The organism is Clostridium sp. C8-1-8 (assembly GCF_009928445.1).
Lineage (GTDB): Bacteria > Bacillota > Clostridia > Clostridiales > Clostridiaceae > Clostridium_AR.
This window is the reverse complement of sequence record NZ_JAABNO010000004.1, coordinates 173,015-230,685: the sequence shown is the minus strand read 5'-3', so window position 1 is coordinate 230,685 and position 57,671 is coordinate 173,015. Positions and strand designations below refer to the sequence as shown.

The 57,671-nt window shown below is 31.3% G+C and carries 45 protein-coding genes; 10 read left to right on the top strand and 35 right to left on the bottom strand.

What is annotated here, in order from left to right; genetic code table 11:
* Positions 1–6: 6 nt before the first annotated feature.
* Positions 7–1,407: a 6-phospho-beta-galactosidase gene (gene lacG, locus GXK57_RS06530; protein ID WP_160673280.1), complete on the bottom strand. Its 1,401-nt coding sequence runs from the start codon at positions 1,405–1,407 to the stop codon at positions 7–9.
* A gap of 322 nt (positions 1,408–1,729) precedes the next feature.
* On the opposite strand from lacG, the gene GXK57_RS06525 reads away from it, so the two are divergent.
* Entirely contained in the window at positions 1,730–2,578 is an 849-nt protein-coding gene (locus tag GXK57_RS06525; RefSeq protein WP_160673277.1) for an AraC family transcriptional regulator, read from the top strand.
* A 208-nt stretch (positions 2,579–2,786) separates the two neighbouring features.
* On the opposite strand, the gene GXK57_RS06520 is transcribed toward GXK57_RS06525, so the two are convergent.
* The 9 genes from GXK57_RS06520 to GXK57_RS06480 form a co-directional block, all read right to left on the bottom strand.
* Entirely contained in the window at positions 2,787–3,845 is a 1,059-nt protein-coding gene (locus GXK57_RS06520) for an aldose epimerase family protein (RefSeq protein ID WP_160673274.1), read from the bottom strand.
* Positions 3,846–3,987: 142 nt separating this feature from the next.
* Positions 3,988–7,305 (bottom strand): DUF5107 domain-containing protein, encoded by a 3,318-nt coding sequence (locus tag GXK57_RS06515; RefSeq protein WP_160673271.1) that lies wholly within the window; start codon positions 7,303–7,305, stop codon positions 3,988–3,990.
* A gap of 683 nt (positions 7,306–7,988) precedes the next feature.
* Complete coding sequence (locus tag GXK57_RS06510) at positions 7,989–9,374, bottom strand: ATP-binding protein (protein WP_160673268.1); 1,386 nt, start codon at positions 9,372–9,374, stop codon at positions 7,989–7,991.
* 1 nt (position 9,375) lies between these two features.
* Complete coding sequence (locus GXK57_RS06505) at positions 9,376–10,080, bottom strand: response regulator transcription factor (protein ID WP_347709081.1); 705 nt, start codon at positions 10,078–10,080, stop codon at positions 9,376–9,378.
* A gap of 43 nt (positions 10,081–10,123) precedes the next feature.
* Positions 10,124–11,308: a hypothetical protein gene (locus tag GXK57_RS06500; protein WP_160673263.1), complete on the bottom strand. Its 1,185-nt coding sequence runs from the start codon at positions 11,306–11,308 to the stop codon at positions 10,124–10,126.
* A 19-nt stretch (positions 11,309–11,327) separates the two neighbouring features.
* The gene (locus GXK57_RS06495) at positions 11,328–12,455 is read right to left on the bottom strand and encodes a DHHW family protein (protein ID WP_160673261.1); all 1,128 of its coding nucleotides are present in this window, start codon (positions 12,453–12,455) and stop codon (positions 11,328–11,330) included.
* 11 nt (positions 12,456–12,466) lie between these two features.
* Positions 12,467–13,873, bottom strand: a complete 1,407-nt coding sequence (locus tag GXK57_RS06490; protein WP_160673259.1) for an MBOAT family O-acyltransferase — start codon at positions 13,871–13,873, stop codon at positions 12,467–12,469.
* Positions 13,874–13,889: 16 nt separating this feature from the next.
* A complete protein-coding gene (locus GXK57_RS06485) occupies positions 13,890–14,351 on the bottom strand; it encodes a DUF4358 domain-containing protein (RefSeq protein WP_160673256.1) in 462 nt (153 codons plus the stop codon).
* 18 nt (positions 14,352–14,369) lie between these two features.
* Positions 14,370–15,185 (bottom strand): GDSL-type esterase/lipase family protein, encoded by an 816-nt coding sequence (locus GXK57_RS06480; protein WP_160673253.1) that lies wholly within the window; start codon positions 15,183–15,185, stop codon positions 14,370–14,372.
* A 286-nt stretch (positions 15,186–15,471) separates the two neighbouring features.
* Between GXK57_RS06480 and GXK57_RS06475 the strand changes: the two genes are divergently transcribed.
* The 3 genes from GXK57_RS06475 to GXK57_RS06465 all read left to right on the top strand — a co-directional run bounded on the left by GXK57_RS06475 (position 15,472) and on the right by GXK57_RS06465 (position 17,327).
* Positions 15,472–16,083 carry a histidine phosphatase family protein gene (locus GXK57_RS06475; RefSeq protein ID WP_160673250.1) on the top strand — a complete coding sequence of 204 codons (612 nt, stop codon included), beginning with the start codon at positions 15,472–15,474 and terminating at the stop codon, positions 16,081–16,083.
* Positions 16,084–16,335: 252 nt separating this feature from the next.
* Entirely contained in the window at positions 16,336–16,503 is a 168-nt protein-coding gene (locus tag GXK57_RS06470; protein ID WP_160673247.1) for a hypothetical protein, read from the top strand.
* A 62-nt stretch (positions 16,504–16,565) separates the two neighbouring features.
* Positions 16,566–17,327 (top strand): hypothetical protein, encoded by a 762-nt coding sequence (locus tag GXK57_RS06465; protein ID WP_160673244.1) that lies wholly within the window; start codon positions 16,566–16,568, stop codon positions 17,325–17,327.
* Between the two features lie 405 nt (positions 17,328–17,732).
* Here the strand turns inward: GXK57_RS06465 and GXK57_RS06460 are convergent, their stop codons facing one another.
* The 5 genes from GXK57_RS06460 to GXK57_RS06440 all read right to left on the bottom strand — a co-directional run bounded on the left by GXK57_RS06460 (position 17,733) and on the right by GXK57_RS06440 (position 23,287).
* Positions 17,733–18,122 carry a DUF2500 domain-containing protein gene (locus tag GXK57_RS06460; protein WP_160673241.1) on the bottom strand — a complete coding sequence of 130 codons (390 nt, stop codon included), beginning with the start codon at positions 18,120–18,122 and terminating at the stop codon, positions 17,733–17,735.
* Between the two features lie 309 nt (positions 18,123–18,431).
* Positions 18,432–20,171 (bottom strand): ABC transporter ATP-binding protein, encoded by a 1,740-nt coding sequence (locus tag GXK57_RS06455; protein ID WP_160673238.1) that lies wholly within the window; start codon positions 20,169–20,171, stop codon positions 18,432–18,434.
* Between the two features lie 12 nt (positions 20,172–20,183).
* On the bottom strand, positions 20,184–21,917 hold the full coding sequence (locus GXK57_RS06450) for an ABC transporter ATP-binding protein (RefSeq protein ID WP_160673235.1): 1,734 nt from the start codon (positions 21,915–21,917) through the stop codon (positions 20,184–20,186).
* Positions 21,918–22,186: 269 nt separating this feature from the next.
* A complete protein-coding gene (locus GXK57_RS06445; protein WP_160673232.1) occupies positions 22,187–22,552 on the bottom strand; it encodes a zinc ribbon domain-containing protein in 366 nt (121 codons plus the stop codon).
* Between the two features lie 288 nt (positions 22,553–22,840).
* Entirely contained in the window at positions 22,841–23,287 is a 447-nt protein-coding gene (locus GXK57_RS06440) for a flavodoxin family protein (RefSeq protein ID WP_160673229.1), read from the bottom strand.
* Positions 23,288–23,906: 619 nt separating this feature from the next.
* On the opposite strand from GXK57_RS06440, the gene GXK57_RS06435 reads away from it, so the two are divergent.
* A complete protein-coding gene (locus tag GXK57_RS06435) occupies positions 23,907–24,791 on the top strand; it encodes a VIT1/CCC1 transporter family protein (RefSeq protein ID WP_160673226.1) in 885 nt (294 codons plus the stop codon).
* 73 nt (positions 24,792–24,864) lie between these two features.
* Here GXK57_RS06435 and GXK57_RS06430 read toward each other — a convergent pair whose 3' ends face one another.
* Complete coding sequence (locus GXK57_RS06430) at positions 24,865–25,254, bottom strand: hypothetical protein (RefSeq protein WP_160673223.1); 390 nt, start codon at positions 25,252–25,254, stop codon at positions 24,865–24,867.
* A 78-nt stretch (positions 25,255–25,332) separates the two neighbouring features.
* Entirely contained in the window at positions 25,333–26,292 is a 960-nt protein-coding gene (locus GXK57_RS06425) for a MerR family transcriptional regulator (protein WP_160673220.1), read from the bottom strand.
* A 524-nt stretch (positions 26,293–26,816) separates the two neighbouring features.
* On the opposite strand from GXK57_RS06425, the gene GXK57_RS06420 reads away from it, so the two are divergent.
* Positions 26,817–29,972 carry a cadherin-like beta sandwich domain-containing protein gene (locus tag GXK57_RS06420; RefSeq protein ID WP_160673217.1) on the top strand — a complete coding sequence of 1,052 codons (3,156 nt, stop codon included), beginning with the start codon at positions 26,817–26,819 and terminating at the stop codon, positions 29,970–29,972.
* 130 nt (positions 29,973–30,102) lie between these two features.
* Here the strand turns inward: GXK57_RS06420 and GXK57_RS06415 are convergent, their stop codons facing one another.
* The 3 genes from GXK57_RS06415 to GXK57_RS06405 form a co-directional block, all read right to left on the bottom strand.
* Positions 30,103–30,792, bottom strand: coding sequence for an ABC transporter ATP-binding protein (locus GXK57_RS06415; protein WP_160673214.1), 690 nt, complete (start codon positions 30,790–30,792; stop codon positions 30,103–30,105).
* A 19-nt stretch (positions 30,793–30,811) separates the two neighbouring features.
* A complete protein-coding gene (locus GXK57_RS06410; protein ID WP_160673211.1) occupies positions 30,812–33,295 on the bottom strand; it encodes an FtsX-like permease family protein in 2,484 nt (827 codons plus the stop codon).
* A 433-nt stretch (positions 33,296–33,728) separates the two neighbouring features.
* Positions 33,729–34,529 carry a hypothetical protein gene (locus GXK57_RS06405; RefSeq protein ID WP_160673208.1) on the bottom strand — a complete coding sequence of 267 codons (801 nt, stop codon included), beginning with the start codon at positions 34,527–34,529 and terminating at the stop codon, positions 33,729–33,731.
* A gap of 294 nt (positions 34,530–34,823) precedes the next feature.
* Here GXK57_RS06405 and GXK57_RS06400 point away from each other — a divergent pair, with 294 nt between their 5' ends.
* A complete protein-coding gene (locus tag GXK57_RS06400) occupies positions 34,824–35,498 on the top strand; it encodes a DUF3794 domain-containing protein (RefSeq protein WP_160673205.1) in 675 nt (224 codons plus the stop codon).
* A gap of 102 nt (positions 35,499–35,600) precedes the next feature.
* Here GXK57_RS06400 and GXK57_RS06395 read toward each other — a convergent pair whose 3' ends face one another.
* A complete protein-coding gene (locus tag GXK57_RS06395; protein ID WP_160673202.1) occupies positions 35,601–36,200 on the bottom strand; it encodes a hypothetical protein in 600 nt (199 codons plus the stop codon).
* 100 nt (positions 36,201–36,300) lie between these two features.
* Positions 36,301–37,023: a hypothetical protein gene (locus GXK57_RS06390; RefSeq protein ID WP_160673199.1), complete on the bottom strand. Its 723-nt coding sequence runs from the start codon at positions 37,021–37,023 to the stop codon at positions 36,301–36,303.
* A gap of 304 nt (positions 37,024–37,327) precedes the next feature.
* On the opposite strand from GXK57_RS06390, the gene GXK57_RS06385 reads away from it, so the two are divergent.
* Positions 37,328–37,879 carry a GNAT family N-acetyltransferase gene (locus tag GXK57_RS06385; protein ID WP_160673196.1) on the top strand — a complete coding sequence of 184 codons (552 nt, stop codon included), beginning with the start codon at positions 37,328–37,330 and terminating at the stop codon, positions 37,877–37,879.
* A 389-nt stretch (positions 37,880–38,268) separates the two neighbouring features.
* Here the strand turns inward: GXK57_RS06385 and GXK57_RS06380 are convergent, their stop codons facing one another.
* A complete protein-coding gene (locus GXK57_RS06380) occupies positions 38,269–38,805 on the bottom strand; it encodes a PTS glucose transporter subunit IIA (protein WP_160673193.1) in 537 nt (178 codons plus the stop codon).
* Positions 38,806–39,207: 402 nt separating this feature from the next.
* Here GXK57_RS06380 and GXK57_RS06375 point away from each other — a divergent pair, with 402 nt between their 5' ends.
* Complete coding sequence (locus tag GXK57_RS06375; RefSeq protein WP_160673190.1) at positions 39,208–39,834, top strand: flavodoxin family protein; 627 nt, start codon at positions 39,208–39,210, stop codon at positions 39,832–39,834.
* Positions 39,835–40,069: 235 nt separating this feature from the next.
* Here the strand turns inward: GXK57_RS06375 and GXK57_RS06370 are convergent, their stop codons facing one another.
* Together GXK57_RS06370 and GXK57_RS06365 are read right to left on the bottom strand one after the other, a co-directional pair.
* Positions 40,070–40,510, bottom strand: a complete 441-nt coding sequence (locus tag GXK57_RS06370; protein ID WP_160673187.1) for a MarR family winged helix-turn-helix transcriptional regulator — start codon at positions 40,508–40,510, stop codon at positions 40,070–40,072.
* Positions 40,511–40,918: 408 nt separating this feature from the next.
* Positions 40,919–41,545 (bottom strand): class I SAM-dependent methyltransferase, encoded by a 627-nt coding sequence (locus GXK57_RS06365; protein WP_160673184.1) that lies wholly within the window; start codon positions 41,543–41,545, stop codon positions 40,919–40,921.
* A gap of 216 nt (positions 41,546–41,761) precedes the next feature.
* Between GXK57_RS06365 and GXK57_RS06360 the strand changes: the two genes are divergently transcribed.
* The gene (locus tag GXK57_RS06360; protein ID WP_160673181.1) at positions 41,762–43,444 is read left to right on the top strand and encodes a GH3 auxin-responsive promoter family protein; all 1,683 of its coding nucleotides are present in this window, start codon (positions 41,762–41,764) and stop codon (positions 43,442–43,444) included.
* 215 nt (positions 43,445–43,659) lie between these two features.
* Here the strand turns inward: GXK57_RS06360 and GXK57_RS06355 are convergent, their stop codons facing one another.
* From GXK57_RS06355 to GXK57_RS06310, 10 genes are all read right to left on the bottom strand, one after another.
* Positions 43,660–45,129: a leucine-rich repeat domain-containing protein gene (locus tag GXK57_RS06355; RefSeq protein WP_160673178.1), complete on the bottom strand. Its 1,470-nt coding sequence runs from the start codon at positions 45,127–45,129 to the stop codon at positions 43,660–43,662.
* Between the two features lie 440 nt (positions 45,130–45,569).
* Positions 45,570–45,917, bottom strand: coding sequence for a carboxymuconolactone decarboxylase family protein (locus tag GXK57_RS06350; protein ID WP_160673175.1), 348 nt, complete (start codon positions 45,915–45,917; stop codon positions 45,570–45,572).
* A 447-nt stretch (positions 45,918–46,364) separates the two neighbouring features.
* Entirely contained in the window at positions 46,365–47,777 is a 1,413-nt protein-coding gene (locus GXK57_RS06345; RefSeq protein ID WP_160673491.1) for an FAD-linked oxidase C-terminal domain-containing protein, read from the bottom strand.
* A gap of 33 nt (positions 47,778–47,810) precedes the next feature.
* Positions 47,811–48,989 carry an electron transfer flavoprotein subunit alpha gene (locus GXK57_RS06340; RefSeq protein WP_160673172.1) on the bottom strand — a complete coding sequence of 393 codons (1,179 nt, stop codon included), beginning with the start codon at positions 48,987–48,989 and terminating at the stop codon, positions 47,811–47,813.
* A gap of 32 nt (positions 48,990–49,021) precedes the next feature.
* A complete protein-coding gene (locus tag GXK57_RS06335) occupies positions 49,022–49,810 on the bottom strand; it encodes an electron transfer flavoprotein subunit beta/FixA family protein (RefSeq protein WP_160673169.1) in 789 nt (262 codons plus the stop codon).
* Between the two features lie 375 nt (positions 49,811–50,185).
* Positions 50,186–50,878: a FadR/GntR family transcriptional regulator gene (locus tag GXK57_RS06330; protein ID WP_160673166.1), complete on the bottom strand. Its 693-nt coding sequence runs from the start codon at positions 50,876–50,878 to the stop codon at positions 50,186–50,188.
* Between the two features lie 487 nt (positions 50,879–51,365).
* Positions 51,366–51,845, bottom strand: coding sequence for a hypothetical protein (locus tag GXK57_RS06325; RefSeq protein WP_160673163.1), 480 nt, complete (start codon positions 51,843–51,845; stop codon positions 51,366–51,368).
* 277 nt (positions 51,846–52,122) lie between these two features.
* A complete protein-coding gene (gene pgmB / locus GXK57_RS06320) occupies positions 52,123–52,761 on the bottom strand; it encodes a beta-phosphoglucomutase (RefSeq protein WP_160673160.1) in 639 nt (212 codons plus the stop codon).
* Between the two features lie 61 nt (positions 52,762–52,822).
* Positions 52,823–54,511 (bottom strand): glycoside hydrolase family 3 N-terminal domain-containing protein, encoded by a 1,689-nt coding sequence (locus tag GXK57_RS06315; protein ID WP_160673157.1) that lies wholly within the window; start codon positions 54,509–54,511, stop codon positions 52,823–52,825.
* Positions 54,512–54,773: 262 nt separating this feature from the next.
* Complete coding sequence (locus GXK57_RS06310; RefSeq protein WP_160673154.1) at positions 54,774–57,665, bottom strand: alpha-L-rhamnosidase; 2,892 nt, start codon at positions 57,663–57,665, stop codon at positions 54,774–54,776.
* Between the last annotated feature and the right edge of the window lie 6 nt (positions 57,666–57,671).

Below are 57,671 nucleotides of genomic sequence, written 5' to 3'. Positions count from 1 at the left end.
TGATAATTATATAATTGTTTTAGTTTCACTAACCATCTTATACCAATATGCAGATTGTTTTGGGTATCTCTTTTGAGTTTCAAAGTCTACATAGAATAGTCCATATCGTTTATTATATCCATTTGTCCAAGAAAATAAATCCATTAAGGACCACAAGAAATATCCTTTTACATTAACCCCAGCATCAATTGCTTTGCTCAAGGCTTCCAGATATAATCTTAAATAATCGATTCTAGGAGAATCCATTATTATACCATCTTCAAAGTCATCTTTGTATCCCATTCCATTTTCAGTGATGTAGATTTTATTATAAGTCGGATAATCTTCTTGTATTCTTAATAATAAATCATACATTCCTTCAGGATAAATCAACCAATCCCAATCAGTTCTTGGTATACCTTCTTTATATATTCTCTCGCCAATGCCCTTTACTTTATATACAGAAGTTCCTTTATCTCCAGTTCCATTATGATGTATCATGTTCTCACCATTATAGGCCTTAACAAAATGACTGTGATAATGATTGATACCTAAGTAATCATTTCTATTAGAAGCTTTTTTCATTTCTTCAAAGTCTTCCTCTGAGAATTGATAGCTAGCATTATTAGCCTTACAGATCTCATCAAGCGCAGATAAGGTTTCTTTTGAATAATATCCTAAGTAAGTAGCATCTAACAAGAAACGGATTGATAAAGCATCATCAAGAAAAGCCGCATGTCTATCTTCTTCAGAATCTGAAGCTGGATATTTTGTCTCTAATGAATGAACAACACCAATTTCCCCTTTATACTTCTTATCCTTAAATATATTAACTGTTTTTGCATGAGCATACATCATATTGTGTAGGCACTGGATTATCTTTGTAAAATCATATTTTATTCCTGGAGGAAAAACTCCTAGTAAATATTGATTAGTAGCTACTGGGTAAATCTCATTAAAGGTGCTCCAATATTCCACTTCTTTAAATTCTTCAAAACAGAACTCTGCATATTTTACGAAAGCCTCAACATTTTCTCTATTTAAAAAATCACCTTTATCAAAGAGAGCCTTTGGTGTATCAAAATGATGAAGAGTGACAAATACTTTGATATTACGCTCTCTACATTCTTTAAATACATTATGATAATAATCTATACCTTCTTGATTTATGTAGCCAACTCCTTCCGGAAAGATTCTACTCCAGGCAATTGATATCCTTAAACCATTCACTCCAAACTTTTCACAAAGCTCAATATCTTTTGGATATTGATGATAAAAATCACTAGCTGGATCTGGACTAAAGCGGCCTTGATTTTCTAAAAAATCATCCCAGGCCACAGCTCCTTTTCCCCCTTCTTTAGTAGCTCCTTCTACTTGATAAGCAGCGGTTGCTCCTCCAAAAATAAAATCTTCAGGTAACTTTCTCATTTTTATCCCTCTTTCCAAGATAGCTTTTCTATTAAACTTCTATCTATATATTATCATAAAAATATAATTATTTATTATCAATTGAGATGATTTGCTCATACTATACTTGTATTTTATTATGACTTTTAAAGCATAGCATTACCACATATTGCTTATATATTTATAAATCTTGCTATATGTATGTAACATTTTAATCTTAAGTCTATTTTCAAAGCTCATTTGTGTCCTTAGAGTAGCTTGAAAATATAAATTTTACTATGAAGGAATACAACTATAGTATATAATTTATACTAAATATTTTTAAAACTCATAAGGAGGACTCATGTATACAATCGAGCAAGGTGTGCTAGCAAATTCTTATATTCATTTTAATGCTCCAACAAGTACTGCAAAATCACTTTTTTATTACATTGACTCAGTTGGCCACTTTTATTGCGACAACAACTACAAGGTATCCAGAAAAAACTTTGATAGTTTTTTACTTATGTACATAGCTAAAGGAGAAGGCCTTTTAACTATAGAAGATAAGACTAGAACAATAAAAGAAAATGATGTAGCTTTAATTAACTGCTATGAACCTCATAAATACGAGACTAACTCTTATTTAGAAACTTTATGGATTCACTTTGACGGTAATGTCATTAAAGATTACTTTAACTTAATAAAAAAGGATAATGTCCATGCTATTTTTTCTACAGAAGGAACTCTAATCCCTAACTATTTAATATCAATAGTAAATTTATTTAAAGAAGGTCAAAGAATAAATGAGCCTCTAATTTCTTGTGAAATTCAAAGAATTCTTGCTGAGCTATATAATTTATCTACTGGGAATCAAAGCACCACTTTACATAGTTCAAGCTTTATTAATACATCTATTTCTTATATAAACAATAACTTTAAAAATAAGCTTTCATTGCAAGATATTGCCTCAAAAGTATCTATAAGCCCTTTTCATTTCAGTAGATTATTCAAAAAAGAAACCGGCTATTCGCCTTATGAATATATAATAATCACTAGATTAAATCATGCAAAAAAACTCCTTAAGACTACAAATATGCTCATAAAAGAAATTGCCTTTGAGTGCGGTTTTAACAGCGAATCCAATTTTATAATCAATTTTAAAAAACACACCAGTATGAGTCCTAAACAGTTTAGAGAAGTTCCATTTTAATCTCGCTATCATGGAATTGAAACTTCACCTATTAATTTATACAAGGGTATGTATCAAATTTAGGCTAGATTTAATAATATTTTTGAAATTAAGCGTTCATGAAGGAGATGCTATATGAGCGAGTAATTAGTTCAAACTCATTAAAGCATCAGATGACCGGTGTCTTAATTTTAACGAGATACTTTAACAGAGCCTAAATTTAATGTTCTTAAGACGAGCATAAAAATTTATAAATGATAGTATGACTGTATTCTTCATTTTTTCTCAATAATGGAGTTTTTATAGAATTATAATTAATTGAATTCGGTGCATATTGCGCCTCTAAACATATTGAATTATGATACATATATCTTATATCATCTTTTCCAATATCCTTGCCATCAAAGAAATTTGCAGTGTAGACCTGAAGGCAAGGATAGGTAGTGTGCACCTCCATTACTCTTCCACTATGCTCCTCAATCAATACAGCAATTTTTTCAAGCTTATTTTCTTCAGTTTGTAGAATATAATTTTCATTATATCCATGTCCAATTTTCAATTGATCATATTCACATTTTATATTCTTGCCTATAGTTGTAGGTTTTCTGAAATCCAGTGGAGTCCCATCTACAGCTCTAACCTCTCCTTTGCTAATTGATTGTTCATCATTCACAGAAAACATCTCTGCTTTAATCATTAGCTTATGCTCATAGATCTTATTATTGAAATCTCCTGATAAGTTGAAGTAGGAATGATTAGTTAAATTGACAATAGTATCTTTATCACTAGTTGCCTTGTACTCTATTCTTAAAGCATCTTCTTCTGTAAGAGTGTATATAACCCTTACCTTTAAGTTTCCTGGATATCCTTCCTCCATATCTTTACTCATGTAATAAAACTGTATTGTATCATCAAAGTCAGATATGTTTTCGCAAGTCCATAAAACTTTGTCAAAGCCTTTTTCCCCACCATGTAAGTGATTGCTACCTTCATTTTTAGTAACCTTATATTCCTTATTATCTATTATAAAACTGCCATTTTCTATTCGGTTACAGCATCTTCCTATAGTCGCACCTAAGTATTTATCGCCTTTTAGATATCCATCTAAATCCTTGTAGCCTAAAACTACATCTTCAAATTTACCATTTTTATCTGCTACCTTAATACAAACAATAGTTGCTCCATAATTAGTTACTTCAACCTTTGTCCCATTTGAATTTTCAATGGTATACAAATATGCTTTATCCCCATTAAAAGTCTTTCCGAACTCTTTTTTTAATACACTCATATAATTTCCCTTCTACTATAATTATGAACTGCTTCAAAAATAAACCTTATATAGTAACTTTCTACCATACACAATTTCTTATTATATTGTTTCAAGATGAAGCAGCTCATTCTTTATTAAAAACTTTGTATTATTAATCCTCCTATAAGTCTAACTCTCTTAAAAAACTTAAAACGCCTTGATGATTAACATCTAACTGCAATACACGTTCAAAGTTTTCCTTTGCCTTAGCTCTATGGTTAAAGCCCAAACTTCCAAGCCCCATTAAGTAATAACAATGAAGATGATTTTTCTTATCCAGATCTTCATCAAAGATTAGAAAATCTGGTAATGAAACCGCAAAATAATCTAACTTTACATGATCATATAAGTGCTTTTCACCATAGTCTTTAAGCTTATTAAATCTTCCTTTTGCCTCATCTATTTTATTAAGCCTTAGTAAAGCAAGGCCTTGGTAATATATACTCTCAGGCGGTTGATCATTATAAAACATAGCACTTGCTGGTACATCTAAGCCTATAGTAGCTTTTTCATAATGCTCTATAGCTTTCTCTATTTCCCCAATTCCATCATAAGCACATCCTAAATAGTAATTTATATCATTGTCACAAGCTCCTTGCAGCTTACCTTCTCCCAAATTATCCGGATAAAATAATGCCTGTTCTAGGTATCCTATTGCTTGGTTATATCTCTTTTCTTTTATAATAGCTTTTCCAAGCTCCACATTGGCATATATATATTGCTTAGTTACTTTTCCTTCTCCACCTTCCCATGGATGAAATACCCTCTCACTTAACAAACCTAAAACTTTTTTATGCTCCTTTTTTGTATTAAGTAAAGTGATATATTCAATATACAGATCATCTCTGCTTTTTACTGTTTCAAGGTTTTCATGAAGTTTATTAAATCTTTCTTCATAGGAAACATTGATTTTTTTATATAACTGATCTAGCTCCAGCAATACCCTTGCATCAGATTTGTTCAATTCAAAAGCTTTCTCAAGGCACTGTCTAGCCTCTATTGCTTTGTTTTCCTTATTGTAATAAATAAGAGCTAGATTTCTATATACCGTAGGAAAATCATCATCTATTTCAGCAGATCTTTCAAAATAGTCACGGGCATTAGAATACTGCTTTTTGTCAAGAAGAATATTTCCTAGATAATAATAGGCCTTACTGCCTGCATCTTCCCTGTTAGTAGCCTCCTTAAGAACCAATAGATCCTCCAAGGTATTTGGAAAGCAATAATCACTCTTTGCCATATCACCAAGTTCAAACTCTTCTTTTGATAAACTTATTTCTCCAAGCTTAGTTAGATAATATGCCTTATAGTAATGGGCCATTGGATAAGCTTCTTTTGTACTACTGAGGTATCTATCAATTATCTCAATAGCCTCCTCATAGAACCCTGAAAAACCATACTCTATGGAAAGATTAATATAGCTATGAACATCCATTCTCATTACTTTATTCAATTCTTCCAGTATATCTTTTGCCTTTATTTCATTTTTTCTTTCTTTTTCTATTAAATACAATTCATTTCTAGCACCATGATTAAGCTTATCTATTTCTTTAGTTTCTAGTGCAAAGCCTTGGCTTTTCTCAAATCTTCCAAGTTTTCTTAAAATGGCACACTTTAAATTTCTTGCTTTACTGTTATGGTAATTTCTTATTATAGCTAGATTTATATGTTCAAGAGCCAGATCATAATCTCCCCTTATCACATCTATTTTTGACAATGAATAAAATCCACTGTCTTGATAAGCTCCATTCCAGGTAGCTTTAAAAAAGGCATCATAAGCTTCATCTAAAAATCCTTTGTACTGTAATACTAACCCTAAATTATATAAGGGTTCTCCATCGTAAGGATTAGGACTATGTGTTTTTGAGGTTTCAACTGCTTGTCTAAAAAACTTCTCTGCTTTATCAAATTCACCTCTTCTTAATAATAGCGCTCCATATGCATTGTTTATCCTTATGTCCTCCGGATCTCTTATTAAACCTTCTAAATAATATTCATCCGGCTCATAAGTTGCATGTCTGTATTGTTCTAAATGTATACCTGCAAGAAATAAAGCTTCGTTATTTTTAAGCTCTTTTGGAGCTTTAATTGGTTTAGCAGCTTCAGGGGTCTCTTCTATAGTTTTTTCTTTAGGCCTATAGTATATTAAAGTCTCTCCGTTTTCTTTAGATACCAATATTGATAAATCATATTCTTTTTCATCCTTATCAATCTCAATCTCATTATTATAAGTATTCTCAGGTGATAAACTTACCACTTCTGTTAGATAATTATTGTATTTACCAGCTACTTCAATCTTGACATTATTGTATTCAGCAGTTGTATAAATACCAATCTTTAGCTTATTCTCTTCAACAGAAAAGCTTACAGAAGCGTTTATATTTGCATTATGAACCATCCCAATATTTTTATAAGGCATAAAATATTGCTTAAAATTCTTCTCCTCATAAGGCTTTAACCATGTAAAATCCGGCTGATTATCGGTAAACACACCAGTCATCAGTTCTATATACGGGCCATTATTATCTGTTAGATTTCTATCCCAAGCCTTTCCAAACTCTCCGCTCCCCCATGTCCATTGCTTTTTGCCTGGTGAAATATGATGATCTGCTACATGTAATAACCCAGCATTAACGCTATAATCATAGCCTCCAACAAAGTCATAATCTGAATGATATGCCATATAAGACGTAGGAACTGGTATATTCTTATACCTTGATATATCAACACCCTTTGAGTAGTCCATTTTATAGTAAATACCAGTTGCTATAGGAAACTTTGATACATCTCTCTTACCATGGTCAAAAACCGCATGAACATCTGGAGGAAATACAGACTGTGTATAGTCGTTTACTGCCACTGCCGGATTGGCCCACCATAGAAACGTTTGATTTTGTGGTGTTCCGTTATAAAGCTGTCCAGCTATTTCTATATATGCCTTATCAGGATAAAGGGTAAACCCTGCACTGCCCTTAGTTCCATACATTCTGTCAACCTCGCTAACCCACAAGGTGCTACTTCCATCTTCATTCTCTATTAATTTGTAATCAACAGGTCCAAAGGTATTAGGTCTATGATGCTGAGGCCAGTTAAACTCTATACCTCCAGATATCCATGGACCAGCAAGCCCTACTAATGCTGGTTTAATAACCTCATTGTAGTATACAAAATCATAATTGTTTGTCTTATCTAAAGCTCTTTGAATTCTTCCTCCTAGCTCAGGCATTATCATTACCTTTAAATATTTATTTTCTAAAAATACTACCTTATATTCCTTATCTATTTTTTCATCATTTATCTTATCAATTACTGGCAAAGGATATACTTTCCCAGAACTTCCTTGATAAACTCTTTTTTCTAAAAACATCGGATTTTTATCAGGGCTTCCAACAGTATATGTAGGGAGCTTTATTACTTCTTCCCATATCATTGTCTTCATATTTCTTCTCCTCACTTTTTATTTTTTATAGATTTTTAATAGCATTGTTATAATTAAGTGACTATACAATAGTTGCTATAATTATCTAACTTTAACTATTAATTCATGGATGCAAGATAATCTCTAGAGGCTTGTATTGTCAAATATGTCTAAATTAAATTTTCATAAATGTCTATATAAAAAATCTAATTAATGTATCAGATTCTCAGCAGCCTAACATTGATCTAATTCTCTACAGATACTTATTCCTCGAGTTAATTTAAATATATTGCTAAGAATTTATCTATATTCTATTACCATATACCAAAGATTACATTACTATATTTTGCTTATGTATTTATAAATCTTGCTATCAATTAATTATCCTTAATCTTATGAATATGAGAAAAATCTGATAGGGGCATATTTTTTACTATTTGCCCTAAATAGATACTCCAAAGCGTTGATATTGATGGCTTAAGCTAAAAAGATTTACAATCTCCTAAACAGTAAAATAGAAGCCCCTATATCCCTGACCTAGGGATATAGGAGCTTCATAAAAATATTTAATTTTGTCTATGTTTAAGAATATTATTGAAATTAAGTGGTTAAGAAGGAGTTGCTATATGAGCGAGCAATTAGAATTAAAGCATCGGATGACTGACCGCTTAATTTCAACACGGTGCTTTAACAGAGCCTTAATTTTAAGCTGGGAGAAAAATACTTAGTTTTGTGCCTTTTCCTTCCTCACTTTCAATATGTATCTTACCATTGTGAAGCTTTATTATTTCATCACAAACAGCAAGGCCTATGCCACTTCCTGGCTTATTTATATCCACCTTATAAAACTTTTGAAAGATATTTTTCAACTCTTTATTCGGTATACCACAGCCAGAATCTTCAATTGAGATAACAATATAATTGTTATCTTTAAACAATCTAGCATTTATTACTCCACCTTCTTCAGTAAACTTTATTGCATTATCAAAAATATTTATAAATACCTGCTTCAATCTATTTCTATCAATCTTTATAAGTTGATTGTCAGTTATCTCTTTTATAATGGCTATTCTATTTCTCTCAAGTCTAGGTGACAACTCGTTTATAGTTTTGTTTAACAAATCACTTATGTTAGTAATTTCATAATTTAGACTTATCCTTCCAGACTGAAATCTAGAAAAGTCCAGTAGTTCTTCTACCAGCTTTGTAAGTCTTTCGCTCTCATCAACTATTATATCAAGTGCTTCTTCTCTTAGTTTTTCATCCTTAAATTCTTTTCTTTTTAAGGTGAAAGCCCATCCCTTAATAGAGGTTAGCGGTGTCCTAAGCTCATGTGATATTGAAGACATAAAGTCATTTTTTAGTTTATCGCTCTTAAGAATTTCCTCCGCCATATAGTTTAAAGTATCTGAGAGAGTTCCAATTTCATCATCATATTTTTTATAAACTTTTACTTTAAAGTTCCCTTCCGCCATCTGTTTTGCTGTTTCTGTAATTAGATGTATAGGTTTTATTATGTTTTTCGCTATTGTAATACTTACTATTGAAATAAAAGCTATAACTAAAGCTCCTACAACTGTAAAAATGATAAATAGCCTTTCCAAAAAACTATCCGTCTGCTCTAAAGATACCACAACTCTTATTACATTAGGTTTATCCTTTTTATCTCCCCATAATGGATAGGATACAGCCATACACTTTTCTTTCGTATACTTAGGTACCCCTATCCATCTGTAGGGCTTACCATTTTGCAAAACATAGTCAACATCTTCATATTCTATTTTTGTACTCTCTTTAAGCCCTAAAGAATCTCTTAATAAATTTTTATTTTTATCTATTACTTGTACTTCTGAATTTGAATTAGTATTTATATACTCCACCATCTCATCCACATATATAGTTATATCTTCATTATAAAAATACTTGTTATAAAATTTAGCTGAACTTTCAAGCTGCTTAGATAAACTTTCCTCTATATTTCTGTAATAAAAACTTTTGATACTTATAAAACATATTATTTCAATAATTACTACAGATAAGAATATGGCAATAAAATGACTTCCTAATAATCTTGTTTTTATGCTATTCATATTAAATTTCCTGACCCTTTGAAAATCTATATCCATATCCCCAAACAGTTTCAATGTAAACAGGTTTTGAAGGATCATCTTCTAATTTCATTCTTAATTTTCTAACATGGACATCAACAGTTTTATAATCTCCAAAGAAGTACTCTCCCCAAGCACCATCCAAAATATCATCTCTAGTAAAAGCTTTTCCACAGTTCTCCATAAAGAATTTTATAAGGCTAAACTCTTGATTAGATAATGAAACTTTCTTATTATCTTTGTAGAGAATTTGAGCCTTCAAGTCCAACTTAAGCTTATTAATCTCTATTACACTGTTTGCATCAGAATTTATAGCTTGTCTTTTTATTCTCCGTAGAATAGCATTAATTCTTGAAATAAGTTCCATAGGATTAAAAGGCTTAATCATATAATCATCTGCCCCAATATTAAGACCATGTATTTTATCAGAATCCTGGGATTTTGCAGTAAGCATGATTATTGCTATACTAGGAAATCTATTTCTTAATATCTCACAAAGCCTATAGCCATCCATTCCAGGAAGCATCAAGTCTAATACCACCATATCTGGAGTAAATTCATTACATACTTTTAAAGCTTCTTCACTGGATACAGTTTCTCTTACTGAAAAGCCGCTAATTTTAAGATTTGTTACTATAAACTTTCGTATATTCTCTTCATCTTCGACAATAAGAACCTTATCATTCATATTCATTCTCCTTGATAGACTAATCTATAAAAATAAAGCACTTCTATTTTTGCAAATTATTTATTTCATTTTGTACAGTATCCAAATCTATACTTTTATATATTTTTAGTGTTTCCTCAGTATTATAATAATTTACCTTATCAAGTTTTTTGAAAACTTCCTTTGCCTTACTTAAGAGTTCTAGGGCTTCACTCTTTCTGCTTAATTGCGCTTTAATTCGTGCGTCCTCTAAGTAAATATAGCCTAGTTGCCTATAAGCAGCATAACTATTTTCATCAAAAGCATTTTGATTATGTTTTTGCTCTGCTATGGTAATATCTATGATGTGGCTAGCTTCGCTATAATTGCTTTGCTTTTCATACACCTGAGCAGTTAGAAGCTGCACAGCTTCCTTAGTTAAAGGGTAAGCTCCTTCAATCTCCTTTATTGTACTTAACGTTTTTACTGAAGCTTCCACATCTCCACTTTGAAGTTCTGTTCTAAGCATTCCATACCAGGCAAAGTGGCTGGGAGATTTGTATTTTAGCATGTCGCTAAGTATATCATTATAATATTTCATAGTCTTATTTTTATAATCTTTATAAACATCCTTGCTTAGATAAGTTCCATTATCATCAAATTTAATAAAATCCACAAGCATATAATCTTCCCAATCCTTTTTCCAAGCTGCGGCAATTAATGGACCTCCATTATTTTCTGGTGTCTCAATAATATCTAACTTGTTCCATACTCCCATATATCTTTCCTTAATTCCGTCATTATCTGCAGTATAAGCATCGTATTCAACTTCTCCAGCATCATCTACAATAAAGCCAACAATAATACTATTATTTAACTTATTGAACACTTTTAAGAAGTTAAACTTAACTATAGATTTACATTTAAGAATTTTTTGATATTCCTTAACCCATATATTGTCTCTTTTTTTCAGAACCATAAAGCCTTTTTGTTCATCCTTTTTAATAAATACAAGCATTTCATTAATCTTATCATTATCTATATCTATAAATTTTATAGTACTTCCAATAGAAGCATCTTCTTCAGACATCATAGTAAATCCTGAAGGCAAAAATCTTATATATGTTTCATTAAGGTTATCTTCTTTAATTATGTCACTATGATTTAAAATAGGCGGTTTTATCAACGAGTTCGGTTCCTTATATGCAGTACATGCTGTACTAGTAGACATAAAGATAACCAACAAAATAATCTTCGCTAATTTTTTCATATAAACCTCTTCTGCTTTCTCATGATAAGTTAGTTATCGATACATCTTCCGAAAAGCTTATAGCATTGTACAAGAACAGTACATCATTTATTTTATTATTTTCTATAAGTTCCATAACACTACTATCAAAATATCTTGGATCAACCATATATATTTCACTATAGTGCGGTATCAAAAACGGAACGAAACTGTTAGCATAGGAATCTTTTATTATCATTATCTTTCTATTAGTTTTAGCTTCAGTACTTATCTTCACCAAAGGATGATTTCCACCAAAGAATATACTGTATTTATCTTTTTTATTAAGGTTGTCAAACTGATAAAGTGAACTTCTTTTATTTTTAGAGTCCGAATCCTCAACAGTATAATTAGTAACATCTTTAGGAATATAAAGCTTGATGCTATCTGGTAAAACATCTTTATATCCACCTTTAGAATAGGATGTGCCAAAAAAACTATTTGTTACTGTTTTTATATCAAAATCATTTTTATTAAAAACCTTTAATCCTAATGCATTAACAAACTTTTCATAAGCATAATAGGCACCATCTGTTGTCCAGTGATGGTCTGTCTTATAGTAAATATATTCACTTTTCTTTCTCTTCATGGTTTCATTCACATCTATAACTTTTACATCTTTATTTAGCTGCTCTTCAACTTTTCTAATATACTTTTCCTGATCTTCCATAGGTGCTGAAAAAGGTAGCTTATCCTTCAATATCTCTATTGAGTTAGGCACTAGCATAAAATACTTATTTGTATTCTTTGCATTGTTAAAAAGGTTATTTATAGCTAAAAGCTTTTCTTTTGTATCTTCATCGGTGCTACCTTTAAACTTTTGAATAAGATATCCATCTTTCCCTTTATATACACCGTTATTTTCCTTTTTCCCCATAGCTTCTTCCACTTCTGACTTTATTGAAATCCAAAAATCTCTTTTTGGAAATTGATCTGCTATAAAGTTCTCAAAATCTTTTGTATAGCTGCCACTTTTTAGTGTTTCCAAGGAAAAACTAGGCATAACTTGAAGTTCTCTATTTTCCTGATCAGAAAATACTTTCACAGGAGTTATTACTTTGAGCAATATTATTAATACAATATATAAGAAAAATTCAATGATAATAATTTTATTCCAAGCCTTTTTCATGGTTATGCCTCCTAAAACCTAAAATATAAAAATGGATTATAGCTTTGATTTACAAGATATGCTGTACATAAAAATACCATAGTCATATAAATAAAAGAAAAAATAATAATACCACTAGTTCTTAGCTTGTCCTTAATTTTACAGGATATTTTATTACAAATTGGTGTAGAGCAAACAAGTGCAATAATGAACATTAGAATATTAGTATAAGAGTAATAGATAGCAACATTATCTATTAGGCTTTTCGCATTTACTCCAAACATTATGCCCAGAAAATTAAATAACTTGTGCAAATCCTCGAATTCAAATAAGGCCCAGCCAATTATAATCATAACCATACTATATAAATTTCTAATTATTTTAGGCAATCCTTCAAGCCACTTTAGAATAAACAACTTTTCTAAAACCACTAAAGCTCCATAGTACAATCCCCATAGAATGAAGTTCCAATTTGCCCCATGCCATAAGCCTGTAAGCAACCAAACTACAAAGATATTTCTATAACACTTTATTTTACCTTCCCTATTTCCTCCCAGTGGAATATAAACATATTCTCTAAACCATCCACCTAAGGTCATATGCCACCTTCTCCAAAATTCTGTTATACTTTTTGAGGTGTAAGGATAATTAAAGTTTTTAGGCAAATTAAAACCAAACATCTTACCTAACCCTATAGCCATATCCGAATATCCGCTAAAATCAAAATATATTTGAAAGGTAAAAGCAATTATTCCGAGCCAAGCTGATAACACTGCTAGTTGTTCTGTAGGTATAATCTTTATTACACTCCATATTGCACCTATATTATTAGCTATAAACACCTTTTTGAACATACCAATTATAAAAAGTTCTATTCCTTCACCGAATAGTTTTATATTCTCATTTCGCTCAGCTATTTCTCTTTCAACATCTCTATATTTTACTATTGGCCCTGCTAAAAGCTGTGGAAACATTGACACATAAGTGACGAAGTTAACCAAACTTCTTTGAGCTGGAACTAAACCTTTGTAAACATCTATAACATATGACATAGTTTGAAAGGTATAAAAAGATATTCCAAGCGGCAGCGGTAAAGCAGTAAATTTAATAGAAAAACCAAGTACTTGATTTAAATTATTAACTATGAATCCATAATATTTAAAAAAGCATAGTATCCCCAAGTTAACTGTTATAGAAAATATAAGTATCTTTTTTGATATTCGTTTATTATCTTTATATTTATATATAAGTCTTCCATTGGTGTAATCAAAAATTGTAGAAAAAATCATTATTATTATGTATACAGGTTCTCCCCAAGCATAAAATATAAGACTCATTATAGAGATCACAATATTTCTATATCTTTTAGGGGATATATAATATGTTATAAGTACAACTGGCAAAAACACAAAGATGAATAACAGACTGCTGAATACCATGTCTTATCCCCCTAGTCTATTTAACTGCATCGTTAAAAGCTTGTATAATTTTATCCGCATCCTTTGATGCTACAAATATGATAATATTACCTTTAACCTTAACTACGCTATTTTTTAGTAATCCATATTCTTCAGGTAGATAATCTTTAAAATTAACTTCTTGTTTTTCTATCCTTTTATTTATTTTGTCTTGAAAATCCTGTATATCACTTTTTTCTTTAGCCTTTATTATCAGAATTTCATCAGCTTTGACATTTGAATCTGCTCTATAAAATTCAAATCCATCCAATTTATTCTCTTCTATACCATAGGTTTTTTTTAGCTTAGTAGCATCCTCACTTTTCAAAGTAAGTAAATCAACTGCATTTCCTATCTTTTTATTTATATCCTCTACTTTGATTTCTTGCTTATTTGAACAGCTTACCATTACTACAACTAACATTACTAAAATTGCAAATACTCCATATATTCTTTTCATATCTATCTCCTAAACAATCTATTTAACATTTTTTTCAATATAATTTAGCCATAAAGTGTAAAACTTTGATTTAAAATGCTCACCATCTGGTTCATACAAATTCTTGGTATAATCATCTATAAGCGAAGCTATATTTAGATAATTTAAATTCTCCTCTTTTGCTAATGCTGCAATCTCAGCATTAAATTGTCCTATTCTAGTGTTATTAACAAGGCTGTTATTTTTTGATGCCTTTGGCAACACCGGAAGTATTGATTGAACATATATCTTAGCGTTGGGAATTGTTTTCTTAATCTTTTCTAAAACCTTTTGATATCTTTGCTTAAAGATATCAGGAGTTGTCCCACCATACTCTAGGTCATTTGAACCTAATAATAAATATATTCTATTGGGGTTTAATTTTTTTGCTTTCTCTATCTGAGCATCTACTTGGGTTAAATTTATTCCTAACTTTGCACATACATTTTCTTCTGGCAAAAAATCAAACTCAGATATTCCCTGAGTTATGGAATCCCCAATAAAAATATCTCTTTTAAAAAACGAATCATATTTTTCCATGGCCATGCTGTTTTCAGTGGTTTTAGTATTATAATTTTGCTGGTTAATTTGTTGCTCTTTTTTATCTCCCTGCATCTTTGAATTCTCATTATCTTTTTTACCAATATCAGAACTCACTACAACTTCATTCTTCTTAACTGCAGTGTTAACCTCCTTTCCATGATTTTTCCCAACAGCTACATTAGTGGAATACAATGCCGTAATCGCTGTACTTATGGTTAAAATAAATATAACTATTACGTAGGTTTTTTTTAAATTTCTTTTGTTCTTTTTCATTGTGTAAGCCTCAACTTCCATAAGTATTTTTCATAAACCAATTATAGTTCCTCTAAACTTATAAATAGTTATCAAATGATTAACGTATTTTTTTAACTTTGGTAGCTTTCATTTTATATGAATACTAAGAAAGCTATCCGAAATCTATTTACAAAACTCTTCTGTTTCTTCAAAAGCTGCTTTTGAAAATATAATTTTTAATATGAAGTTGTACCTACATATAGATTTTTATGTTATTATTATCTATAACAAATTTAACTAATCACTTAGCTATTGGGGGATTATAATGAAAACAACTTTATATTTAGTAAGACATGGTGAAACAAAATGGAATACCGAAGGAAGATTTCAAGGCTGTATTGATATAGAACTATCAGACAACGGAATAGCTCAAGCCAAAAGGCTAAAGGAAAGGTTAAAAGATACCTTTGACATAGTATATACAAGTCCTCTTATTAGAGCAAAAAAAACAGCAGAAACCATTTGCGAAGATACTTCTATAACTCCTATTGAGGAATTTAATTTAAGAGAAATAAATTTTGGTGATTGGGAAGGACTTACCTTAGCTGAAATAAAGGAAACTTACTCTCAAGAGTTTTTAAAATGGCGTGAAGATGAGCTAGTAGGACCAATTTGTGGTGGTGAGCTTTCTATAAAAGCCGCTTGTGATAGAGCTAAAAAAGCTGTTCTAAAAATTATTGAAGAAAACCAAGGTTCTAGAATAGTCATAGTTGCTCACGGCGGTATAATAAAGGCTGCACTTATAGCCCTTTTTGACTGGAAGATGAATATGTATCATAAGGTACTTTTAGGCAACACTTCAATAAATGAGCTAAGCTTTAATGAAAGCCTTGAACCTAGATTAGTTTCAGTAAATGATTTGAATCATCTTAAGTAACTTGACTTGTTCATTAATTCGATAAATTTTTCTCTGGTTATAAATCAACAAACTACTTTTAAAAATATTTTTTAAAAATAGCATAGATGAACAAATATTTCATGCTATACCTGAAATCTTAAATACATAAAAATATGATGCTATTGGATTTCTAATTATTGATTATACTTTAAGTAAAGGCTATGTTTAATAATATTGTTGAAATTAAGTGGTCATGAAGGAGATGCTATATGAGCGAGCAGTTAGAATTAAATGATTTTTTCAGATGGAATGGCGTTAATAAACTGTATGTTCGAACGTAGTGAGTTTACAGTTTTAGCCATGGAATATGACAAAATCATATTAATTCTTTGCGCAAGCGAATCAAAGCATCGTATGACTGACTACTTAATTTCAACACAGTACTTTAACAGAGCCTAAGTAAAAAGGATATTTCTACAAAAAATATTGAAGGCTTAGATTTTAATTGAGGAGTGATATTTATGCGAAAAAAAAGATCGATTATTTTATCAATTTTAGTATTTTCAATTATCCTTGTTATAGGAACTACTTCCTACTATTTTCACTATAAAAATGAAAAAAAGTATAACCTTTTACTATCTGATGCTCAACACATGGAAAATACAGGTGAACTTGAAAAAGCGAAACAGTTATATAAAGATAGTTTAAAAATGAAAAGTAGTGAGGATGTAATTTCAAAACTAAATAATATAAATACAAGTGAAAAAAATCTTATAGGAATAAAGAATTTAGATTCATTGATTAGCGATAAAAAATATAATGATGCATTAAGCTATTTAGATTCAATAGTTGATAATTCAAAATATGTAATGGACAAGGTTACTATTAAAAAGCAGGAAATTACTAAATTAAAATCAGATTATGAAGAGCAGGTAAAGAAAGAACAAGAAGACCAAAAGAAAACTAACCCTAATACTCAACAATCTAAAGTTACTCAATCCAAACCTATTTTAAACTTAAATATCCCACATCATCCACCTATAAACAAATCTTATATCCCTTGGGAGAAGGCTGTATATATAGCTGTTGAAGATTTCTTAAACAAAAATCCTAATCTTGCTCAAAAGGATATAAGCTTTTCTGATAAATATGGTGGAGATACTACTATTGATGGCAGTTACTATATAGATATTAGAGATGCTTCCACAAAAACAATTCTAGCTGATTATGAAATATCACCTACATTAGGTGGGTATATTGTTAGAATTGATAAATCACATTAGAAATAAGCATGTTAAATCTTATGCTAAAAACATGTTTAATAACTATAAAGATGTAATGTTTAGATCTAATACACATAATCTTTGAATTAACGCTATCAATGCTAAAAATGGCACTGCAAAATAAATGATTACTGGAATAAATAATTAAGTTTGAGTAAATAAAAAATGGCTTACACACGTTAAGGTAAGCCATTTTACATACTTTATTTAAGTTGTTAATTCACAAAAATTTTTACAAAAAAATAGCATAATGGTTCTTTGGCTTCGAGATCATGGCTCATTATATTATATAATATTAAAACTTCATAAACTGATATATTCTTATATTTATAAAATTATATAAATATATAGTTATAATGCGCTTTCAGAGCACTTTTCTAAGTTTTTCTTTAATTTTGACACTTCCTAATGCAGCTCTCTATTAAAATCCTTAAACCAAGTTCCTTGATATGTTAGCTTACCTCTGTCTCCTTCTGCTAGCAGTCCATACACCCTACCACTTAAAGGCAGCTCTAGTCTTTCTCCATGCTCTGTCTCAAAGGTTATGTAGTAAGTTGTACTAGTAGAAGTGGAGGTTGTACTATCAATACCTGAATTACTACTATGATGAGACACATTGGTTCTTTTTCCTATAACCTTTGCCTCTACTGTAATTATAGGAGACTTGGCATTTTTTATACTTTGAGTTACTATTCGTATTAAAGCAAATATAAATACTATAAAAAAAACAACGAAAAACAACTGCATAAAGATAGGTATCCCATTAAAGAAAAATGAATCATTAAACCCTTCCATCTAATTCCTCCTAACTCCAATATTATATTAAATTTTACATTGATTACTTTATAGCTGTTATTATTCTATATATCTATTGCTTTTCCTTTATATTATTCCCATTTTATCAAAATTTGCCATATACATTATAAATACATTCTCCAATACAGTAGAAACATACTGAAACGACCTTACTTAACAAAAAAATAACCATATCAACTTTCTACTTAACAAATTAGCTGATATGATTATTCTAATATTTTATAAATTTATAGGTAATGTTAAACCGTTCTACCTAAGCTATATATTCTAATATTTAAAATACATATACTAATTAGCTATAGCATATTGGCTGTTATATAAATTAGCATAGAAGCCCTTTGCGTCAAGAAGCTGTTCATGATTACCCTGTTCTATAATTTTTCCGTTGTTCATTACAAGTATCAAATCAGCTTCCCTTATAGTTGACAATCTATGTGCTATTACGAAGCTTGTTTTTCCTTTCATTAAAGTTAAGAAAGCCTTTTGTATTCTAACTTCTGTCAAGGTATCTATACTACTAGTAGCTTCATCTAGTATAAGCATAGAAGGATTCATAAGCATAACTCTTGCAATAGTCAGAAGTTGTCTCTGCCCTTGAGACAGATTTCCTCCATCCTCGGTTATCATAGTATCATAACCATTTGGGAGTCTCTTTATAAAACTATGGGCATAAGCAGCTTTTGAGGCCCTTATTATTTCTTCCTCAGTAGCATCTCTCCTACCATAGGCTATGTTATCTCTTATGGTTCCTGCAAAAAGCCAGCTTTCTTGAAGTACCATACCAAAGGAACTTCTTACACTTTCTCTAGTGGAATCTCTAGTATCTTTTTCATCTATGAATATGCGGCCATCACTAATCTCATAAAATCTCATTAAGAGGTTTACTAAAGTGGTCTTACCTGCTCCAGTTGGTCCAACAATAGCCACTGTACTTCCTGGTTTTATATCCATGGTCAAACCTTCTATCAAAGGTTTTTCCTTTTTATATGAAAAGCTAACATTTTCAAACCTTACTGCTCCAGCTCCATCATGTTCTATATTATCTTTTGTTTCTTCTGAAGCTTCACTCTCTTCATCCAAAACTGCAAACACTCTTTCTGCAGAAGCCATAGCTGATTGAAGCTGTGTAGCTATACTTGTTATATCATTTATAGGCTTAGCAAACTGGTTTGAATATATTAAAAAGCTTGAAATCTTGCCTATTGAAAGTCCACCTGCTACTGAAACCAAAGCACCTATTATACCTGATAAAATATAGGTCAAATTGTTGATATATCTAGTTCCAGGATTGGTCAAGGATGAATAAAACTGAGCTTTTTGCCCACATTGATATAATCTCTCATTGATTTCTTTAAAACTTTCTTGAGATCTCTCTTCATAATTAAAAGCCTTAACTATTTTTTGATTTCCTATTATCTCTTCTATATATCCATTGAGCTCTCCTAGAGTTTTTGACTGCTCTCTAAACATCTTCTTTGAGTTCTTAGCTATAAATGAAGATAGTAAAAAACAAAGCGGAGTCATCACCACAACAACTAAGGTAATCACTGGGCTAAGTATAATCATAAAGATCAATGAACCTAAAAAGGTAACCACTCCAGAAAACAGCTGAGTTATCCCTTGTAGTAATCCTTCTGAAATAGCATCTATATCGTTTGTAAATCTACTAATCGTATCTCCATGGGCTTTTCCATCGTAATATTTAAGTGGTAAGGTATTTAACTTTTCAAATAACTCTTCTCTTATATCTCTTACAGTTCTGTTGGATATCACATTAGTAAATATAGATAAAAACCATTGTAATATAGCGCTTAATCCATAGATAACAGCAAGAAATACAACTACCTTAAGTATCTGAGGAAAATTAACCTGACCTTTTTTAACCATAAAGTCTATAGCTTTACCTGTAAAAAAAGGTGCTATTATAGTAAGAATATTGCTAGTTATAGCAAAAATTATAACCAAAACTAACTGAATCCTATACTTTTTTACATACCCTAATAATCTAAATAATGTTTTATTTTTCAATGTACTGACCTCCTATTTCTCCACCTGAGAGAGGCAAATTTCTTTGTAAACTTCACAGTTTTCTAAAAGTTCCTCATGTGTTCCAAGGCCCACTTGATTGCCATCATCTAAAACTAGAATCATATCAGAATCCTTTACTACATTTACTCTTTGAGAAACAATAACTAAGGTCATATCTTCAGTATTATTCTTAAGAGCCTTTCTAAGCGCCGCATCTGTAGCATAATCAAGAGCACTAGAGCTATCATCTAATACAAGTATCTCAGGCTTTTTCACCAAAGCTCTTGCTATGGTTAATCTCTGTTTTTGTCCTCCTGAGATATTAGCACCTCCTTGTGATATCTGTGTATCATAGGAATTAGTTTGTTTTTCAATAAACTCTGAAGCCTGTGCTATCCTTGCCGCTTCTTTGATATCTTCCTCTGAGGCATTTTGTTTTCCCCATTTTAAGTTTTCCCTTATAGTTCCAGTAAATACTACTGCTTTTTGTGGTACAATTCCTATCTTTTCCCTTAACTGAATTTGATTATAATTAACTACATCAATACCATTTACTTTTATATTTCCTTCATTACAATCATAAAATCTTGGCATTAGACTTATAAGAGTGCTTTTACCAGAACCTGTAGCTCCTATTATTCCTAGAGTTCTACCTTTTTTTAGCTTAAATGAAATATCCTTTAAAGCATATTCATTTGACCCTTTATAAGTAAAAGTAACATTCTTAAACTCTATAGCCTCTTCCGAAAAATTGTCAGTACTTGCTTCACCTAAGTTGAAATTATTTCCTTTATCTACTATACTACCTTTTGTATCAAAGATTTCATTAACACGGCTTGCAGATGCAGCTGCTTTAGTAAATGTAACAACTAGGTTAGCAACTACAACTAATGCAGAAAAAATTTGAATAATATAGTTTATATAGGCAATTACTTGTCCCTGTGTCATGCCACCTACATTTACTCTAACACCACCAAACCATATTACTGCAATTATAGCAAAGTTCATTATTATAGATGTAGCGGGATTCATAAGCGCTGCTATGCTTCCTACTCTAACTGCTGTATTTGACAAATCTTGATTAGCTTCATTAAATCTTGATTTTTCGTAATCTACCTTATCAAAGGCTCTAACTACTCTAACTCCAGATAAATTTTCTCTAAGTATTACTGCCAATCTATCAAGCTTTCCTTGAACCTTCTTATATAGTGGTATAGATTTTCTCATAACTAAGAAAAGTACTAGAACAAATACTGGAAATATTATTAGTATTACTATAGACAGTTTTAAATCTAGTAGCATAGCCATAATAATACCACCAATACATAGAAATGGCGCTCTTACCACTAGACGTATCCACATTGCTACTGCCAACTGTAATTGATTCACATCGTTAGTTGTTCTGTTGATCAAAGATGCAGTACCAAAACTATCTATCTCTGCATGAGAAAATGTTCCAATATGCTTAAAAATGGCATTTCTCAAAACAGTTCCAAATCCTTGAGATGCAATAGACGCAAAGTACTGGCAGGTAAAAGCAAAAGTTACTCCTAGAGTGGCAATAACCAGCATCAAAGATCCCATTTTTAGTATATAAGGTACATCTCTGTTCTTAACTCCATTATCAATAACTAGCGCCATTATGGTAGGAATCATAAGCTCAAATATAGCTTCTAAAAGCTTAAAAAACTGACCTAAAAAAACATTCTTTTTATAATTTTTTAAAAAGGGTATTAACTTTATCAAGACTTTTCCTCCTTGAATCATTCTTTCAGCAAATCTTCTTCAAGGTTTACTATGTTTTAATTATAACAAAGGATTTTCTATATTAAAAATATTAATTATGTGCATTATCCATACAAAAAAAGTATAGGTATATATTACCTATACTTCATATTTATCATTCATACTATAACCAAGTTGTACTAAACCCTTGATATTACTAGGTTTAGCTAGCAAAAAAATTTATACGATCTAGAAAGTACAAAAGTTAACTTTATAAAAGCTATTGTAATTTATAATTCTAGTTGCTTACCACAATTACTACAAACCTCTTCACCATCTTGTAGTTCTGCTCCGCAATAATAACAATAAGCTATTTTAGGTCTATTATTTTCTTCCTTTTGTATCTGCCTTTCAGCTTGTCTCTTTATATTGTTCCAGGTAGCCATTGAAAATATGTAGGATAGTGAAACGCAGGCTATGAGTTCTATACACTTTAAGAAAAACCTATCTCTATTAAAAGAAATTCTCCCCATTAATATTCCTTTAATATCACCGATAAAAAATACAATAATCATCATTATTATTGTTGATATCACATATCTTTTTTTACCTATGTTTTGAAAGTTGTCCCACAAAGTTTTTGAATCCGTTCTCATTTTGTCTCCTTCCTAGCAATACAATAATAAAAGCTTTTATCTTAGCTCTTAATCACTAAGACTAGTTTAAATAAACTTCAAATTTAATTCTTCTTATAAATTGTACTATTTAATCTATATATTAACAATACGATATTATTTTTCTACCTATATATAAATAAGAAAGAGCTTCAATATTTTTTATTATAACCTTTGAAAACTTGTACTCACTGCCTATACAGTGAATAAAGATGGCACAAGTAAAAATAACTTATACCACCTTTATCTATTATATAATGAAATATTTAATTATTTTGCTATTATTCCTTTTATAAATTCCTTTGCATTATCCAAATCACTTGCATCAGGATGATTTTTTGCTCTTCCGCCAATAAGTTTAAATGGACCAAATGTATCCCAACCCTTACAAGAAAAGTTTCCAAGGACCTTAGCTTTCTTCCCTTCAAGTATATTTAAAACAGCTTGATGATTTTTTACTGATCCGCTGTCATTTGTAGAAAACACAAAAACATTTTTATTTTCTAAGCTTGAACTTTCAATTAAGGCAATCATCTTTTTATCGAATCCAAAGCCATATATACCTGATCCAAAACCTATTAGATCATATTTAGAAAAATCTATATTCCTAGCCTGAGCCTCTTCTATTACCTCAGCTTTTGCCATTTCTCCCATAGCTAAAGCTACTTTCTTTGTATTACCATGATGATAAGAACTATAAACAATCAAAGCCTTCATCTTTTTCTCCCTCTTTCTCTAAAATGCACAATTATATTTTACAAGATTAAATTTTATAAAATCTATTCACAACCATAATATTATACTAATTAGTTTAAAAAGTAAATATGTTATTTGATAAAAATTTATCATTATCTTTATCTACACCTTAAGCTTTCAAGGAAATGTCTTCTATTAAAAAATCCTAACAACATTTCTTTAATACATATTTACATAGATTAATTAAATTCTATATATAATACTTCTTATAGGTAGAGTTATTTTAGAAAAAGCCTTAGTTATTTGTGCAACTAGTAAATATTAAAACTCTATAATATAACTGCAATAATTAGATTAATTACTCTGTGTAGCTAATACTCTAATTAATAAATTAACTTACAAATTTTATAACACTACATTTTAATACTTAAATTTGCCTTAAAGCAAATTCGTTATTTGTTTTATAAATTAAATTGACATTATATCATCATAATGATAATATAAAATTAAATTGCACACAATTTATATTGTTCTAGATATATAGTATTGCGTAATATATCTATTTAAAAGGCTAACACCTAATAAGGAAATAATTATATTTAGTTTATATAAAAATTTTATCAACATAGGAGTGATAACTATGGCAATCAATGATAGACTGTTAAAGGTATTAAAAGCTCTTCAGAAAAGTGAGCTTACAGAAAAACTTATCTATATAAACATAGCCAAATATATAAAAGATGATAAGAACCGACAAACTCTTCTTAGAATTGCAGAAGAAGAACAAAAGCATTATGATATATGGAAAAAGTATTCTAAGGTGGATGTAGAACCATCAAAACTGCAAATATTCTTCTACACATGCCTTGCTAAGATTTTTGGATATACTTTTGTAATAAAAAAGATGGAAAACTCCTTAAATAAATCTCTTTACAATGATAGTGCAGATGATGAACTTAAAGAACTAGTGCCAGAAATAGAAACTATCCAAAAAGCAGAGCTAGTGCACGAACAGAAGATGATAGAATTATTAGACGAAGAAAGACTTCAATATGTTGGATCAATGGTATTAGGTTTAAATGATGCCTTAGTTGAATTCACTGGAAGTTTAGCAGGTTATTCTTTTGCTATGCAAAGCAATAAACTTATTTCTTTGGCAGGTTTGATAACTGGTATATCTGCAACACTCTCTATGACTTCTTCAGAGTTTTTATCTGCCCGTTCAGAAGGTGATAAAAACGCAAAAAAATCTGCTTTCTATACTGGAATAGCATATTTATTAACTGTTGTAATATTAATACTTCCATATTTACTACTACCAGATAACATGTATAGCTTATCTCTTATGATTATGCTTGTGCTAGTAATAATGATAATAGCAGCTTTCAACTACTATATTTCAGTAGCAAAAAACTTATCCTTTAAAAAGCGTTTTGCTGAAATGTCACTTATAAGTCTTAGTGTTGCTGCAGTATCCTTCGTAATTGGACTATTAGTAAAAAAATTCTTAGGTATAGATGTATAATTTTATACATTGTTATAACATAAAAACTCCCAATAAATATGAATCAATTGTATTTATTGGGAGCTTTTTTGCATTATTCAAGTTTATTTTCTTCAACATATTTGTCTACATCAATTATAACCTTATTCTTAATGCTAAGGATTTTCTTTGGCAAACTAATAATCAAATTACTTCCATCAAAGTTGCCTGTTATACTTCTTGAGTCAACATTTGGTACATGGAAGGTTTTCCTTACGTTATTAACCTGTTGAAAGAAAACTACTCCTCCATATCCACTTCTATTAGAGACTTTCTTTATAAGCACATCAATAGTCAAGTAATCATTGTCATAGTTCAAATTTATGTTATCTCTAGGGACCCCTACTAGCTTACCAAGAACCACATATTTATCATCTAAATCCAACATTTTAAATTCGGCTTTACTTTCACTAAAATTGCTCATCATATTAAATAACGCAAACATTAGGTTTTCCTCGATAAAATTGCTTACATTTTATTTTATTTATAAATTGGCTTTTTGTTCACATTAAATAATAATAGATCATTTTCCAAAATTTTTTTTGAAATAAGTATCAACGTCACTACCAGTTTCCTTGATAAAAGCTTCATTAGTACGTTTAACCATTACGGACAGCCCATCTATATACTCTTTAAAATCCTCACTCAGTACCTTCAAACAGGTTGTAATCTTATTTCTCACTTCTCCTACAACTTTAATTTCTTCTTCCATAACCTTTTCCTTAGAATAAATATCCTCTATGTAAAGTTCTTTAAAAGAATTATCTTTCTTTGTGCTCTTTATAAAAGCTTTTACTTCCTTATCCATATCATCTTTTTTCGATTTAATACCAATTATATTTTCAGTGAACTTTGATACTCCATTTTTATATTTCTCCATATCTCCTATATTTAGATTTTCATACCATTTTATAAAGCACCTATTATTATCTATAGTATCGATATCATCTAGAACTTCTAACAACTCTATCCATGCCCTCTTTTTTTCTTCGCTATCAATATTGATATTTAGAAAAGGCTCATGCCAAGCTAAAAATACTCGTCCAAACTTCCCTGGAAATTTATCAAGTATCATTTCTGATATTAATTTTTTCTTTTCTTCCATAGATATCTCCAAGCTTTTCCTTAACTTTACGATGCTATCTCCAGCTTCATTATAATTATCAAAAGGTTTATCGATAAGTTTACAAATTACAACCTTGCTATTTTCAAGTTCTTCCATCCTTTTACTCAATGTCTCTAAAGAACTTTTCATAACTTCATTAAATTGTCTCTTTCCTTCTAAGATTTCTTTTATATCTTCTAAGGGTATATTTAGCATTCTTAAAGCGGCTATCAGATTAAGCTTTATCACATGTTCTTCTGAATATTCTCTGTATAAATTCTCCTCATTTTTATGTGGTTTAATCATTCCAAAGTCTTCATAATATTTTACGGCTCTTTTAGTTAATCCAGTTCTTAATGCTACTTCTTTTATATTCATATATATCTCTCCTTTTTAATGAAGTATTAATTAAGCCTCTTAATCAGAAATTCAAAGTATTGTTGCTAATTATAAGGTGAGTTAAAGTACACAACCTAGAACTACATATTTTATCTTATATTTCAACATAGCTTATAAATTTAATTGTAATGATATACGTAACGTATATGTCAATAAAAATTTTAATTTTTGTATATATATTACAAAAATCTGATATTATCACGAATATTACCCCTAACTTAAAATAAATTATTCACATATATTTCACTCAACTCCAATTCAAACATCATTCTTTCCACATCACTCAAGGCATTGAAATTATTGATTCAACACTTTTACACTTCTTAAATATTAATAAATTTAACCTACAATTAACTTATGTTTACTAAAATTAATAATCATTGATTATTCGTACTTTTGATGATATAATCTCCTTGTATTTATTTTCCATAAATGCTTTATTATCCAACAAATTCATTTTAGACAAACCAAAATACCAAATAAAATTTTAAGGAGGATTCTTAATGTCATTGAGAAAAATGATGTCTCGTAAGTCACTTATGGCTATTACTCTTTCAGTTGCCTTAACCCTTGAGCTTTCAGGTTTTACTGCTCCTTTTGTAAGCGGTAACCTAAAGGTTGCAAAAGCAGCTGATAACACTTCAACTGCATATAGCTGGAACAATACCATACCAGTAAAAGCACCTGCTTCTGGAGCTAAAAACAATGGAAAAGTAGTTTTATTTGATAATGCTCACGATAATGCAGCAGGACAAGCTGACTGGGTAATTGACGGAGGTTTTTCAGACTTTGCAGATGCTCTTGTAAACCAAGGCTACACTGTAAAAGAATATAGAGGTGTAGATAAAAATAACGATGGTGCTATAAGATTTTATGATGATAGAAGCTTATCAGCAGACCAAGAAGGTACTGCAGCTGATAAAAACGAAGCAATAATAACCTATGATGCAATAAAAGATGCTGATGTATTTGTAACCGCAGAAGCTAACAGACCTTTTAGAAAATCTGAATATGAAGCCTTAAAGAAATTTGTTGACTCTGGTAAGGGTGTTTACTTTATAGCAGACCATTATAATGGAGATAGAAATTTAAATACTTGGGACTCCACAGAAGTTTATGATGGTTATAACAGATGCGATAACGCTAACTATAATATGAGCGGTGTCTATGGCGATCTAAGAAATACCAAAGATGCTTCAAAGGGATGGCTTTCAGAAAACTTTGGATTAAGATTTAGATTTAATGCTGGTGATTCAAATCCTCTAAATTCTGGACAAACAGGTCCTACAGATATAAGACCAACAGCAGAGAGTGAAGGTTTAACCGATGGAGTTGTTGGCCAAAAAATTCTTATGGCAGCTGGATCTACTATTGCCATAACTGATCCAAGCAAAGCAAAAGGTATAGTATACTTCAATGAAACTGATGACTTAAAACCTTGGGCTAGTGGAGTTGAAAACTCTCATGGCGGAAGTAGTATATACTTCGGAGGACATAAGGAAGGTGCCTTTGTAGCTATATCAAAACCGAGTAAGGGAAGAGCAGCATTTATAGGTGATTCCTCTCCTATAGAAGATAAGACTGCAAAATACAAAAATGCTACAAATGGGAACGCTAAAACCACTTATGATGGCTGGAACGAACTAGGCAATGCAGCTAAACTTTCTGTAAACATAGTAAATTGGCTTGCAGATTCAACTCAAGATTATGTAGGTTTTGGAAGTTCTACTCATCCAGCAGACGTATACGGAGCAACTTATACTCCAATGGCTGACGTAGAAAAGTCTGATCCAGATAACGGTAATCCATGGTCAGCTCCAGCAAATGGATATGACCCTTGGAATACAGATACATGGAAACCAGGTTCCTATGGTGCTCCATATCTAACTACACCTACAACTCCTACTGATCCAACTCAAAGTACATTTAAAGTATCTCTTTACCCAAGCTATGTTTACGCAAACGAACCTTTCGCTTTAAACATAGGAGGAAGTGGTTCAGGGGTTAGCGTTGGAATGTACCTAACCGGAGGAACTCAAGTAGGACAAGTTTACGATAAGACTTCAAATTCATGGTCCACTCCAGGTTACACAACTCTAACTGGCTCTGCACCTTTAACTGTAACAGCAAAAATAACTAATACTGGTTCAGACAATGTACTTAATATAAGATTAAAAAATGGTAAGAATAATGTTGATACAAAAACTGCTACTACATTAACTAGCGGCTATGGCTATATAGAAGGAAGTGTAGATGGAACTCCAGGTAGCTTAGTTACTGCAGTATCAAATGGAACTGTAATCGGTACTGCTCAATTAGATGATTCAAACCATGTTAAGCTTGCAGTTAAGTCTGGAAGTGGAATAACCTTAAGTCTATACGATGCAGCAGGAAATAAAAAAGCTGATCTACCAAATGCCTATAATGTAACAGATGGTCAAACTACTCCAATAATAAAAGTTATACCTAAGTCAAATAATGCTAATTTAAGTTCTTTAAATGTACAAACTTCAGACTTAAAGGACATAACTACTTCACCAATTTTTTCTGCTGATGCATTAAGCTATAACTGTCAGGTTGACTATTCATTGTCTTCAGTTATAGTTACTCCAGTTGTTGCAGACAGTAAAGCTTCAGTAACTGTAAATGGAGCTTCACTTGATAACGGAAAGGCTACTGTAAATAATCTAGCTGTAGGTGATAACCCAGTAAATATAGTAGCAACTGCAGAAGACGGAACAACTAAGACTTACACATTAAATGTCAAGAGAGATGTATGCCATCCTTCTAATATAACAATAAGCAATACTAATCTGCAGTTAAAGCAAGGAGATACTGCTACACTAACAGCTACTGTAGCACCTGATGAAGCTGCAAACAAATCCCTAACTTGGTCTTCAAGTAATACAGCTATAGCTACAGTAGATCAAGATGGCAAAGTAACAGCTGTTAGTGCTGGTGAAGCAAATATAACCGTAACAACAGTTGATGGCAATCTAACTGCAAGTTGTGCCATAAAGGTGATACCAAAATCAAGTAATGCAAATTTAAGCTCTCTTAGTTTACAAACTAGTAATGCTAAAAATATAGCTATATCTCCAGTATTCTCTTCTGATACATTGACTTATTCAGCATCAGTTGATTACTCAGTATCATCAGTTGTGGTTAATCCAAGTATAGCTGATTCAACTTCAAAAGTATCTGTAAATGGTTCTGCACTTTTATCAGAAAACATAACTATTCCTAACCTTACTGTTGGTAATAACTCAATCACTATACTAGTTACTGCTGAAGATGGAACAACTAAAACTTACACGTTAAATGTTAAGAGAGATGTATGTCATCCCTCAAAGGTTGAGCTTAACACTTCAAGCGTACAACTTAAGAAAAAGGAATCCTTTACTCTTATAGCTACTATAACACCAGTAGAAGCAGTAAATAAAGCTGTAAAGTGGTCTTCAAGCAACACTTCTGTTGCAACCGTTGATCAGAATGGTAAAGTAACAGCTGTTGGTAAGGGTACAGCTACTATTAAAGTAACAACCGTTGACGGTAACTACAGCGCCAGTTGTGAGGTTAAAGTTGCTTCAAAACCAATTACTTTAAAAGACATAGTAGATGCTATATTTGATTTTCTATGGGATTTACTTTGCCCTTAAGTCTTAATGTTCTATAAATAAAAAAGGAGCTGTTGCAAAATGAAGTAAATTACTTCATTTGCAGCTGCTCCTTCTTTGTGTGATTAAAATTCTGTTTCAAAATTACTATCACGTATTATGATATACTATTCTAGGATGCTACTTCTTCTTTTATTTGTATCTCTCCATCTCTAAGTCTAAGTATGGAAGTTCCATAATAAGCGGCCTCTTCTGAGTGAGTAACCTGTACTATAGTCTTACCTAGATCCTTATTAATCTTTTGGAACAACTTCATTATATCTGTTCCTGTTTTTGAATCTAAGTTTCCTATGGGTTCATCTGCAAGAATTATATCAGGCTCAAAAACCAATGCTCTTGCAATGGCTACTCTCTGCTGCTGACCACCTGATAGTTCTCTTGGAGTAACTTTTCTTTTATGGCTCATTTCAATAGTATCTAGAATCTCTTTAAGCTTCTGTTCATATTTTTTTAATGGCTTTCCATCAAGTATTATTGGAAGTAATATGTTATCCTCAACTGTAAGGTTAGGGACTAAGTTGTAAAATTGAAATACAAATCCTAGCTCTCTTCTTTTCATAATACTCTTTTGCTTCTCACTTAATCCATTTAATTCTCTTCCATTTATTGCAACAGAACCACTAGTAGGTTTATCTAAACCTCCCAATAGATATAAAAGAGTTGATTTTCCGCAGCCAGAGGGTCCCATTATGGATAAAAACTCTCCCTTATCTACAGAAAAATCTATGTCCTTAAGAACTTCTATCTCTTCCTTACCTACTTTGAAACTTTTATTTAAACTAATAACTTCAATTGACTTCATTTTTTCATCCTCCAATTCTTTACTCATACTTCAATTCCTGCATTATAGATAACTTTCTACTCTTAAATAGTACTGGTATAGTAGCCAAAAATACTAAAGCAAGTGACACTACAATTACTACTGGTAGATAGGAAATATTGAATTTCACATCAAGCGGAAGCCCTATACTTTCACTTATCTTAGCCATCAAGGATGAAGTAAGATAAGAAAGAGGAGTTACTATTACCACTGCCCATATAACAGAAAGTATTGATTCTACTATTATCATTATAGCCCTTTGCCCTTTTGTCATTCCTACTGAGCTAAGCACTGCCATATCTTTTTTTCTCTGTATAAAGCTTATTCCTATATTATTAAGGATTCCAAAACAACCTATAATAACTGCCATATAGGAAAATATACTAAGGATAGTCATTAGCTGCTTATTTTGTTCTATATTACGATCTCTTGTTTCTTCAAAGGTATTCACTTGTCCGCCTAGGCCCTTTATGTCTTTATTCATGCTTTCTTTTACAGTTTTAGAACTCTTAGTGGTGTTAAAGTAAACTGAATATGAGGCAGAATCAATGTATTCCTTAGGTAGTGCCTTATAATTCATTAGTATAAAAACTCCGTTATTCATTAGCTTTCCATCAATTATTCCTGCAACCTTAAAGGATTTAACTGTATTTCTGAGCTTCATCTCAAAGGTGTCACCTTCAGACAGCTTTGCTTTTTCTGCTATTTTTTCTGTTATTATAACTCCATTACTGTCACCAGATTTGAATTTATCATAAATAGCTTTATTATAAGAATCATTCCAGTCTATATAATGATCGTAGCTAGTGTATTTATCTGGTTCTATAGCCATTGCATAATACTGATTGTCTTTTATAGTGCCATGAGCATCATACATAAATTGGATTGTATCCTTATTAACGCCCTCAGTATTAGCTGCAACTTCTTTAATCTTATCTAGATTACTTCTAACTCCGCCACCAGAGGCTTCTATAGCAATACTATAATTTAGCTTCTCATAAGCTTCACTTACCACATTTTTAATACTCACCCCAAGAGAATTGATTGTAATTATAGAAACTATAGATAATATCATAAGATTTACATTTCCAAGTAAAACTCTTGAAGTTCTCATATTATTGAAAGATAACGCAATAGCTCCATTTATTCTTCTAAGTGTTACATAAATAAACCTTGTCAAGTAATCAATAAGTTTTGGGAATATAAGCATTGATGAAGCTACTGCAGCTATCATTAAAAGAGGACTTATATTTATTACAATTTTATTCTTTAAGGTGTTCAATACTGTAACAGCTACAAGAAGGCACACACCAAAGATAAACTTGCTCATTCCCACTTCATTCACAGTGCTTGGGTTATTTAGTATAACATTCTTCACTTGTAACTTTCTTGTTTTTAACACAGGCAATGCTGCTGATATTATTGAAAGTAAAACTGAAAATATCATCCCTAATATTAAGTAATTAAGATTTATATTTGGTTTGTCGATAATTCCATATTCTCTAAGAGGAGATATAAAGTAATTTATAATATACAATATTCCTACGCCTGCAAGATCTCCTAGTATCCCCCCTAGTATTCCATAAACTAAGCTTTCCAAATATAATATCCTTCTTATAGTTCCTCTTGTAGCTCCCTGACTCAAGAAAGTTCCTATAACAGGCATTCTTTCCGTTACAGTAAGCTTAAAGGAGCTGTATATTATGATTGCACTCATGAAAACTACTATGGTAAGCATCATATAAAACATACTAGTCATCTGAGATAACTGAGACTTAACCTGTTCCTCATCAAACAATTCTTTTGCAGAGAACTTAGTATTTGAATCATTAAACTCCTTAACAGAGTCTTTTACAGATGCTTTAACCTTATTAGCTGTAATTGAATTATACTTACCTTCAACTCCAAGCTTTTTAGAAATGAATTTATAAGGCACTAAGATTTTAAATGTATCCTTACTGTCCATATAAAAAGTTCCTTGATTAGCGGATATAGCTGCAACTTTCAAAGATACCTTTTCGCCGTTTAAAATTATTTTCAAATCATCGCCTAGTTTAAGCTTAAACTTATCACTAGTTCGCTTAGAAATTATACACTTTTCATCTTGAAAGTCCTTCAATTCCTTTCCATCTATCAATATACTCTTATCAATATATTTATCCTCTCTTCCACTAAGACTCAATGATTGTAGTTCTTTGTTATCAAAGATAACAGGAACACTAAGCTGTGGAAGCAAGTTTTTAATTCCATTCTCTTTTATATCATCCAAGGAAAAAGTTGTTTCTCCTGACTTAGATGATATGTATACATCTTTATTTTCTAATTGCTCAAGCTGTGGCTTCACATAGCTTTCTATACCTGACTCTACAGCACCCATACTTCCTACAAATAGTGCTGTACTTATTGTTATTGCAAGTAACAAAAGTAAAAATCTTGCTTTCTTTTCTATCATGCTTTTTACTACATATCTTAGAAATATTCTCATTTTACGCCTCCTTTTAGGAAAATAATTACTAGCATATGTTAACATACATTTTCTGGTTTTTGTGGTTTGTTAAGTATTTTTCAGCAAAACTTAAGATATTTTTAAGATTTAGGGTTTTTCAGCCTAAAGTAAACCTTTACTCAACTTGACATCATTATATAAAAACCTATTTTTAAACTATACTCGGTTTTTAAAGATGCCTTTTGAAATAAAACCTTAGTTACAAAGTAGTACATCTGTATATAAACAGAAATATACCATGATATGCTGGATTTATATGGGTAGCATATCATGGTATATTCTAGACTTTACTATTGAATTACTATTTCAAACTTGGATTTTGTTAAAGTATTCTGTTGAAATTAAGTGTTCAGTATCTTGTGCTTTAATGAATTTAATCTCAATAATATATCAAACTTAACCCAATATCAAATCACCTTTTTATAATACTCAAAATTAGGCTTATGATAAAGGTGGTTGCAGAAAGTATCAAAGCTATGACAAGCATTCCTGTAATCAGTATATTATACTTTAGAATAGCGGTGTCCATAAACTCCATGGATAAGCCAAATGCATTTATAACAACTAACAATAAGAACAGAACTATCAATCCTCTGGAGGCACCTTTTATGTCAGCCATACTCAAGGATATATGTGAAGCTATACATATTGATAATAACAAAAATAAATAGAAATAGGGATTTCTAAAGTTCTCTGCTGAAAATATGCTTTTAATAAGCATTCCATAGGAATTGAGCAAACCTTCTATAGTGACCTTGCCGATTTTTGTTATATGTAGTGAGTTGAATAAAATACTTATAAATTTGTTATAAGTTCTTGGAATAGAGAAATACATAAGTACAATTATAGCTATGACTCCTCCGAATATAGGGGCTACTCCTATAAAAAAATTACCTATTTGCTGATATAAACTATTAGGATTATAGCTATGATCTACATATCCCATTACTCCGTTACTATCTGGTTTTTGAAAAAGCTTAATTCTCCTTATATCATGCCTAAATACTACAGCCAATATAGCATGACTTAATTCATGTATAGGAACTCCTATAACTCCAGTAATCATTATTGCATTCATGCCTAAGCTTCTGTGGAAGTTTTTAACAGAATTATTTCTAAGCACTCCAAGCAGCAACCCAAAAACTATTATCATTCCTGTTAAATACAAGGTTTCTACTGAAGCTCTAAGTATCAAATTAATAAAGAAATCCATTTATATTCTCACCTTTCAAAACTAAAATTTTATTAGTTTATTGAACCATTTTTCTAATATAAATTCTCAATACTAACTATCTTATGAAAAATGCTATAAGAATATAATGCTCTCCTCTATTATCCTCTCATAATTGATTTTAAAATTTAAAAATCAGTAACAAAAAGTCTATCTGCGCAATATACTGTACTATAAAACAAAAGAAGAAGTAGTGATATGAGCTTATCAAATGTAATAAATAGATATCACTAATTGAATTAATATAACTAACAAAGGATAAAGGAGTAATAAACTATGATAGGAAGAAATTTTTACGGATGCAGACAAGAATATCCAGTTCCAGGTTGCCCTGGACAAGCAATTGTGCCAGTTAGGCAAACAGCTCAGCAAAGACCAGGCTACTCTGGCAGAAGACAAAATTGTAGTAAAATGCTTCAAGTTCCTGTAATTGTAGCTTATGGCGAAACTCAAGAACTAGTTAGAGATGATTCAATAATATCTCCACCAAGTCCTCCAGCATTCAGAGTAATCAATGTGGATTCAGAAGTTGTAATAACTAACTTAGACCTAATCCCAAGAATTATTCACAATACTTGTAAATGCGACGGTTTATGGTGGGCAAAGGTTATTGTTGAAGGTTATATAGATAGAAACGTAAACTATAAGACAATTGAAGATACAACTGCTGATTCAGTTAACGGACCAGTATACCACTTTACAAACAGAATACCATTCTCAACATTTGTAGAGCTAAAGGCATATGAACCTCTTTGCGAGACTGACAACGTTGAAGTTCTAGAAGCATATATCGAAGGTGAAAGAGCAGCATTGACAGATCCAAATCCAGTAGCTGTTGGTGCTCCTGACTGGGCAGTAACTTACAACAGAATTTCTGGTAGTGAAATAGTTAGAATAAACCTAAGAGTTACTAGAATGGATAATGTTCCAGTTAATCCTATGTCCAGATAATATATTTTTCTTGCTTAAGCTAGCCTCCTAGATAAAATTAGTTAAAATAACGAAGTGCAGTCTGATAATTCAGACTGCACTTCTCAAATTCAAGTTCTTTTTTCATTCTTTATTGTTATTCTCAGACTTTAACAACTCTAAATCCATGTTCATAAGCTCTTCTACAGACCTTATCTTTGTTGGTCTATACTGCCAAACCTTAGTCTTACTATCAACCTGACTTTCTTCTATAATAACCTCTTCATTCTCTACAAAATCCAGCTTTCTAAACACAACCACCGAATAAGCTAAGTGAATCCGGCCTTCGACAAATAGGTTATAAACTAAATGATCTTCACTAGTACTAACAGCACCTTCATTTTTCACTTTAAACTCTATTGATGCCTTACTCACAACCTTTTTTTTACCTTTTCCATCTGTAGCTTCTTCATCAGATTCATTACAATTTATTACCTCCGAAAAGGTTTCACATATCTTTTTAACCTTATATTCTTTCTTTACTTGATCTATGCAGTTGGCATAAAAAATATAGAGTTCATAATCACCATATAACCCTATCTCATTTTCAGAAATAACTTTTGTAAATATGTTCGATAATTTGGCACTAAAATCTATTAGTATTTCATTTTCCTCCAGGTTTAACTTAAATACATCATAGAAACTTTTTTCAACACTGATAATATTAGAGCCGTTTTTTATCATAACTATAGTCAGTCCTCTTAATTTATTTTCACTCATTTATTATAGTATACTTTTACCAAATTTCCGTTACAAACAAATGAAGAAAGCTACTACTTTCTTATTACTTGCCTGTATTTCTAGCAGACTCGCTTATTATGTAGGCCAGCTTAAGCCTTACAAAAAGCTTGTCTGAGCTTGTAACCAGATTTGTACTTCCATTAGCTTCATCCTTATACTCTAAACCTTCTACAGTCCTATAAGAAACCTTCAGTTTAGCTATTCTATGAACGATCATAGGCCATTCTCCATCGGTCATTTTATCCTTAGAATATTTATTTATATATTCAGCACTGATCCTTGAAAAACCGCAAGAGCCAGCGGTTATATCAACTTCCTGTCCAAATTCTAATGAAAAAATCTTATTACTTATCTTTTCTGTCTCAATCCACTCTAAGGGATGAGTAAAAAAAGCCCTATCTGTCCGACCTAATATTAAATAACCAGTTTTAGGAATTTCAGAAACTACAGCCTTTAGCTCATCCTTATAACCAGAAATCCAAGTAAGCAGTCTATCAAAATCGCAATAATGATAAAATTCATCATCTCCCTCTAACCCAAACTCTACAACTCTTCTTCTGGCATCTGCAGCTCCATTCTTTTTTATCCTTTTAACATTAAATCCATCATGTTCAAGCAAACTAATATAAAGAGGACAAGTCTCATCACTTATAGTTACATATTTCTCTGAATATAAATTGTCCAGTTTGTGCACTAATTTCCTGCATAAATCTATATTTTTACCTTTGGGATCATGTATAACTGTTAATAATGCTACCTTTTGCATATACCTACTCCTCTCCTAATGCTTGTACCTCTTCGAGCTAAAATCTATTTTCACAACACCTTTAGACTCTCACAGGAAAATTTTAAAAAATAGTTTTTATTTTGAATTGGTATATCTATATATCAAACATTTTACTAATACCAACTTTATCCAGATGCCTCTTAAATCATTTGCAAATATATAATGTCACCAGTTAATAATATATACCCAATATAGATCATCATTTTTTTCAAGTCAATAGACAATTATTCATTAATAAGGTATAATAGGATATTATTTACACACGCTACAAAAGGAGTTTAATATGGACACAAAATGTACAAACTTATATAACAAGGAATATATCATTGAGAAAGCTACACTAAAAGATACTGACGAATTAGAAGTATTATACGATAGCATTAATGATTACTTAAGTGAAACCATAAACTATGCTGGTTGGAAAAAAGGTTTATATCCAGTAAGAGAAAATGCTATAAACGGTATTAAAGAAGATAATTTATTTGTATTGAGAATAAATGATGAAATAGCAGGTTCTATAATTCTTAACAACCATCAAGAGGCTGCTTATTACGGAGTTGATTGGGGGGTACAAGCAAAAGATGAGGAAGTCATGGTAATTCATACTTTTGTTGTAAATCCTAAGTATTTAAGAAATGGTGTTGGTGAAAAACTTTTAACTTTTGCTAAAGAATATTTCAAAGAACAAGGCTGCAAAGCTCTGAGACTTGATGTTTCTATCAATAACGCCCCAGCCATAGCCTTATATGAGAAATGTGGTTTTAGATATGTGACAACTGTGGATTTGGGATTAAATGTTCCAAACCTTATATGGTTCAAATTATATGAGTATTAAAAAAGTCACTGAAGACCTTCAGTGACTTTTTTGCGTATCTGCCTTAGCTGAGCCTATGTTAAAAAATTCTAGCAGATGTCATATTTTTTGTTATCTTTAATCTAATATGTTCAAGTTATCTAGATGCCAACTTTAAATAAAGGCTCTGTTAAAGCAGCGTGTTAAAATTAAGTGGTCAGTCATCCAATGCTTTAATGAGCTTGCGCAAAGAATTAATATGATTTTGTCATATTCCATGGCTAAAACTGTAAACTCACTACGTTCGAACAGTACAGTTTCTTAACGCCATTCCATCTGAAAAAATCATTTAATTCTAGTTGCTCGCTCATATAGCATCTCCTTCATGACCACTTAATTTCAACAATATTCTTAAACATAGCCTAAGTAAACTATCTAACCACATTAATTAATGGTTCACTTTCCTTTATCTCTTTTTTATCAGTAACATTAACAGTACTATAATCTTCAGTATTACTTACTACTATAGAGGTTATAACATCATACCCCTCATTTTTTATTGCTTCAACGTTAAATTCAAGTAATAGATCCCCTACTTTTACATGAAATCCTTGGTCTACATAAGCTCTAAAATATTTTCCCTCTAGGTTTACAGTATCAATTCCTACGTGGATCAACACCTCTACTCCATCATTACTCTTTAAGGCCAGTGCATGCTTAGTACTAACCATAGCCTTAACAGTACCTTCAACCGGCGACACTACTCTACCTTGTTTAGGTTCTATGGCAATGCCTTTTCCCATTAACTCTTGTCCAAACGTTGGATCACTTACCTCATTAAGTTTTTTAACTTGTCCAATCATTGGACTATATATAACTTCTTCTAATTTTAAATCTTCATCTTCCTCATTATAAATATTTTCATTGTTTAACCGTAAAATACTTTTAAATAACTTCCCAAGCCCCATTAAACCCCTCCTTAAAAACTTTTGTACTCAAGTTAAGTTATGCTCTCTGAGGAGTAAAAATGATAATTATTTTGTACAAGCATAAAAATTCACTATAAGAGATTATATCATTTTCAAAATAGATTTGGATTAAATCAGTTCATGTCTATCTAGATTATATCTATAATACAGGCAAGTACTTTTTAATACTAACTAAATAATAAGTTAGTATTACACTTAAAAGTAAGTTATTTATTCAATTATTTTTTTATTGTATATTATTAATAGTAACCATACAGATGTACTACTTTAGCTTCAACAATAATATTAAATATAGCCTAGAATTTAATTTTATTAATGAAGTATTACAATAAATACAATCTGTAATTGGTATGTCATTTATAATATAGAAGAGGTGTAAGAATGAAGGTTTTACTTATTAATGGAAGTCCTAAAGCCCAAGGATGTACTTTTACTGCCTTAAGTGAGGTTGCAAAAGAACTAAACAAAGCAAATATAGAAACAGAAATATTTCATGTAGGAAATAAACCAATCCGTGGTTGTATGGCATGCGGAGGCTGCTATAAGACTGATGGCACATGTGTATTCAACGATGATACAGTAAATATAGCCTTAGAAAAAGCTAAAGAAGCTGATGGTTTTATATTTGGCTCTCCAGTTCACTACGCTGCTGCATCTGGACAAATAACAGCATTCTTAGATAGATTCTTCTACGCTGGTGACGGGTTCCAATATAAACCTGGAGCTTCAGTAGTTAGCTGTAGGCGTGGTGGTTCCACTGCTGCTTTTGAGCAATTAAACAAATATTTTACAATAGCAAATATGCCAGTGGTATCTTCTCAATATTGGAATATGGTTCATGGTAACACACCTGAGGAAGTAAAGCAGGATTTAGAAGGCATGCAGACAATGAGAACTTTAGGAAAGAACATGGCTTGGCTGCTAAAATGTATACAAGCTGGAAAAGAAGCAGGAATAAGCCTACCTGAAAAGGAAGAAGAAAGAGCGGTGACTAACTTTATACGTTAGTTAATTCAAACAAAGGTATCAATCATTCAAAATATTAAAATTGAAATTAAGGTTTTACCTGTCCGATACTTTAAGGACCACCTAATTTCAATACTATTCTTAAACATATCCTAAAAATTAAAACAATCTTAATAAAAAGAAAGCTTAAGTGAGCAAAATATAAGCTTTCTTTTTTATTTCCTATTATGTGCACTTTTCAATTATTACCCTCTCAATAACCAAAGAGGTTTATTAACTAATCTATATTTGTAACAATAGTCTTAAGTAGTCTTATAAGTTCAGCTCTTTCCTCAAAGGATGTAAGTGAATTAAGAAGTTTTCCATATACCTTATATTCGAAATCTATATGCTCTTTTTGCGCTAATACTCCTTCTTCTGTTAGTTCAAGTCCATAAGATCTTCTGTCCCTTTTACTAATTATCCTGTTTATATATTTACGCTTTTCTAGCCTATCAATAGCACTTGTCAATGTACTTTTTGGTATATCTAACTCTGCGCAAATCTCTCCTAATATAACCTCAGGGTTTTTAGAAACTATACTTATTATACTAATCTCAGTGGTGGTTAAACCCTTTATTCTAGGAAATTGATCTTCTATGTCATGGAATTTACTTTTTTTCATCATCACATGCCATAGCTCACTAAATTCCTCAATTTGCTTTATATCAATGTCCATAAGTTCTCCTCCATAGCCTCAAAATATGAAGAAACTAATGATATTAGGATATGCTATAGAGTTCCTAACTCAACTATCAATTCATAAATGTTCGAAAATTGCCAAAAACCAGCTATTTTAGGACAAGTACAAATTAAATCTAAATATATCAAGGCTTTATTGAAAAACAATAAACAGCCAAGTTCATTTCTACAAAAAAAACAACTATTCATCGTATTTTATATATAATTACATATCCTTATTAATTCCATATTTCTTTTCATATTTTTGTACATATTTTTCTGTGGTTCAATTAAACTCAATTCCATATTATTACTCCTATAATATCATATTTTATTATTATTATCATCACATAACTACAATATAAAGCTTATACATATATTTATTTTCTTTATAAATATATAGTGTTTAAAATTTAATAATCTTCGCAGTTACAATAAAAGAGTTTAGATTTACAAGCTTCCAATCAACAGAATCAAATCCATTCTCTATAAGAAGCTTAGTTATCTCCTTTTTTGAATATATTCTATAATCTCCACCTTTGCTAAACTTCAAAGACCAATTTCCAATGGTCTTAAAAGGAGATATGAGCCATGGATCTCCTATAATTAAACTCCCATTAGGTCTAAGTACCCTTGACATCTCCTTTAAAACTTTCTTTGGTTCTGTATAGTGATGAAAAGAATCCGTACAAATTAATGCATCAAAATGATTATCCTCCCAAGGAATATGCTCAGAATCTCCAAATTTAAGCTCTGCTCTACTCTTTAATTTCTCTTTTGACTTTTCTAACATAGCATGAGAAAAATCCATACCAAATAAGCTTAGATTATCTTCGTCAGCCAATAGTGAAAGAATATTCCCCGTACCACAGCCTACATCTAAAACATTGGTACAGCTCAACCCCTTAACTTTATCTATTACAGTGGTATATAACTTACTAGCATGCTTTCCATAATAGGTTGCATCATATATCTTTGCTTGTTTATCAAAGGTTTCTTTTGTTTTTTCCTTATATATTTCTTTATTTATCATACTATTTCTCCTTTTAGTACGATTAACGTACTTTATTATATATAAACCTTACATCTTTAGAACTTACATGTCAATACATACCAAAAACTTTTATTAAGACATCTTAGGTTTCTTTTCATATTTATATAAATGCTAAAAACATGGTTTTTTGAAACCACATAACAGTATTTGATATGACATATATTTATATAGGAAATATTTCAGGAGTATAAGATTATGAGTATAATAAGTATTGCATTATACAAGGTAACCATAGAAGGAGGATCACTATATAAGAAGAAATTTAATAAATATACTAAAAACTGCAAAGAAGAAAATGAAAAAGTATTATTTGATATTCTTAAGAAAAACTCCAAAAGCGAAATAGGCATTAAGTTAAACTTTGAAAATATAACATCTATAGAAGATTTCAAAAAGAAGGTTCCATTAACAGAATATAGTTATTACGAAGGTTACATAGACAGAATGTCTAACGGTGAATCCAATATTTTAACCAGTGAAAAGGTTCAATACTTTGGTCACACTTCTGGTACTACAGGAAAACAGAAACTTATTCCTTCTACTAAAGCAAGTAAAAAATTCGCCTCTAAATATATGGCATTTCTCACAAATAAGTTTTGCTACGACAATTTTAAAGATACATGGAGTTATGGAAAAGGTTTAATGATAGCTGATATCATAATGACAACCTATACTAGCGCAGGAATACCTATTTGCTCTGCTACATCTGGTGGAATGAATAGCATAAAACATATACTTCCTTATCTATACACCTCTCCAATTGAGGTAATGAAAATAAAGGATAAAAAAGTTTCCTTTTACCTTCATCTATTGTTTGCTTTAAAGGAAGTTACCTTATCCTATATTAGCGGAGTTTTTATTTCCAATGTATTGGATCTACTGAGAATATTAGAGAATAATTGGCAAGACCTTGTAAGAGACATCAGAAAAGGACGTATTAATAATAATCTTGATATTGATGACACCACTAGACAGCGTTTAAATAAATTACTCTCTCCTAATGCTACTAGAGCAGATTATTTAGAACAAGAATTCAAGAAAGGTTTCAAAGGTATAGTTCGAAGAGTATGGCCAAGTTTATCTTATATAGTTACAGTGACAGGTGCAAATTTTTCTATCTATGATGATAAGGTGAATTATTATACTGATGGACTGCCTATTTACTCACCGGTATATGCTTCAACAGAAGCTATGATTGGAATAAATCCTTACGCTAATAAAATACGTTATGTTGTTATTCCTAATACTGTTTTCTATGAATTTCTTCCCATTAGTGATGATAATATAACCTCAAAAGATACCCGTTGTATAGATGAAATACTTCTTGGGGAGAAATATGAAGTTGTTATCACAAACTATGCAGGGCTTTATAGATATAAGCTTGGCGATGTAGTTAAAGTAGTTGATTTTTATAATAACTGTCCTGAAATCGAATTTCTATATAGGAAGAATCAAGTACTCAATATGGTATCCGAAAAAACAAACGAAGAGCATCTTACTAGTGCTATAAGCAATACTTTAAGAATATTAAATTTAAGTCTTATAGATTATACTACCTTTCCTGACAACTCTGTGACTCCAGGAAAATATATTTTTTATTTTGAATTAAAAACTCCTATCCATAAAGCTAAATTGAATGAGTTAGAGAAAACTTTAGACACTCAGCTTAGAATATCAAACCCTGCTTATGACAGGGCAAGAGCCAGCAATAAATTGTCACAAATTAAAATAGTGCTTCTTTCACCAAACACCTTTAGTTCAGTAAAAGAAGCTTTATTTAAAAAAGGAATATCTAAAAATCAAATTAAAATTCCTAGAGTACTTATCAATAATAAAAATGTATTGGATATAATATCTAAAAATATTCTATTAACTTAATTATAGGGAAGCTTTATGAAAACTTAATTTATACTTGTTCGAAAGTTGTCCAGTACTTGTATTCTTAAGTATGTATAAATTTATAGTTGATTTAGTAACTATATATATGTGTAACTTGCTTTGTGATCAAATCAAAGATAAATTACTTATATAAAAAACTAAGGTATCAATTTTAAATACATTGATGCCTTAGTTTTTTTATAATTATATTGAACCTAACTTACCGAAGAATGAATAAATTCCTCAACCTTTATACCAGAATAATCTTTACTTATAATTAAAGTTTCTACTCCATACGGTGGATTATGCGGTCCTACAAAAGTGTCTACTTTAACTTTTACAATATATTTACCTTCTAAATTATAAATATCAACTATTTCATCATTATTATATTGCCTTGGCTCACCAAAATATTTGTTTATAGCTTCACTTATATAAGGATATAAAGTATCTAGGATAAATTCTTCATTAAGCTTATCTTTAAAAACATACTTTGGTAGTGGATTGCCTGAAAAATCAATGTTTGTTAAGGCTATTTCTGGTAAAGTTCTTATAGGGCATAAATCTTTTATATTATTATTAGCAATATCTAATCTATTTAATTTATATAAATTAGCTAAGGGCGTAATATCCTTTAAATTATTATTTCTAAGTCCTAAATATTTTAGTTTCTTAAGTTCATTTACTTCCTCTACTGAAGTGATATTATTGTAGTCAAGCCTTAGTGATTCTAAGTTTTTAGCTGAATGAATGCCTTTAAGATCATTAACTCTATTGTTATCTAAATCTACAAATTTTAGATTTGTGAGTTTACCTAACACTCTAATATTCTTAATTTTATTTTCTGATAGAAATAACCTTTCTAACTTTTTAGCATTATTTATAGGTTCAATGTCCTCAATGTAATTTCTAGTTAAGTTTAGATAAATAAGTTCATTGAAGTTGCTTATAGTCTTGATATATCTTAGTTTATTTTCACTTAAGTCCAATTCAATAAGCTTTTTTAAGGTTTTTATATCGCTTATATCCTTTATTCTATTTCTTGCCAAAAATAAACTTTTTAAATTCACCAAATTTCTAAGTGGTTTTATATCTTCTATATTATTTGCAAAAAGATCCACATAAACTATGCCTTCTATTCCTTCTAGTGGTCTAACATCGTTCACTTCATTATATGCTAGATATAGCGACTTTAAGTTAGTAAGCCTATTTAGAGGTTCTATATTAGTTATCTTATTACTTGTTAAATCAAGTTGTTTTAACTTTGTCAAACTACTTAAAGGCTCTATACTTTTTATTTGATTATAACCTAAATTTAAGTCTTCTAGTTTATTTAGTGCCTCTAATGGCTTTATGTCCATAATATTATTAAATAACAAATTCAAGGTTTTAAGATTAGTAAAAGCCTCCAAGCCATCTATAGAGAATATATTTTTTCTGCTCAAGTTTACTTCCTCTATGCTCATAATATCTTGGTTGGTTATATATCCTTCAGGCTTTTTTATAATTTCTCTTATAGCTGCTTCAAGATTGCGGTCTTTAAACTTTATAGCAGTTGAAGCTTCTACTGAAGCCAAATCACTGTAGCCACACTTTACTTTTTCTTCACCATATACCTTCATATTAAAAGAACAAATAATCAAAATAATTGCTAAATTACTTAAACCTACTCTGAACTTAATCAAACTTTATCACTCCTATAAACATTAATAACAGCTTTATTTTCTGCTTAACTAAAAAAATTAATGCTCATATTAATATAAAGTTAACCTGTTTCTCTTAGTATATTTCTGTTGACTTATCCTGAGCTTTTTCTAAAATATAATTTCTACTAAAAAACAAGTTTTTTCATTATACTATTTTGAAGGATTTAGACTTCATGTGGGATTGCTAAAGAATAAAAAAATATAAATTCATATAATCATATATTTATAAAATCATATAAATATATAGTAATAATCAGCTTTTCCAGGCTTCTAATTTAGATGCTGTTAAAGTACTATATTGAAATTAAGTGGTCAGTGATCCGCTACTTAGATGAGCTTGCGCATATAGCATCTCCTTCATAACTACTTAATTTCAGCAATAATCTTTAAAATAGCCTTAATTTAGTATTTCAATACTACTAAAATTCCTTTAATACATTTAATGCATTAATAGCTGTAGGAAACCCTGAGTAAGGGACAGTTTGGATAATAATCTCTTCTATCTCCGCTTTACTTAAACCAACATTTAATCCAGCTTTAATATGAACTCTTAACTGAGGTTCTACTCCACTTCTGCTTGCTAGCATAGCTATTGTAGCAATTTCTCTTTCTCTTAAGCTAAGTCCCTCCCTAGAATATATGTCGCCAAAAGCAAATTCTACTATATATTTGCCTAAATCCCCCAAAGGTGCTACTACTTCTTCTCCTACCTGTCCATCTACTTCTGATAACTTTTTACTTCCTCTTTCAAATCTTTCATTATTCATTTTACTTTCTACCTCCACTTAATTATATTTTTATTATTGAAATCTAAACCTATAAGTTCCTATTGTCTCAACACTTTTACATCTAAAAACTTATATTCCTTATATTTCCTCTGCAAATTAATACTAACATCTGGAGTTAACTCCAAGTCAATACTATAAACACAAATAATTCGTAAAATGAAAAGTTGAATTCGTGAATGCAATATTAAATTCGTGTTAGATGATTTTAGTCTTGCACAGAATATGGTGTTGTATAAAAAGCTTTATTATATTAATAACTAAAGAAATAGGAAGGACACCCAAATAAGTGCTCTTCCTATTTCTATTAGCTAGTTACCTATTAAGTAAAAAACATCTAAAATTTATATACTATAAGACTAAGCTAAATTTATATTAGATTGTAGTAATAAACTTATCCAAGTCAGATTGTTCTCTGGTTAATTAGTCTTATTGACATACCTTTCCTGGGTTCAATATGTTCTTAGGATCAAAGGCAAGTTTAATTCTTCTAAGTAAATCTAAACTTACTTCTCCTAACTGTCCACTTAAGTACTGCTTTTTTGCATAGCCTATACCATGTTCTCCAGACACTTGTCCTTTTAATTCCTTTGATTTATCATACATGCATCTAAATACTTGAGATAATTTATGCTTCCACTCCTCTTCTTCCTTCTCATCTCTCAATATATATACATGCAAGTTTCCATCACCAGCATGTCCAAAGTTCTTTATTCTTATGTCAAATTTCTGTTGAAGTTCATAAGTATAATTAACAAATTCTGCTACCTTGCTTATAGGAACACAAACGTCACATTCATCCATTTCACTTGTTGATGCTTTTATTGCTTCAAGAAAAGCACCTCTAGCTGACCATATAGCATCTTTTCTTTCATCAGTATCAGCTATTAATACATCTAAAGCTCCTTCGCTTAATAAAATATTAGCTACAGCAGTATAATGTTCTTCTATCTCTTCCTTGCTATTACCATCAAAAGTCAATAATAGATATGCATCTGCTGTATTGTCCGGAAACTTCTTACCTAAAAATTCCTCTGCAGCTAAGATAACATCTCTTTCCATAAATTCTATGGAAGTTGGATTAGTTTTTGACTTTACTATTTTAGGAACAGCACCTATAGCTTCTGATAAGTTATTAAAAGGAGCTAAAATACTTACACTCTCCTTAGGTAGAGGTATTAGTTTTAATATAGCCTTTGTTACTATGGCTAAGGTTCCTTCAGAACCACATATTAGGTCTTTTATGTTATAGCCTGAACTATTCTTAACTACCTTTCCCCCAACCTCTACTATCTCTCCATTTGGAAGCACTAGCTCTAATCCTTTAACGTAATCCCTAGTAACACCATACTTAACCGCTCTCATACCGCCTGCATTTGTATTTATATTTCCTGCTATAGTAGCTGACTTTTCACCTGGATCTGGTGGGTAAAACAAATCGTATTCTTTAACGAACTCTCCTATATCCATAAGTAGAACTCCAGGTTCAACAGTCAAAGCTAAATTATCCTCATCTAGTTCAAGAATTTTATTCATCCTACACATATTTATCATTATACCGCCATAAACAGGTACAGAAGCTCCTACAAGCCCTGTTCCAGCTCCCCTTGGAACCACTGGAATATTCTTCTCATAAGCATAGGCTACAATCTTTGAAACTTCCTCAGTATTTAGAACTTCTACCACAACTTCTGGGAACTTACTTATTCCACCTAACTCGTCATGGCTAAAATCTTCACTTATATCATCACCAGAAAAAACTCTTTTCTCACCTAATAACTCTATGAAATATTTAATATCTTCCTCATCTATAGCCTTATATCTATCTAACTCCACAGTAATCACTCCTATATCTAATTATTTAATGAATGGATATTATTCGCTCTTTATCTTTTCAATTAGCTTAGGTATTATGTCATATAAGTCTCCAACAATACCATAATGTGCAATATTGAAAATAGGTGCATCAGCATCGTTATTAATTGCTATTATACAGTCAGAATTGTTCATACCTGCTGTGTATTGTACTGCTCCTGAAATACCTATAGAAAAAATTAATTTAGGTTTTACTGTTCTTCCACTTAATCCAATTTGATCTTTAACATCTATTAAACCTGCTTCTACAAGGGGCCTTGTTCCACCTATCTTCCCATCTAGTAAAGCAGCAAACTCTTGAACTAGCTCCATATCTTTTTTGGATTTCACACCTCTACCTACTGAAACTATTACTTCTGCATCTGATATACTTACACCAACATCCTTTTTAGCCATATCTAACACTTCAATGCTTGAGAATAATTCTCCCACTGGACATAAAGTAAGTTTACCTCTTTTTTCTCCTCTATCTGGTGCATTCATAACCTTGTATCTTACAGTTGCTAGTTGAGGTCTATTATTAGGATTTACTATCTGAGCCATTATATTTCCGCCAAAGGCAGGTCTTATCTGAATCAAATCAGTATTTTCTTTCATATCCAATATGGTGCAGTCTGCTGTTAGCCCTGTCCTAAATCTAGCTGCTATTCTTGGAGCTAAGGATCTACCAATTGCTGTAGCTCCTACTAGTACTGTTGAAGGTTTTTTATAGTTTATGAAGTTCTCGAAAACCTTTGTATATGGTTCTATTCTGAAATATTTAAGAGCCTCATCATCATATACAAATACTTCATCCACTCCATAATGAAGCAATTCCTCTGCTTTATCTTTAATATTACTTCCAATAAACACAGCATAAACGGGGTGATTTATTTTACTTGCTAGCTCCCTAGCTTTTCCTATCAACTCCAAAGTTACGGGGTGTATCTCGCCTTCTAAGTGTTCCACATATACCGCAACACCCTTCCAAAGGCTTTTATCTATTCCCTTCTTTTCTTCCTCTATAAACTCCATGACCCCAGAAGGACCTTTTCTAACACATAGCTTGCACATCTTACAGGCAGCTGATATCTGAACCTTATCTCCAGCTTTTTCTATTGCCCCAAATGGACATATCTTTAATAATTTATCAATGACTTCTTCATTCAATTTATCTTCATTAACAACTAATCTACCCATTTTTCTCCGTCCTCCTCTTAAATACCTTAAATTTATACATATCTCATATCTTTTAATTTTTCAAAAAGCTTATCACAGATATCTTCTGAAGTTCCCTGCCATATTTCCTTGGCTAGATTTACTTCTGGTGGAAATATTCTTTCCACTTGAGTTGGAGAACCGCTTAACCCATACATTTTTTCATCTTTATCTTCAAAGTCATCTAAGCAATATGACCTTATTTCCCTACTTTTAGTTTCAAGTTTCTTTTTATAAGAAGGTAGTCTAGGTTCAAAGATATCCTTTTCAATTGTTAGCAAGCAAGGATATTCAACCTTTAACTTCTCCAATACATTTGTCAAATCTGCTTCTAATATAATAGAACTTTCCTTTATATCAATAATATTTTTCACATTAGCTACATGTGGAATATTTAAATACTCTGCAATCTCTGGTCCAACCTGTGCTGTATCTCCATCAGTTGTCTGTTTACCACACAAAATCAAATCAAAATTACCAGCCTTTTTTATTCCTTGTGAAATGGTATAGGAAGTTGCCAATACATCTGCGCCAGCAAACCTTCTGTCAGATATAAGCACTCCTTCGTCCGCTCCCATCATATAGGCTTCTTTTATAACTAATTCAGCCTGTGGCGGCCCCATACTAATAACCGTAACCCTTCCACCCACTTTAGCTTTTATTCTTAAAGCTGTTTCTAAAGCATATAGATCATATGGATTTATTTTTGAAGCAACACCATCTCTCTTCAAAACTCCTGTCTTTTCATCAACCTTAACCTTACTTGTTCCTGGAACCTGCTTAATGCATACTAGTATTTCCATAAGACTTCCTCCCTCTATCACAATATTAAAACCACTGGTATTATGGTCTGACCAGTATAACTATAAAATACCATACTTTACTAAATATTGCTAGATTTTTATTTAATTTCTTATAGAAAATTAATTTTCTGCTTTATTACTCTAAGGTAAAGTTTATGCTATAACTTAGAATTTCTTTATTAATTTTCTAAAATAGCAACCTAAACACTTATAATTACTAACCTTATATGTTATGAGCCTTTATGCTTTCCATAAAATAAAAAGGTATGCTAACTAAATTAGTTAACATACCTCTAAAAAATGTTATTTACTCAACTTAAATATTCACATTGGCTTATTTTATAAATACATCTAAAACTTTAACGTATATCTGTTTTATTTAGCTATGTATTCCTGAATCAAGTCTAAGTGTTGTCTCATAGCTTCTGATGCTGCATTTGGATTATGATCCTTTAACCCTTTTAATATAGCCTCATGCTGATTTACTAAAACACTTCTATTTTCACTAAACATTAGAATGCTTCCTCTAGCATCACTAATAAAAGAATCCATCAGAGAAGAAACTGCATTCATCATATTAATTATAAGTATATTTTTGGATGCTTTAGCTATATTGTAATGAAAGCTCTTATCCCACTTAACCTTTGAAGCTTCATCTTCAGCCTCAATTAAGTTAGCAAGACATTGACCAAGCTCAGTTATTTCCTCTTCAGTTATCTTAATAGCTGCTAAAGCAACGGTTTCAATCTCAATAACTCTTCTTAGTTCTAGTATATGTTCCTTGTTACTACCGTTTAACATAAAAATAAGTAAAAAAGGATTAACAAGACTTTCTTCAAAACTTTCCTTTATGAAGTTTCCTTCTCCCTGTCTCGCCTCTACAAGTCCTATGATTTGTAATGCGCTTAAGGCTTCCCTTATAGCTGCCCTACTAACCCCTAGCTGCTCTACTAATTCTCTCTCAGAAGGCAACTTGTCACCCTTTTTCAAGGTACCATCGGAAATCATAGTTTTGAACTGTTCTATTATTTGCTCATATACTTTTGTATTCTTAACTTGAGTAAACACTGTTCTTATCTCCTAACCAAAGAAAAATCAAATTATATTACATTAATCTTACTATATTATATAAATATTAACAACTGCAGTATAGATACACTTAGTAACTGTTTTAGATCATTTATACTGATAGTCGAATATTTTTTTTTACCATTTGCCATAAATACTCTAAAACCTTAGTGCTGCTAGGTTAATCTAATGAAAGCTTCTACAATTGACTTTGGACATTAAAAAAAGCCCCACGACAAACCCCTTACGTAAGCCGTGAGACCTTATATACTAATTTATATTTATAACTTAGTTAAATATTTTATATCGAATGCCATGTAGTGAAAAATAATTTTTTATCACAAAATTTGTATATTACATCAGTTTACTGTTAAATTAATAAATATCTTCACAAATTCTTAACAAAAACCAACTATTTCATTATATATAAAAATATATTCAATTTCAACTATTAAAATTACAATAGCAGCATTTTTTAATAATTAATTTATCTAGTACATGATAGACAATACAATGTGAAATCATTAGATTTACTACCATCTATTAGCATAATAAAAAAACCAGAACGATCTTCTACTATTTTGTATTTGATATTGGTATTATTGTTAGTTACATCCACTAGCTCATTTAATTCACTTTTCTTGCTTACTGATTTAAGGAACAAGTCATAATTAGAATAAAACTTGCCATCAGCTGGTATAAAATCAACTTTCTTAATCAATTCATCAAAGACAGGTTTATCATATTTAAACTTTACAAGCTGCGTACCATCGCCATGAAAACCGCTTATTTCATCTGATAGCACCTCTGTGTTTTTGATAGGTTTAGGTAGATCAACCTTCCAATTAGCCTTGATCATATAAGTTATGTCTTTAGTTTTGTTTATATAAGATCTAATAAACGTAAAGCTAGCAATTATTATAACAATAATCAAAATAAGCACTTTTAACTTTCTATGGTTCTTCATACTGAATCACTCCCCTATTACATAGGTTAACGTAATCTAACTCCTTAATCAACCATTAATGTTATCATTTCTCACAACAATAATAGACTCATACAGTAGTAATAAAGACAAGGTAACTTACTGGTAGGTAGATACATAATTCATAAATAGTAAAAGTATCTAATATATTACTGAATATTTCAATTATGTATTCAAGACAGTAAATTAGCCTTGTACATAGATTATTATCTAGGAACAAGGCTAATTTGTTCATACTAATATTGGGCCAAAATATTTCTTATTCAATAACTCTTAGCAAATCTCCAAATTGCTCCAAACTATAAGTTGCTTTTCCACTAGATACTGCATCCCCTATAGCAGCGCTATCCATTTGTGCTCCTATAGCTGCCTCAAGTCCTGCTACAGCATCTTCTACAACCAAACATTTTTTTGATGGAACATTTAAATATTCTGCTGCTTTCAAAAACACTTCTGGATCAGGCTTTGACTTTGTTATGTTGTTTCCATCAGAAATAGCATCAAAAAAATCTCCAAGACCTATTTGGCTTAGTATAAACCTTGCATTTTTGCTAGATGAACCAATTGCAAGCTTTACTCCTTTATTTCTAAGATCAATTAATGTTTTTCTTACTTCTTCACTTAAATCCTTTTCTGCCATGTTCTTTAGCAAATCTTTGTATATAGCATTCTTCTCTTCAGCATATCTTAGTTTTTCCACTTCAGCCATTGCTATATCATATCTTTCAAGGATAATATTGAAGCTTTCCATTCTACTTACTCCACGTAGTCTATTGTTTATAGTTTCGTTGAATTCTATATTAAGTTTATCAGCTACAGCCTTCCAAGCTTCATAATGGTATTTATCAGTATGGCAGATTACTCCGTCTAAATCAAAAATTATTGCTTCATATTTCATATTTATCCTCCAAATATATCCTATTTGTTTATGTTACTATTTTCATCCCCCAAGTGTATGATTAATATCTCGTATCTTCTCTTCCGCAGAAGGGGTCTATAGGGCTCACTCCTTTAAACTCGCTTTTCCCAACTATCTTTTCAACTACTTTTTCTAATACAAAATCATTATTTGAGTAGCAGTTAATAAATGTTTTAATCATTGGTGCATCTAGTAAGTGATATGGATTACCTACACTTATAAAAATTGCTGGAACTTCTTCCACAAACCAAGGAAGGTTATTTCCAAGTCCGAAGAAGGTATGCCAGTTTATGCGAGATACTGTCTTATTGCTTGCATTTTCTATATTTCCTATATATAGAACAAGATCATATTTACTCTTAAAATCAGCAACATTATCAAGAGGCATGCCGAAATCTTCTTTAACATACTCCGTAACCTGAAACCCCTCTGAAGTTAATAAAACTTTAATCTTATCATTTACACGTTTATTTGATGAAAATTCCCCTAATATCTGAAGTAATACTCTCTTATTTCTTTTAGCATCTATTGGAAGCAAATCTTGCGTATCCTTTACTAATGTAATTGCCTTATCAGCACAGTCATACGCCCAAACCTTATGCTCTTCACTGCTTATAACTTTAAGTTCTTCTTCCTTTGAATATAAACTTCCATCCTTTTGCTTCTTATGAAGCTTTAGAGCGGCTTTAGTAGCCAATATTCTTGTTAATGCTTCCTGTAGTCTTTCTTCTGTTATAATTCCATTTTTATAACCCTTCATCATAAAATCGTAATCTTCAGCTAAATCCTTATTGAATAAGAACATATCACAACCGCTAGCGATTGCAGTTGGTACTGATAACTCCCTACTCATTGCAGCGGTAAATCCCACCATCGGTGTAGCATCAGTAACTACCATTCCATTAAAACCTAACTGTTCTCTTAAAAGTCCATTAATTAGTTCAGAAGAAAGAGTTGCAGGAACTATGCTATTTTTTAAATCAGGATTAAACTTCTTTTGATATGAAGGCAAGGCTATATGGCCAATCATTGCAGTCAAAGCACCTGCTTCTATAAGTCCTCTATACACTTTACCAAAGGTTTCATCCCACTGCTCACATGATAAGGTGTTCACAGAAGTCAGAAGATGTTGATCTCTTTCATCAACACCATCTCCTGGAAAATGTTTTATAGAAACTGCTACATTACACTCTTTCGCTGCTCTTAAATATTCTAATCCATTAGCTAAAACTCTTTCAGGATTATCTCCGTAAGTTCTTACGTTGGTTATTGGATTTCTAAAGTTCATGTCTATATCAACAACTGGTGCAAAAGCCCAGTTACATCCAACGGCTGCACCTTCTCCACAAGCTATCTTTCCTAGCTTATATGCATATTCTGGATCATTTGTTGCTGCTACTTGCATCTGTTTTGCAAAGGCTGTACCATCTGTAGCTATACCATCTCCCCCTGCTTCCAAGTTGGCAGCTATAAGTAGAGGAACCTTAGAATTTCTTTGAAGAAAATTGTGAGTTTTTTGCATTTCCTTACTGTGTCCAGGTCTAAACAATATTCCTCCTATGTGCTTACTTAAAATTTCATGCTTTAGGTAATTTTCATCTGGAGACATTCCTATTGGACAAAAAAGCTGCCCTATCTTTTCCTCAATAGTCATTGAATTTATTGTATCTTCCACCCATTTTATATCCTCATCTGATAAGTAAAATGGCTTCTTCTTTAAATCAATCATCTTCTTACTCCTATCCATAATAATGTGAAATCTAAATTTTATTAATGCTGTCCTATCTTAATTAACCTTGTTATATCCATATATCAAAGGCTTCATGTATCAAAGCTTAATTATACAAGCTAGATACTCTAAGCTCTATGCGCTTATTTATCACGTATAACTTAGCAGTTGAATTAGGAATTGTATATTTTACTATCTTCTATATATCAAAACTAAGTGATAATTATACTAAATTAAACACGCTCATTAAATTTTTTATATATTATAAAATACTTATTGCCCTATGCTTTAACTCTCTATCAATTCTATTAAGTGCATAATCCCAATCAATACCTAAATCCATTCCCCCAGCGCTTATTTGCTTTAGTGTGTTTTGAAATAAGAAACCTAGGGCTGGATTACTTGCTAAGCTTGGAATAACCTCCTCCAGTATTTCTTTTACTTCTTTGTTTTCCATAAGCTCAAAAAGCTTGCTATCAAGACTATATATATGTCTATACTCCTTTGAAGGCATGTACTCAAAACTATAACTTCCTGGTGTAAGCTTACAAACTACATCGCACCCTACTTGAATCGCTCCTATTTCACTTTCAATTAATAAATTTTCACTTATCTTCACATTTTCCAATAGTGCATCAGGCAGAATTAGCTCCGCAGTAGTGTTAAACGGAATTTCAAATTCAAAACTTAATCTTCCTTCATCACTTAACTTCCAGCCGCTTACTATAGCTCCATTAGGAGAATTAAAGTTTGCTTTAGCATATGTTAAACTTCCATGTGGCGTTGGTTTAAGTGTTATCTTTCTAAATCCTGGCATCTCTTCCACTGGATTTATGCCACACATATTTCTATACATCCATTCTGCAATAGACCCATAAGAATAGTGATTTAAAGAATTCATTCCTGTATCCCCAATTGATCCGTCTGGAAGTACAGAGTTCCAACGTTCCCAAATAGTTGTAGCACCAAGCTTTACTGCATATAACCAGCTTGGATAATCATCATTTAGCAATAATCTATAAGCATCTTCGTTGGCACCATTTTCTGATAATACTCTACAAAAATAAGGAGTTCCAACGAAACCAGTGGTTAGATGCATATTGTCCATATCTAGTTTTTCTCTTAGATCCTTTATAGTTCTTTCTCTATGCTCTTCTGGAACTAGATCCATATAAAGTGCCACAATCATTGCTGTTTGAGTGTTTATAGCACTTCTTCCACTAGGTGTAAAATACTCTCTTAGTATAGCTTGTTTTATTTCTTCAGCTAAGTTTGAATACTCTTCAGAAATCTCTATTTTCCCTAGAACTTTTGCAGCCTTAGCAACTAATCTAGCTGAGTAACAGTAATACGATGAAGCTATATAGTACTTATCTGTTCCACCGGTTAATTCTGAAGGGTTCTTTGCATCTAAAGCTAACCAGTCAGCAAAATGAAAGCCTACAGTCCAAAGTCTTCTCCCTCCAGTACTATCGTCGACACCTTTGATATAGTCAACCCAGTCCTTCATAGTTTCAAATTGCTGTGCTAAAAGTTCCTTATCTCCGTAGTGTAGGTACAATGTCCAAGGAATTATTGTTGCTGCATCTCCCCAGGCAGTAGAACCATTTCCATTAACTATACCTATTGGTTTTTTTGGCTTTATAGAAGGCACCACAAATGGTACTGAGCCTCCTAACCTCTTTTGTTCCTCACGTAAATCAAACATATACTTCGTGTAGAACGCTGGTGAATACATATTGAAGCAAGCTGTTGATGCAAATACCTGTGCGTCTCCTGTCCATCCCATTTTTTCATCACGTTGAGGACAATCTGTTGGCACATCAAGGAAGTTTCCTTTTTGACCCCATTGAGCGTTTTTAAATAACTTATTTACAAGGGTATTAGAAGTTTCAATACTTCCCGTAGTCTCTATGTCTGAGTATATTACGCAACCAGTAAAGTCATCTAAACTAACTTCTTTGAATCCAGTAATCCTTACGTATCTAAAACCGTAATATGTGAAATGAGGCTGAACCACTTTAGCATTTCCATCACTTATATATCTAAACTCTGCCTTTGCTGTACGAAGATTATCTCTATAGAAGCATTCCTCCTGAAGGATCTCTCCAAACTCTAAAAGAAGTTCCTGTCCTTTTTCGGCAAAAGCTTTAAAGCTTACCCATCCAGTCATGTTTTGCCCCATATCCAAAACTGTTTCACCTTTTTTGGTATGTATTATCTCTATAGGCTTAATCTCTTCTTTTATCTTAACTGGTAAGCTTAGCCTTGCCGTCAGCTTTTCATATCCAATATCTAATAGTTCTACACCACTCCAATCACTTTCATCAAGACCTGGCTTAGACCATCCTACTACTTCGGCATTAGCATCATATATTTCGCCATCATACAATCCACTGAATTTTACTGGAGATTCTATAGCTTTCCAACTTTCGTCAGTTCCAATAATTACTGTCATTCCATTCTTTAAAGTAACTACTATTTCACAAATTAAAGCAAACTTATCTCCATAAAGCTCATTGTAACCACCATCGAATCCATATCTGCCTTTATAAATTCCATTTCCAAGCATTACGCTTAAACAATTATCCCCTCTATTTAGTAACTCTGTTATATCGTAGGTTTGATATTGAAGCCAAAAATCATAGGCATTAAACCCAGGCGCAAAATACTCTTCGCTAGCTTTTTTTCCATTGACCTCAAACTCATATAGTCCAAGACCACAGATATAAACCCTTGCTGAAGTAGCTTCTTCTGGAAGCACAAATTTCTTTCTTATTATTGGATGAAGATCTTTATGGAACTTTGGTGTAACCCACTTAGCTGTCCATGGTTCTTCCATCTTAGCTGTTTCAAACCATGCGATTTCGCTAACTTCACTATCCCCACTATCCCCCCAAACAGTGACTCTCCAAAAATAACGAGTTCTAGCACTTATATTAATATCAGGATAGAAGGCTAAACTATCTATATGCTCTTCTTTACCACTGTCAAAAACTATGTATTTAAAGTCTTCATCCAAAGATATTTCCACTCTTGCTGCAGTTTGATATTTAGAAACTGTATCATCTGTAATCCAAGACATACGAATTTTCCCTAATTCAAACCCCAATGGATTTGTAATATGATTGGTTCTCAAATTCTTAACTCTCATTATTTA

Bases quoted from the DNA above. Each gene is read 5' to 3' on its own strand.
- GXK57_RS06400 (WP_160673205.1), top strand. From the start codon at position 34,824: ATGATAGGAAGAAATTTTTACGGATGCAGACAAGAATATCCAGTTCCA.
- GXK57_RS06460 (WP_160673241.1), bottom strand. From the start codon at position 18,122: ATGGAAGGGTTTAATGATTCATTTTTCTTTAATGGGATACCTATCTTT.
- GXK57_RS06410 (WP_160673211.1), bottom strand. From the start codon at position 33,295: ATGAGAATATTTCTAAGATATGTAGTAAAAAGCATGATAGAAAAGAAA.
- GXK57_RS06385 (WP_160673196.1), top strand. From the start codon at position 37,328: ATGGACACAAAATGTACAAACTTATATAACAAGGAATATATCATTGAG.
- GXK57_RS06315 (WP_160673157.1), bottom strand. From the start codon at position 54,511: ATGATTGATTTAAAGAAGAAGCCATTTTACTTATCAGATGAGGATATA.
- GXK57_RS06475 (WP_160673250.1), top strand. From the start codon at position 15,472: ATGAAAACAACTTTATATTTAGTAAGACATGGTGAAACAAAATGGAAT.
- GXK57_RS06405 (WP_160673208.1), bottom strand. From the start codon at position 34,529: ATGGATTTCTTTATTAATTTGATACTTAGAGCTTCAGTAGAAACCTTG.
- GXK57_RS06350 (WP_160673175.1), bottom strand. From the start codon at position 45,917: ATGAATAATGAAAGATTTGAAAGAGGAAGTAAAAAGTTATCAGAAGTA.
- GXK57_RS06465 (WP_160673244.1), top strand. From the start codon at position 16,566: ATGCGAAAAAAAAGATCGATTATTTTATCAATTTTAGTATTTTCAATT.
- GXK57_RS06425 (WP_160673220.1), bottom strand. From the start codon at position 26,292: ATGAATATAAAAGAAGTAGCATTAAGAACTGGATTAACTAAAAGAGCC.
- GXK57_RS06435 (WP_160673226.1), top strand. From the start codon at position 23,907: ATGGCAATCAATGATAGACTGTTAAAGGTATTAAAAGCTCTTCAGAAA.
- GXK57_RS06485 (WP_160673256.1), bottom strand. From the start codon at position 14,351: ATGAAAAGAATATATGGAGTATTTGCAATTTTAGTAATGTTAGTTGTA.
- GXK57_RS06445 (WP_160673232.1), bottom strand. From the start codon at position 22,552: ATGAGAACGGATTCAAAAACTTTGTGGGACAACTTTCAAAACATAGGT.
- GXK57_RS06380 (WP_160673193.1), bottom strand. From the start codon at position 38,805: ATGGGGCTTGGGAAGTTATTTAAAAGTATTTTACGGTTAAACAATGAA.
- GXK57_RS06430 (WP_160673223.1), bottom strand. From the start codon at position 25,254: ATGTTTGCGTTATTTAATATGATGAGCAATTTTAGTGAAAGTAAAGCC.
- GXK57_RS06440 (WP_160673229.1), bottom strand. From the start codon at position 23,287: ATGAAGGCTTTGATTGTTTATAGTTCTTATCATCATGGTAATACAAAG.
- GXK57_RS06335 (WP_160673169.1), bottom strand. From the start codon at position 49,810: ATGGAAATACTAGTATGCATTAAGCAGGTTCCAGGAACAAGTAAGGTT.
- GXK57_RS06325 (WP_160673163.1), bottom strand. From the start codon at position 51,845: ATGAAGAACCATAGAAAGTTAAAAGTGCTTATTTTGATTATTGTTATA.
- GXK57_RS06505 (WP_347709081.1), bottom strand. From the start codon at position 10,080: ATGAATGATAAGGTTCTTATTGTCGAAGATGAAGAGAATATACGAAAG.
- GXK57_RS06365 (WP_160673184.1), bottom strand. From the start codon at position 41,545: ATGATAAATAAAGAAATATATAAGGAAAAAACAAAAGAAACCTTTGAT.
- GXK57_RS06340 (WP_160673172.1), bottom strand. From the start codon at position 48,989: ATGGGTAGATTAGTTGTTAATGAAGATAAATTGAATGAAGAAGTCATT.
- GXK57_RS06360 (WP_160673181.1), top strand. From the start codon at position 41,762: ATGAGTATAATAAGTATTGCATTATACAAGGTAACCATAGAAGGAGGA.
- GXK57_RS06520 (WP_160673274.1), bottom strand. From the start codon at position 3,845: ATGAGTGTATTAAAAAAAGAGTTCGGAAAGACTTTTAATGGGGATAAA.
- GXK57_RS06480 (WP_160673253.1), bottom strand. From the start codon at position 15,185: ATGAAAAAGAACAAAAGAAATTTAAAAAAAACCTACGTAATAGTTATA.
- GXK57_RS06415 (WP_160673214.1), bottom strand. From the start codon at position 30,792: ATGAAGTCAATTGAAGTTATTAGTTTAAATAAAAGTTTCAAAGTAGGT.
- GXK57_RS06395 (WP_160673202.1), bottom strand. From the start codon at position 36,200: ATGATAAAAAACGGCTCTAATATTATCAGTGTTGAAAAAAGTTTCTAT.
- GXK57_RS06470 (WP_160673247.1), top strand. From the start codon at position 16,336: ATGATTTTTTCAGATGGAATGGCGTTAATAAACTGTATGTTCGAACGT.
- GXK57_RS06390 (WP_160673199.1), bottom strand. From the start codon at position 37,023: ATGCAAAAGGTAGCATTATTAACAGTTATACATGATCCCAAAGGTAAA.
- GXK57_RS06525 (WP_160673277.1), top strand. From the start codon at position 1,730: ATGTATACAATCGAGCAAGGTGTGCTAGCAAATTCTTATATTCATTTT.
- GXK57_RS06495 (WP_160673261.1), bottom strand. From the start codon at position 12,455: ATGAAAAAGGCTTGGAATAAAATTATTATCATTGAATTTTTCTTATAT.
- GXK57_RS06310 (WP_160673154.1), bottom strand. From the start codon at position 57,665: ATGAGAGTTAAGAATTTGAGAACCAATCATATTACAAATCCATTGGGG.
- GXK57_RS06500 (WP_160673263.1), bottom strand. From the start codon at position 11,308: ATGAAAAAATTAGCGAAGATTATTTTGTTGGTTATCTTTATGTCTACT.
- GXK57_RS06490 (WP_160673259.1), bottom strand. From the start codon at position 13,873: ATGGTATTCAGCAGTCTGTTATTCATCTTTGTGTTTTTGCCAGTTGTA.
- GXK57_RS06510 (WP_160673268.1), bottom strand. From the start codon at position 9,374: ATGAATAGCATAAAAACAAGATTATTAGGAAGTCATTTTATTGCCATA.
- lacG (WP_160673280.1), bottom strand. From the start codon at position 1,407: ATGAGAAAGTTACCTGAAGATTTTATTTTTGGAGGAGCAACCGCTGCT.
- GXK57_RS06420 (WP_160673217.1), top strand. From the start codon at position 26,817: ATGTCATTGAGAAAAATGATGTCTCGTAAGTCACTTATGGCTATTACT.
- GXK57_RS06375 (WP_160673190.1), top strand. From the start codon at position 39,208: ATGAAGGTTTTACTTATTAATGGAAGTCCTAAAGCCCAAGGATGTACT.
- GXK57_RS06370 (WP_160673187.1), bottom strand. From the start codon at position 40,510: ATGGACATTGATATAAAGCAAATTGAGGAATTTAGTGAGCTATGGCAT.
- pgmB (WP_160673160.1), bottom strand. From the start codon at position 52,761: ATGAAATATGAAGCAATAATTTTTGATTTAGACGGAGTAATCTGCCAT.
- GXK57_RS06515 (WP_160673271.1), bottom strand. From the start codon at position 7,305: ATGAAGACAATGATATGGGAAGAAGTAATAAAGCTCCCTACATATACT.